This is a genomic window from Streptomyces sp. NPDC001889, from assembly GCF_053594535.1.
Window position 1 is genome coordinate 31,615 of the sequence record NZ_JBSFER010000007.1, and the last position, 57,504, is coordinate 89,118.

The window sequence follows — 57,504 nt, forward strand, 5'->3', positions numbered from 1 at the left end:
GGTCCGTCCTCAAACGCCGGACGGGCTGAGATTGCTCGGGTTACCTGTGGCACAAGGTCCGTCCTCAAACGCCGGACGGGCTGAGATTGCTCGGGTTGCCCGTGGTGCGGGGTCCGTCCTCAAACTCCCCCAGAGCTGCCTCCGGGAGGTGCCGCCAGACGGGCTGGGAGGGCCGGGGGAGCCGGGCCGGCCCGGGTTTGGCTCGGGGCAGCCCCGGTGCGAGGTCCGCCCGCGAACAACGGACCCGCCCGCGACGCACAGGCCCGGACACCCGAGCAAACCCAGCCCCGCCGGCGATTGAGGCGACACGGGACTCAGGGCAAGGATCACCCCGCACCGCCGGCCCCCGGGCAACCCCACCCCACCCCCAAGAAAACCTCCCCCGCAAACCCTGAACCCTTCCCGCACCCCCCTCGTGTTCAGGGCAGTTGCACACCAGCGCGAGCCACCGCTCGCCGCAACACCACATCCCCGCCCCGGCGGCCGGCGGCCTCCTCCCCCGCCGCCGGGGCGGCACCAGCCAGTACCAATCCACGGGGACAACAGGAGTTGCCATGCGTAACGTGCGGACCGCCGGCCTCATCGCATCCGCCACAGCGGTCATCATGCTGACGGCCGCCTGCGGAGGCGCCAAGGAGGACAAGGGCCAGGCCGCGAACGCCGCCGCCCCCGCCACCCCCGCGGCCGCCCCCGCCCAGGCGGACGGGGCGAAGCCGGTCGTGGCGGGCAGGCTCAGCATCTGGAAGACCTCGGCCATCGGGCCCGTCGTCACGGACAGCGCCGGCTTCACGCTCTACCGCTTCGACAACGACACCGCCCAGCCGCCCAAGTCCACCTGCGAGGGCGACTGCGCGAAAGCCTGGCCCCCGGTCCTCGCCAAGGACGCCCAAGCGGCGGCCGGCATGGACCCCTCCCTGGTCGGCAAGGTCGCCAGGGCCGACGGCAGTGAACAGCTCACACTCGCGGGCTGGCCCCTGTACCGCTTCGCGAAGGACACCGCGCCGAGGCAGACAGGCGGCCAGGGCGTCGGCGGCACCTGGTTCGCCGCCGCCCCGGACGGGAAGAAGGCGGCCCCCGCCGCCCCCGCCCCCGAGGCCGCCGCGTCCGAGGCCGGGGGCGGCGGCGACACCGCCGCGTCCCTCCCGCCGCTCTCCACCCGGGACGACGCCGGGCTCGGCAGGATCGTCCGGGACGCCAAGGGCCGCACCCTCTACCGCTTCATCAAGGACACCGACTGGCCGATGAAGTCCAACTGCGTCGGCGCCTGCCTGGACACCTGGAAGCCCGCGAAGATGCTGGACAAGGCGGCCGTCAAGGCCGTGGAGGGCATCGATCCGAAGCTGGTGATCAACTACAAGCGCCCCGACAACGGCACCGATCAGCTCACCCTGGACTGCTGGCCGCTGTACTGGTTCACCGGTGACCAGAAGCCCGGTGACACCAACGGCCAGGGTGTCGGCGGCACCTGGTTCGCGGTGAAGGCGGACGGCACTCTCGCCAAGTAACCCCGGCGGAGCACTCGGGCGGCCCCTGTACCCACGGGGGCCGCCCTCGCGTTTGCCCGCGGCGCCGGCGCGCGGCCCCGGCCCCGGCCTCCCCTGTTTCGTTTTTCGCCAACTCGCACCGATCAGGCTGAACAGAACCGTCTGTACCGGTTTACCCTTGACAGTTTTATAGGTCTACACCAAGCTTCGTGTGTGCTCTTCGAGTCAACTCCAGCTCCATCGACGGCACTTCACCGTAATTCAGGGCGGCGGAGTGGGAGCGGCGGAGAAGGCCCAGGTCGCACGCCACCGGGGGATCGGTTCTGATGACTGCTTGAAAGAAACAGACTGGGGAATCTGCTGTGATCTTTCATGTACTCGGCCCGCTCCATGTCGCCGTGAAGGGGACTTCGGTCCCCGTTGGGGGACGGCGCTCACAGATAATTCTGGCCATTCTCGCTCTGGAGGCCAATTGGGCGGTCCCGCTCGATCGGCTGGTGGACGCGGTGTGGGGTTCCTCGCCCCCCGCGAGCGCGAGAACGCAGATACGCATCTGCGTGTCGGCGCTGAGACGGGCCTTCACCGAGGCCGGGGCACCCGGCCTGATAGAGACCCATCCGTCCGGGTACCGGCTGCGGCTGGCCCCGGGCGAACTCGATTCGGATGTCTTCGACACGGAAGTGGCGCGGGCACGGACGCTGGCGGCCGAAGGGCTGGCGGCGGAGGCGGTGACGGAGCTGGGGCGGGCGCTCGGGCTCTGGGCGGGGCCTGCCCTGGCGGGGCTCGACTGCCCGGCGGTGGAGTCGGGGGCGCGGCGACTGGAGGAGGGACGGCTGCGGGCGATCGAGGAGCGGGTCCGGCTCGAACTGGGCCTCGGGCGCCATGAGGACCTGGTGGGCGAGCTGGCCGAGCTGGTCCGCGAGCACCCCTTCCGCGAGCATCTGCACGCACAGCTGATGCTCGCGCTCTACCGCTCGGGCCGCACGGCCGAGGCACTGGCCGTCTACCGCAAGGTGCGCTCGGATCTCGCCGAGGAGCTGGGCGTGGACCCGGGGACCGAATTACGCGCCCTGGAACAGACCATCCTGCGGGGCGCGGGCTCCCCCGACCGCCCCGACGGCCGCCACCCGACCCCCCGGCGCCCCCTGACCGGCTCCACCCGCACCTCCCGGTATCCGTCCTCCCGGTCTCCGGAGAGCCGGTCGGCCGGCCGGGTGCGGTAATCACCCCGGCGGTACGGGGGCGGGCGGATTTCCGCCCGCCCCCGTACCGCCTTTCGCACGGCGGCTCACCCGCGCATGTCCCGGTCACCCCAACTCGCCTTTTCACAGGCCGATTTGCCCCCGCTCCCTGCGCACTCCCCGTGCGCTCCGTGCGCTCCCGGGCGAACCTCACCCTCTGGGGGCACCCGTCCCCCTCGACTGCGGCATATCCACTGTTCCGTCCCCTTGGAGGAGGATAAAAAGGTCCGATACACCCCCTATCACCCACCCGCCACGGAACAGCAAATACGGAATTACCCATTCCGATCTTCACGCGCTTATCACCTTGTGATGATCGAACTCGTGGGCTAACTTCGCCTCCGTTGACATGATCAAGACCAGCGGATTCGGGGAGGCCGGCAGTGCGGTCGAAAACATGGGGCGGACGGAGAGAACGCCGGGGGAAGGCTCTCGTCAAACCGAGTTCCCTTCTTGTCGCGTCTCTCATAGCGGTGTCCTCCAGTGTGGTGCTGGCGACCCCGGCACAGGCGTACAAGCATTTGTGCGGCAAGTTCTACGGTGTTGGTGAAGGTGGAGCCATCTCCTATCGCTACTACAGCATCACCTCCACCTATCAGAAGGCTTTCGGTGACGCCCAGGGCAGATGGGACTCCACGTCACCGAACTCTCCCGGCCACTTCAGCAAGCAGCAGAACAACGGCGACCCCATGGTCGAGGTGCGGGACGGCTCCTACACCTGGGACGCGTGGGCCACGGCCTCCAACCAGGGATGCCTCTTCGGCAACTGGGCGTACAACGAGACGTATGTGAAGTTCAACTCCCGCACCATGGCGGGTCTCACCGCCCGCGAGAAGAAGATTGTGGCCACGCACGAAATCGGTCACACCTACGGTCTTGATCACGTCTCAACCGCTTGCACCGGCGCGGGCCCTGCGGTAATGAGGCAGGGCGAAGGCAAGTTCAGGTGTGGCAGCGACGGCCCGTGGTCGGACGACATCAAGGGCGTCAGAGCGAAGTACACACCCGGTTAAAAATGTCGCACGCATCAGAATCAGAGGGATGGTACTAGTGAAGAAGACTGCGGCTCTGGCAGCCCTCATGGTTGCGACATCGCTGAGCCTGACTTCCTGCTCCGGGGGGAGCACCGGGGAATCGCCGCACAATATCGAAGCCGATTACGCGACCTATGACACCATCGCGAGTCTCACACAAGCCGCGGAGGGCGCCTTCCAGGTGAAGGTGGGGCAGGTCGTCGGCAGGGAGTGCGACGACGGCGGCGACGCCAAGGGGCACGGCGGGGAACCCACCGATTCACCGGAGGAAGGCCCCGAGGACGACCCGAGCCCCACCGCGGGCACCGGCACTCCGGGAACTCCGCCGGCGGGGATCGAGGGTGGCGACTCCCCGTATGCCAATTGTCTGCCCATGGTCTTCCACAAGGCGACCATCGAAAGCGTCATTCTCCAGCCGAACCCGGTCGCCCGCGGCACCAAACCAGTCCCTCTCGGTGAATTGATCATCGGAAACGTGGACACGGAAGCGGTGCAGATGGAAGGCGCGTCCCCGATCGTCCCCGGCAGCTACATGGTCGTCTACGCGGACAAGCTGACCAATACCGAGCACCCGGGCATCAATGTGGTGAGCGGCGATCTGTGGATGCCGGTCGGCGGGGACCAGGGGCTCCTCGACGTGGCCGCCGGAGGTGCGGTGAAGGCGAGGGCGGCCTCGATCAAGTCCTTGACGGACTCCAGCCCGGCGCAACGGAGCGGCCGGTTCACCACCAGCATCGACGCGCTCAAGAAGGTCGCCGAGGCCAAGTCCTGAGGTGGCCGGCGGGGGCGGCGGGAAGAACGGACCCCCGCCCCCGTACGGCCCTCCCCTCCTGCCCGCTCAGGCCGAGTGGCGCCACCAGAACGACCCCGGGTGGTAGTGCTTCGTCACCCCCAGACGGCGCCACAGCGGTTCGAGGAGGCGGCGCAGTTCCGGGTCGGTGTGGATGAAGGCGTTGGGGAGTTCGACGTCGAAGCGCTGCGGGGCCGCCGTCAGGAGGGCCGCCAGGAGGTACTGCTCCGAGTAGTGGCGCCAGCGCCAGGACTCCGGGTAGTCGGCGGGGAGCATGATGTCGTGGACATGGACCAGGACCCCCGGCTTCAGGCGCGGGAGCAGCTCGAAGAAGAAGACCATCACATCGGAGCCCATGTGCAGCCGGTGCGAGCCGTCCAGGAAGAGGATGTCCCCGGCCTCCAGCTCCTCGAAGACGGCGAGGTCGGCGTTCTGGAGCGGGACCCGGTCGACGCGGTCGCAGAGGTGGTCGATGCCGGCGCGGGGCTCGGGGTCGATGGAGATGATCCTTGTGGCGAGGCCCAGGTCGTCGATGGCCCTGCGGGCGAACTTGGTGGAGTTCCCCGAGCCGATCTCCAGATAGCGGGCCGGGCGCTCGGACGCCAGGAAGCCGTAGAGGGAGAGCGCGTCCAGCGGCGGCAGCCAGGTGTTGGCCCAGTAGGCGGTGGCGCCCTTCTCCACGCCGTGGAGCGGGATGCGGGCGAGCCGGTCGCCCAGTTCGAGGAAGCCGCGCAGCCGGTCGGCGTACCGCTCGCGGTTCTTCTCCAGCAGATCGCGCACATCGCCGAGTTCGGCGCGCGGCTCGGGTGTCACCACATGGTCCATGAACACCGGCTTCGCCAGCCCGAAGGCCCACATCACCATCCCGAACGCGGTCGGCCTGCTCTCCAGCCGGTCCAGCGCCCGGCGCAGCACCGGCACCCGCTCCAGCAGGGTCGGGGACGGCTCGTGCGAGGAGGGGGAGGTGAGGGCGGAGGAGGTGACATGGGCATAGGACTGCTTGGACTGCTTGGGCTGCTTGGGCACGACGGTCTTCCTTTCCACAAGCGCGGTCAGAGGGAGAGCCGGAGATCCTGCATACGGTGCTCGGAAATGCCGTCCGTGCCCCGGAAGTCATAGCGGTGGACACGGACCGGACCGGTGGTGAACGTCCAGTCCAGACGCCACAGCGGATACGCGCGGCGCAGCGCCGCGCTCCCCGCGAAGTCCGCCCGCGCCGGGAACTTCCAGCTCAGCGGCGCGAAGTCGGTATTGGCCCGCAGCGCGTCGGAGGCCCGGGCGCGGACACCGTCCAACTCCCGCATGGCGGCGGTGGCGTTGAAGTCACCGCTGACCAGCACGGGATACGGATTGCGGTCCATGTCCCGCTCCAGGCCACGGAACTCCTCCTGCCGCCAGGCGAACTTTCGCTGGAGGTACGCGTCGACGTCGGTACCGGAGAACGGATCGAGGTCGAGCGCGAGCTGCACGGTGATGTGGACGTTGTAGACGCTCAAGATCCGTTCCCCGATCCGCAGATCGGTACGCATGACCTTGTCCCGGAGAAAGACCCGTTCGAAGGAGGCTCCCGGGTCGGCGGCCAGCGCCTTCCCCGGGCCGACCGGCGGCCGGGCGACGATCGGGAAGCGGGAGACGGTGAGCAGCTCGCCGCGCCGGGCGATGTGGTGGCCGGGGAACTCCTCGCGCAGCCGCTCGTCGTCGTCCAGCCGGACATATCCCTTCTCGCCGAACCCGGGCTTCCACCGCACGTGCTCCTGGAGCAGATACACATCCGCGCGCTGCCGGTGCAGCAGGGCGTAGAGCCGGTCCACCCCGGCCGACTGGCCCCAGTACTGGGTGTTCAGCGAGACCACATGGAGCGCGCCGGGCGGGACCGGCCGCTGGTCGCGCCAGAGGGCCGGCCAGTTGAGGCCCGATCCGGTGGTGAGGGCGAGCAGCAGCGCGGCGGCGGCGGTCCCCGCCACCCAGGGCCGCCGTCCGCCGCAGGCCGCCGCGCCGGCGATCAGCAGCGCCGCCGGCACGGCGACCAGCAGGAGCGGCGGGGTGCCGTCCAGCGGGATGGCCCAGTGCCATCGGCCGCTGAGCAGCCACCGGGCCGTGGCGTACAGCAGCCAGAGCGCGGAGACGACGGCGAGCACCCTCCCGTACCAGAGCCGGAGCGCACGGGCGATCCGCCGGGGCCGTGAGGTCATGGGGCGCCCGCCGGGACCCGGTCGTACAGGTGCCGGAACCGCCCGCTGGCGGCGTACTGCGCGAGCCCCGCCGCCAGGCCCGCCACCACCACCGTGTTCACCAGCAGATGGGCCAGGGTGAACCAGAGCAGGAAGGGGGTGCCGCGCTCCCGGTGGACGAAGCGGTACTGGCCGAGGTCCGCCAGGACGAACCCGGCGAGCGCGAAAACGCAGACCAGCGCCGCCGGCGGCCACCACAGGGCGGGCGGCAGGGCGGCCACGCTCAGCGCGGCGAGCACCGAGGCGACGGCCCGGCCGCCGGTCTCCATCCCCTGCATGGCCCGGCCCCGGCCCAGATAGAACGGAACCCGGAGCCGGCTGCGGACGAAGGCCTTCCGCAGCAGTGGGCGCATCCTGCTCTCGTCGGAGAGCCGGCCCCGGACACGGGAGGTCAGCAGCATCGGACGGCGGGCGGCGAGCCGCTCGGCATGGTCGATCTCCTCGGTCTGCCGCAGCTCCGGATTGAACCGGCCCGCCTCCTCGAAGGCGGTGCGGCGAACCGCGCCCAGGGCGTAGAAACCGCCGCTGACCAGCCCTTCGGCGCTCTTGCGCCAGTAGTGGTACTGAAGGATGCGGTACTGGCCGACGAGGGTCTCGGCGAAGAGCGGCTCCTTGTCGGGAATGCCGAACACCGCGCCGTACGAGGGGTTCTCGGCGAAGACGGCCACCGCCTCGGCGACCGCGTCGGGGTGGAGGGCGAGATCGGCGTCCAGGAAGAAGACGATCTCGCCGTGCGAGTGGTGCACGCCGAGGTTGCGGGCGGCTCCCGGGCCGCCGTTGCGCTCGGCGCGGATCAGGGTGACGGGGTGGGCGGCGGCCAGTTCGGCGGAGCCGTCGGTGCTGGCGTCGTCCACCACGACCACTTCGAGCGGGGTGTGGGACTGGGCGGCGAGGGAGCGCAGACAGAGGTCGATGGTCCGGCGGTCGTTGTGGAGGGGGACGACCACCGAGACAAGAGGTGAAGGCGGGGGCGGGGTCATGTTCCGTTCCGTCCTCGGGGGGTTCGGAGGGTCAGAAGGTGTGGCAGAGGAGCAGCAGGGCCGCCCAGAGCGCGGAGTTGGTGAGCATCACCCGGTCCAGGAGCAGGGTCCGTACCGGGTCGCCGCCCTCGCTGTGCACGATCACGATCTGGAGATAGCGGAAGAGGGCGAAGAGCGCGCAGGGCGCGGTGAGCAGCGCGCCCGCCGGGAACCCCGACTCGGCGCGGAGGTAGAGCAGATAGCCGACCATGGTCAGCGCCGAGCAGAGGACGAGGACGAGGTCCAGGAACTGGGCCGAGTACCCGGCGAGCGCGGGGCGGTGGCCGGTGCCGGAGACGCCCAGCTCATGGCGGCGCTTGCCGAGGATCAGCAGCAGACAGAGGGTGAGGACGGTGAGGACCAGCCAGTTCGCGACCGGGCGGCCGGTGGCGGCGTACCCGCCGAGGAGCCGCAGGACGAAGCCGGTGGCGACGGTGAAGACATCGAGCAGCGGGAGGTGTTTGAGCTTCCAGCTGTACGCGGCGTTCACGGCGAGGTAGACCAGCATCGGCCAGGCCCTCGCCGGTCCGAGGGCGGTCAGACACGCGCCGAGGAGCGCGGCGAGCACCCCGCCCAGGGCGACGGCGGAGCGGATGCCCATCCGGCCGGAGGGGAGGGGGCGCAGTCGTTTGAGGGGGTGGAGGCGGTCGCGTTCGACATCGGCGATGTCGTTGACGACATAGACGAGCGAGGAGGCCAGGACGAAGGCCGCCATCGCCAGCGCCACCCGGCCCGCCGTGTGCCAGGCGCCCGCCGCGCCGATGAGGGGCAGGGGCACGACGAGAAGGTTCTTGGGCCACTGGCCGGGGCGGAGAAGAGCGAGGGGGGCGGGGAGCCGGCCGCGCGGGCGGGGGGTGGGGGTGCCGGGAGCGGGCCCGGTCGCGGGCCCGGGTCCTGGTCCTGGTCCTGGTCCTGGTCCTGGTCCTGGTCCTGGTCTGGTTGCAGTCGCGGCCCCTGTCGTGGTCGCGGGTCCTGTCGCGGCACCGGTCTCACCGGGCGGCCCGGGTGGGGGCGCGTCGCCCGGGGCCGGGGGGTCGGCGGAGAGGCGGCCGGCGGAAGAGGGAGAGGAAGGAGAAGGAGAAGGAGAAGGAGAAGGAGAAGGAGAAGGAGAAGGGGCGGGGAAAGAGGGAGGAGGAGTGGGAGTGGGTCTCGGAGCGGGTTCCGTCTCGCCGCCCAGGAGTGTCATCGCCCGGCCCCCTCAGAAGAAGATCTTCGCGGCGGACAGCAGGCCCTGGCTCCATGGGTCCCGGCTGGTCCGGCCGGTGGGGGTGGTGGCGGGGCGGTCGTGGCGGGCCCCGCGCCACCACGCGTAGGTGCGCAGGATGGCGTCCTCGTTGGAGAGCTTCGGGGTGAAGCCGAGGCGGTCGGCGGCCTTGTCGATGGAGACGTACGAGTCGTCCATCAGCTTGTGCAGCAGCCTCCCGTACACCGGGGAGAGCCTGGCCCGCTGGAGCCCCGCGAGGACGGTGAGCGCGGGCCGGGCGGGCAGCCCGATGACGCGCTTGCCGTGTCCGGCCGCGTCCAGGACCGCCTGGAAGTCCTCGCGCAGGGTGCGGAACTCGGCCGCCGCCAGGTTGTAGGTGTCATTGGCGACCGCGTCGGGCGCGGTGAGCACGGTCACCACGGCGTCGACCAGGTCATCGATGCCGAACATCTGTATCCGTACATCGCCCTTCCCCAGGACGGGGAAGTTCCGGCCCTCCTCCGCCCACTCGAACAGCATGGCGAAGAGCCCCATCCGGCCCGGGCCCACGAAGGTCTTGGGGCGGAGGATCGGCAGACACATCCCCTCCGCGCGGTACCGCTCGGCGATCTCCTCGGCGTCGGCCTTGGCGCGGCTGTAGGTGTCCACGGGCTCGCGCGGGTGGTCCTCCGGGGTCGGGACCCGCTTCGGCAGCCCGTAGACGGCGGTGGAGGAGACATGGACGACGCGCGGGGTGCGGGCGGCGTGCGCGGCGGCGAGGACGTTCGCGGTGCCGCCGGTGATGATCGAGCGGATCTCGTCGTCGGGGTAGCTGGGAAGCGCCGCCGCCGCGTGCACCAGGGCGGTGGCGCCGTCCAGGGCGCGGTCCATGAGGGCCCGGTCGCGGATGTCCCCGGTGAACTCCACTCCGGGCGCGGGGCGCAGATCCACGCCCCGGACATGGTGGCCGTCGGCGGTGAGCCGTTCGGCGAGCCGGGAGCCGAGCATGCCGGCGGCGCCGGTGATCGTGATCACCACTGGGAGCCCACCTTCTGCCGCACGAAACGGGTCACCAGCCGGGTCAGACCCTGGCCCAGCACCTCGCCGAGCGCGTCCACGGCGCGCTCCACATCGGCGGGGTCGGTGACGAGCGAGGGGCCGAGGATCAGCGGGGAGCGGCCGTTGAGGGTGTAGTAGGTGTAGATGTCGTGGTCCTGGTAGAGGGCGTTGACCACCGCGCAGGTGACGAGCTTGGTCTTGAAGAGGGGGTCGCGGGCGAGTCCGCCGGGGGCCAGCTTCGCCACCAGGTCGAGGATTCTCGGGCCGCCGTCGATGAAGACCCCCCAGAGCGCGCCGGCCCCCGCGACGGAGCCGATGGCACCGGGGTGCTCCTTGGCGAGGCGGGCGAGACCCGGTTCCAGTACGGCGCCGAGGGCGCGGGCGCGGGCCGGGTAGTCGTCCTCGATGGCGATGTTGACCGCCTCCAGGGCGGTCGCGCACTCCTCGCCGAAGCCGTAGTAGGTGGTGGAGGTGGACTGGAGCAGGGCGTCGCCGAGATGGTCGTACGCCCGGCGGAGCACCGGCTCGCGGGCGACGAAGGCGGAGATGGAGGACTTGCCGCCGCCGAAGGACTTGGAGGTGGTGAGGACATCCGGGACCAGGCCCTCGTACCGCATGAAGTGGAAGAGGGTGCCGGTCTTGCCCCAGCCGCTGTAGATCTCGTCGAAGATCAGCACGATGTCGTGGCGGGTGCACAGCTCGCGCAGGCCGCGCAGGAACTCCTCCGAGCACTGCTCGACGGTGGAGGCGCTGAAGGGCTCGATCAGGATCGCGTACACATCGCCGGGGGCCGCCGCCACCGCGGCGCGTACCGAGGCGAGGTCGTTGTACCGGAAGGTGCCGATGCCGGGGATGGTGGGGAAGGCGAACTGGCTCTGGCCGGTGAGCCCGCCGGAGCCGAGGAGCTTCCCGTGGAAGGCGCGGTCCGCGCGGAGGACGGTGCCGCGCCGGCCCCGGTGGTACTTGTACGCCAGTTTCACCGCCCCTTCGACGGCCTCGGCGCCCGAGTTCGGGAGGAAGGACATCGACAGATCGCCCGGGAGGACCTCGGCGAGGTTGTGGCTGAGGGCGGCGAGATAGGGCGAGAAATAGGTCTTGTGCACCTCCATCCGCAGGTCGCGGGCGAAGCGCCGGCGGGCGGCGAGGATACGGGGGTGGTTGTGGCCGTGGTTGAGCACGCCGACCCCGCCGGTGAGGTCGAGGACGCGGCGGCCGTCGGTGAGGGTGAGATGGGCTCCCTCGGCGGAGGCGACCAGCTCGCGGCCGAAGCCGAAGGAGGTCATCAGGGAGACCTGGCTCTTGTTGACATGGCGGCGGTAGAGGGAGTGGACCTCGTCGATGTCGAGGCGTTCGGCTTCGTCAAGGGTGTACACGGGTGGCCTCTCCGGTTCTCTCGGTCGGGTCGGGGGACGGGGGTGGGGGCGCGGGCGCGGGTGCGGGCTCCGGGGGGCGGCGCAGCCGGGACCAGAGGACGACCACGGCCGCGCTGCCCAGCTCCGTCACCACACAGACCACCCGGCTGGCGATGGCGGCGGCCGCGGCGGCGCCCGGGGAGAGCACGGCCGACAGGGCGGCGGTGATGGTCAGCTCCCGTACGCCCCAGCCGTCCGGGACGATCAGGGCCAGGCTGCTGACGACCGCCGCCAGGGCGAACGCGCCGACCGCCGACCGCAGCCCCGCCCACGGCGGGGCGTCCAGGGCCAGCACCAGGAACCACAGATGCAGCCCCGAGATCAGCCAGGAGGCGAGGGCCAGCAGGATCGCCCGCCGGACCGCGCGGTCGGGCGGCGCCTCGACCGTCTGCCGGAACAGCCGCAGCAGGGCGGTGACCGGGCGGGCGGCGAGGGCGGGGCGGACCACGCAGGCCAGGAAGCAGAGCGCGGGCAGGGCAGGCCAGGCCCAGTGCCCCGGGAGCGCGCCGGGGGCGGCGAGCAGACCGATGCCCGCGCCGGTCAGCACGGTCAGGGCCAGGGTCAGCACATAGGCGGAGGCCATCCGGGCGCCGGGGACACCGGCCGCCCGGCCCTGGGTGACATGGGTGACCAGCCCCCAGATCCGGCCCGGGAGGTACTTGCCGAGCTGGCCCAGGAAGAAGATGCGGGCGGCGGTCAGACCCCGGACGCGGTGCTCGCCGGGGACCAGGGCCTGCCAGGAGTGCACCGCGAGCAGCAGCCCGAGCAGATAGGCGGCGAGGGAGGCCGCGAGCAGCGGTACGGCCTCCGCCCGGCCGAAGGCCCGTGCGGCGGCGGCCCCCTCGCCCCGGAGCAGCAGCACCAGTCCGACGAGCGCGGCGGCCACGATCACCGGGGTGAGGACGCGGCGCAGCAGCCGGTACGGGGCGGAGTTCACCGGGAGGTCGTCAGCGCGCGGGCCGCGCCGGTCGCCGCGCCGGTCAGCAGGGCCGCGTGGACCACGAGGTGGATCGCGGCGACGTAGACGGCGAAGGCGGGGCCGCGGTGGCGGGCGGCGAACCGGAGCAGGCCCGCGTTGGCGGCGCAGAAGCCGAGGGCGGCGAGGGCGGGGGCCCAGGGGCGTACCGGGAGCAGGGGGAGGGCCGCCAGACAGAGCGCGGCGGCGGCGACCGACGCGGGGGTGTTGGCGGTGAGGTTCCGCCGGCCGCCCCGGCGGGCCGAGAGCAGCGCGGGGACCAGCAGGAGGGCCCGGCGGTGGGTCTCGGCGAGGAGGGGGAGCAGCCGGTGCTCCTCGTCGTGGTAGGCCACGATCCGGTCGGTGAGAACGATCCGGTAGTGCGGCGCGAGGCGGTCGCTGAAGTCGAGGTCCTCGGAGTCGCGCAGGCTCTCGTCCAGGCCGCCGACACGGTGGAAGACCTCGCGGGGCACGGCCGCCTGGGCCAGGAACGCGGTCTGCACCTCGCCCACGCCGCGCGCCCGCCACCAGTGGGCGTGCAGCACCTTGTAGCGCTCGACGGGGCCGTCGTCGTAGAGCGGGTCGGGGGCGATCACGCCGTGGACGCAGCCGCAGCCGGGGTCGGCGCGGAGGATGTCGAGCGCGGCCGAGACCGAGCCGGGGGTGAGGGCCTCGTCGGAGTCGAGAAAGAAGACGATCTCACCGGTGGCCGCGGCGACCCCGGCGTTCCGGGCCGCCGACACCCCTCGGTTGGGGGTGCGGCGGAGGAGGGTGCAGGGGTAGCGCTCCGCGATGTCGGCCGTGCTGTCGGTGCTTCCGTCGTCCACCACGATGACCTCGTGGAGGGGGGTGGTCTGGGAGTAGACGGAGTCGAGGCAGGCGGGGAGGGTGCGGGCGGAGTTGTGGGCGGGGATGACCACGGAGACGGAGGGCGTCATGGGGGACAGTTGAGTGGGTGTGGGTATCGTGGGGATATCGCGTGATTATCGAGCGGCTATCGCCCCGATATCCCCCGCCCCCGGGGCCACCCGGTACTTGCGGCCCCCGGACCCCCGGGCCCACCCGGCACCTGAGGGCCCCGGGCCCCGCCCTCGCGCCGGGAACCCCCGGCCCGTCCGACGGTTGAGGACGGAACCCGCACCCCGGGGCGCCCGAGCGGTGCGTCTCCGGCCGGTCCGGCACTTGAGCACGGAACCCGGGCCGGAGGACAGACACCGGGCGGGAGGAAGGGCCCTGTGCCGGAGGACGAACCCCGGGCCGGAGGACAGACACCGGGCGGGAGGACGAACCCCGGGCCGGAGGACGAACCCCTGCGCCACAGCGGACCCGCACCCCGCGAACCCCGGCCCCCCGGCCCCCCAGCCCCCCGGCCCCGAGGACCGCGGGAGCCGGGAGTCAGGTGCCCGCTGACGTCAGGCGGTCGTGGTGCGCCGGCGACAGATGGAGGGGCAGGGAGGCCATGACCTCCTCCAGCTGAGCCACCCCGCTCACCCCCACAATCGGCAGCACCGCCGGCTCACTCCCCAGCAACCACGCCAGCACCACCTGATTCACCGTCACCCCCAGCTCCTCCGCGACCCCCCGCAGCGCCACCCTCCGCGGCTCCGTCCCCGGGTGGTCGTAGGCCGCCGGGAGCCCCACCTCGTCGCGGGTGTACGCGCCGGAGAGCAGCGCGCTGTAGACCCAGAGCCTCAGATCCCCCTCGGCCCGCGCGTAGTCGAGCAGTTCGGGCGTGACATGCCGGTGCCCGGACGACGGCAGCGGGATGTCGAAGCGCGGCTGGAGATAGGAGTAGCGGTACTGGAGATGGGTGCAGCGCGGCCGGTCCCCGGCGAGCGCGCGGGCCCGCTCCACCCGCCACACCGCGTGGTTGCTGATCCCCAGCTCACCCGCCTTCCCCTCCTCCACCAGCGAGGACAGCGCGCCGACCGTCTCCTCCAGGGGAACCCCCCGGTCCTCCAGATGGGCCCAGTACACATCGATGCGATCGGTTCCCAGCCGCCGCAGGCTCCCCTCGGCGGCGGTTCTGAGGGCCTTCTCCGAGAGCCCCTCGGTCCCGCCGGGCCCGCTGCCGGACAGCGCGGGGCGCCCGCCGCCCTTGGTGCTGAGCACCACGGAGTCGCGGTTGCCGCGCCGTGCGAGCCACTCCCCCAGGGTGCGCTCGCTCTCGTCCCCCGTCCCGCCCGGGACCCAGTAGGCGTAGTTGTTCGCGGTGTCGAGCACCGTGCCGCCCAGTTCCACGAAACGGTCGAGGATGGCGAAGGAGGTGCGCTCGTCGACGGTGGTGCCGAAGGCGAGCGTGCCGAGGGCTATGGTGCGCCGTGGTGTCGTCATGTGATCACTGTCGCACGTGGAGTGAACTCTCACGCAAGCCCCGGACAGGAACCGCGAAGGGTGGTCAAAGCCACCGCACAGTCCGGCCAACACGCCGTGAACCACGTTGAGTTGGCGACCTGCCGCCTGCATACTTCCTGCACCGGGGGCACAGTGCGCACACACACTGACGACCAGCCCCCGGGCGGGTGGGCACGCGATGCCCGCCCCTTCGCTCATCTCCAGGGGGAGACTTGCGCATCCATATCAAGAGGGCCGGCGTGGCCGGCGTGGCCGCGGCGGCGGCCGTGGCGCTGACGGCGGGCATGACCGGCCCGGCGACAGCGGCCGGCGAACGCGCCGGGAGCCCCGCCGGGGCCTCGGCCGACCGGGCCGGCAGCGGCGAACGGGGGGCGGGCCGGGTCAAGCACCGGGTCACCCTCATCACCGGGGACACGGTGCTGCTCGACGCCAAGGGCCGGGTCGCTTCGATCCAGCGCGCCAAGGGCCGCGAGAACATACCCATCGAGACCGTGACGGCCGGCGGACGCACCCATGTCGTCCCGGCCGACGCGAACCGGCTGATAGCCGAGGGCAGGCTCGACCGCCGGCTGTTCGATGTGACCGGGCTGAGCACCGCCGAGAGCCGCGCGGCGTACCGCGACGGCCTGAAGGTCATCGTCCGCTACCGCGGCGGGGCCGCCAAGGCGGCGCGGGCCGAGGTCCGCGCCACCGACGACACCCGGGTGCGGCGCACCCTGGCGTCGCTGAACGCCGACGCGCTCACCGCGCCCGGCGAGGGCGGCACCGGTCTGTGGGAGGCGCTGACCCGTTCGTCGAACGGCGCGCGGACCACCGCTTCGGGCATCAGCGGCGTCTGGCTGGACGCGGTCCGCCGGGCCAGTCTCGACAAGAGCGTGGGGCAGATCGGCGCCCCCGCGGCCTGGGCCGCCGGCAGTGACGGCACCGGGGTGAGGATCGCCGTGCTCGACACCGGCGTCCACGCCGACCACGGGGACCTCAAGGGTCAGGTGCTCGGCGCCAAGAACTTCACCGGTTCCCCCGACACCAGGGACCGCGTCGGCCACGGCACCCATGTCGCGGCCACGGCGGCGGGCACCGGAGCGGGTCACACGGGCAAGAAGTACCGGGGCGTCGCCCCCGGGGCCAAGATCCTCAGCGGCAAGGTGCTGGACGACGACGGCTGGGGCGACGAGTCCGGGATCATCGCGGGCATCGACTGGGCGGTCGCGCAGGGCGCCGACATCGTCAATCTGAGCCTCGGCGGCTACGACACCCCCGAACTGGACCCGCTGGAAGCCCATGTCAACCAGGTGTCCGACACGACCGGCGTGCTCTTCGCCGTCGCCGCGGGCAACGACGGTCCGGACGCGGGCACGGTCAGCTCCCCCGGCAGCGCGGAGGCCGCGCTGACCGTGGGCGCCGTCGACGACAAGGACGTCCTGGCCGAGTTCTCCAGTGTGGGCCCGAGGACCGGCGACGGAGCGATCAAGCCGGATGTCACCGGACCGGGCGTCGGCATCACCGCGGCCTCCTCTCCCAAGAGCCTGATCGCTCAGGAGTACGGCGAGAACCCGAAGGGGTACGTCAGCGTCTCCGGTACGTCGATGGCCACCCCGCACGTGGCCGGCGCGGCGGCCCTGCTCAAGCAGCGGAACCCGGGCTGGAGGGCCAAGGAGCTGAAGGGGGTGCTGACCGCCTCCGCCAAGGGCGGGAAGTACTCGGCTTTCCAGCAGGGTTCGGGCCGGGTCGCGGTCGACCGTGCGATCACGCAGACGGTGTTCGCCGAGCCGGTGTCGGTGGGCCTCGGGGTGCAGCAGTGGCCGCACCACGACGACACCCCCGTCACCGAGCGGCTCACCTACCGCAACCTCGGCACCGCGGATGTCACCCTCGCGCTGACGGCCACGACGCTCGGCCCGGACGGCAAGGCGGCCCCGGCCGGCTTCTTCACCCTGGACGCGTCCTCGGTGACCGTACCGGCGGGCGGCACGGCCTCCGTCGGCGTCACGGCGGACACCCGGCTCGGCGGAAAGGTCGACGGCCACTACTCCGCGGCCGTGACCGCGACGGGCGGCGGCCAGACCGTCCGTACCGCCGCCGCCGTGGAGCGCGAGTCCGAGGCGTACGACGTGACGGTGAAGCACCTCGGCCGGGACGGCGCGCCGACGGGGGACGCCTCCACCGTGCTCTACGGGATCTACAACAAGGACGGCTGGAGCAGGACCGATTTCAGCGATCCGAGCGGCAGCAAGACCCTGCGGGTCCGCAAGGGCGCGTACACCCTCCGGTCGATCAACCAGGACAACCCCGCGAGCCCCAAGGGCGGGATCGATCTGACCGTCCAGCCCAAGCTGACCGTGGACAGGAAGCTGACGGTCACCGTGGACGCCCGCAAGGCCAAGCCGGTCGACATCACCGTGCCGGACGCCAAGGCGAAGCCGTCGCACGCCTCGGTCGACTACACGGTCGACCTGAAGGAGACCGGTCTGACCGGCGGCTACAGCGCGGGTGCGTTCCAGCAGCTGAGGACAGCGCACCTCGGCCCCCAGGTCACCGATGGCTCGTTCAGCCAGGCCTTCTCCGGACAGTGGCTGAAGGGCGCCGGAGCCGAGTACAGCATCCTCACCGGCGGCGCCGTCAAGAAGTTCCCCACCGGTCACACCAAGCACTACAAGGCCGGTGAGCTGGCCACGGTGAAGGCGGGGCTCGGCGCGGCGGGCAGCACGGGCAAGAAGGGTGAGCTGCTCACCTGGGGCGAGCTGCCGGTCAACGGCGGCAGCCTCTCGTTCTCGACCGTACCCACCGTGCCCACCACCCGCACGCTGTATCTGTCCACCGGCTCCAAGGCCAAGTGGGAGCTGGACTACGGCCAGATCAGGGGTCTGGACAGCGAGGGCGAGCCGATCTACGACGCCTCCTATGTGCAGCCGCTGAGGAGCTTCGCACCCGGGAAGTCCTACGCCACGGCCTTCAACACCGGGGTCCACGGCCCCCTGGTCGACAGCGACAACGGCGTCTTCCGCGAGGACAACGTCATCTACGGCATGCTGCCGGTGTTCGCCGACGGCCAGGGCCACCCGGGGTGGTCGGAGATCTCCTCCGCGAGGACCACCCTGCACAAGGGGAAGACCAAGGTCGGCGAGAACAAGGACCCGCTGACCGGCGATGGGCCGTTCGCGGTCGGCGCGGCCGACGCCCAGTACACCCTGGCGACCTCGGTGAAGCGCGACACCAAGCTGGCCAGGGTGGCCGGACGGATCGAAGCCAGCTGGACCTTCCGGTCGAAGAAGGTGACGGGCAAGCTGGTCCAGCTGCCGATCTCCACGGTCCGCTTCGGGGCGAAGGTGGCGCTGGACGGCACGGCTCCGGCGGGCAAGTACCAGACGGTGCCGCTGACCGTGCAGGGCCCGGCGGCCGGCAAGGGGCTCAAGTCCCTGACGGTCCACACCTCGTACGACTCCGGCAAGACCTGGAAGAAGGTCACGGTCACCAAGGGCACGATCAGTGTGAAGAACCCGGCCAAGGGCAAGGGGATCTCGCTGCGGGCCGCGGTCACCGACACGAAGGGCAACAAGGGTTCGGTGTCGGTCCACAACGCCTACTTCGGCAAGTAGGCTCCGGCGCACTCGGCTCTCGACGGCGGCCCACCGGGATTCCGGTGGGCCGCCGTTCGCCGTGCCGGGGCGCGGGAGGGGTCAGGCGGCGGCCCGGACGCGGGGCCGGCTCAGCAGCCCGGGACGGTTTCCCGCGACGTACCGGCGCAGCGCGCGGGCGATGTGGTCCGCGTCGGTGCCCATCCCGTGCAGGGCGTTGGAGAGCAGGGTGTGCTGGCCCTCGACGCCGATGTAGGCGAGCCCGGGGTGGCTGGTGGAGAGCCCGTGCCGCTGGCGGGGGCTTCCGTCGCGGCGCAGGGCGCCGAGGGGCCGCAGACAGTCGAGCGCGGGGCGGTATCCCGTACCGAGGACGACGGTGTCCACCTGCTCCCGGGTGCCGTCGGACCAGCGCAGCTCGGAGCCGTCGGCGCCGGTGAACAGCGGCCGGCGGTCCAGCAGGCCCCGGTCGAAGGCGGCCCGGTGGGAGCCGTCGTGGTCGGGTACGACGTTGTGGCCCACGGTGGACGGCAGCCAGGGGCCGACGGGGAGCCGGCCCACCGCCTCCATCATCCGCCAGACCGGTTCGCGCTCCGCCTTGAACATCCAGCTGCTGAAGTTGACGGGACGGCGGCTGGCGAGCGAGGTCCGCGCGTGCCCGGCGAGTTCACAGGCGATCTGCACGGCCGAGGTGCCGGAGCCGACCACGACCACCCGCCGGCCGGCGAAGGGGGCGGGGGCGCGGTACTCGGCGGAGTGCAGCACCTGCCCGGTGAAGGCGTCGAGGCCCGGCAGTTCGGGCCGGTGGGGATTCCCGAAGTTCCCGGTCGCGGCGACCACGACGGCGGAGTGGAGCCGGGTGCCGTCGGCGGTCTCGACCACATAGCCGTCGCGGTCCGCGACCACCGAGGTGACGCGCTGCCCGGTGCGGATCTCGGCGTCGAGACGGGAGGCGTACCGCCGTAAGTAGGCGACGACCTCGTCCCGTACGGGGAAGTGCCGCGGCGGCCCCGGGAAGGGCATGCCGGGGAGGGAGGAGAACCGCAGCGGGGTGAAGGCGGTCAGGCTGTCGTAGTAGTGGGGCCAGGAGCCGACCGGTTCCGCGCCGGCCTCCAGGACGACGGGTCTGAATCCCTGGTTGCGGAGTGCGTGGGCCGCGGCGAGGCCGCCCTGGCCGCCTCCGATGACGATGGCCGTGTCCATGGGTCGGTCACTTCTCCTCAGGTGTGCGGCGGGGTGCGGGGTACGGGCCGGGCGGTACGGGCCGGGCGGTGCCGGCCGGGTGTGCGGGAAGGCCTCCGGCGACGGCGTCGATGGCGTGGTCGATCAGCCCGACGAGCGGGCGGCTGCCGCCGATCCGCTGCCAGTGGGTGAAGCAGGAGCGGATGGCGCCCTCGGCGACGCAGTACACGAGGGAGGGGTAGTGGTCGTCCGGCGCGAGACCGAGGCGGCGGGCGAGGGCGTCGATGTTGCGCCGCTCCTCGTCGGCCTCCAGCGCGACCAGCCGGGAGACCAGCGCGACATGGTCGGTGAGGACCGTCAGCCGGGTCACCCACTCCTCCCGGTCCGCGTCGACGGACTCGAAGTCGCGGCGCCAGGCCCAGGCGCAGATGTGCAGCGGGCCGAGGGACGGCGGGGCGGTGGCGATGCGTTCGAGCGCCTCGGCGGAGCGCTCCGCGTGGTCCGGGTAGGGCAGCAGCAGGGCGTCCTCCTTCGAGCCGAAGTAGTTGAAGAAGGTCCGGGGGGAGACGCCCGCGGCGGCGCTGATGTCCTCCACGGTCACCCGGTCGAGCCCGCGCTCGGCGACGAGGCGCAGGGCCGTGGTCGCCAGCAGACGATGGGTCTCCCGCCGCTTGCGCTCACGCAGCCCCCCGCCGGGGCGGGGGGTGCGGGCGGGGACGGGGGGAGATGCCGGGGCTGCCGGGGCGGCCTGCGTCGGCTCGGTCGATGTCACACGATCAACGGTAGTTGGGTTTATGCAGTCACTGCAAGATTGCAGAGGACGCAATTTTTGGGGCCGGTGGACAGGCGGGGGCGGGGGATGGTGCGGGGGCGGGGCGCGGTGCGGGCTCGGGCGTGGGCGGGAGTCGGGCCCGGTGTGGGCCGCGCGCGGGAGAGGGCCCGGGCACGGGTCGGGCACCCGCGTCGGCCAATGCCGGCCGGCCGGCGGGAACAGGCCGCCCGTGCCGGGCCCTGGTCGGGCGCGGGCGCGGGCGCGGGCCGTGCGAGGGCACGGGCACGGTGCGGGCTCGGGTCGGAGCGGCCACGCCGGCCGATGCCGGTCAACCCGCGAGGCCGGGGGCACGGGCACGGGTCGCGGGCGCGGGCCGTGCGAGGGTGCGGGCGCGGTGCGGGCTCGGGTCGGAGCGGCCACGCCGGCCGATGCCGGTCGACCGGCGAGGACGGGGGCGCGGGCACGGGTCGCGGGCGCGGGCCGTGCGAGGGTGCGGGCGCGGTGCGGGCTCGGGTCGGAGCGCCCACGCCGGCCGATGCCGGTCAACCCGCGAGGCCGGGGGCGCGGGCACGGGTCGCGGGTCGCGGGCTGGGGGAGCCGTGGGCCGATGCCGGCCGGCCGGCGGGGACAGGCCACCCGTGCCCGGTCCGGTGCGGGTGGTCAGGAGGCTCGCTTGCCGGAGGACTTCCCGGCGGCGGTCTTCCTGGCGGCCGGCTTCTTCGCCGCCGCTTTCCTGGTGGCGGTCCCCGCCGACGCGGACTTGCCCGTCGTGGCCTTCTTGGCCGGGGATTTCCTCGCCGGGGACTTCTTCGCGGGGGTCTTCTTCGCGGCGGCCTTCCCCGCCGGCGCCTTCCCCCCAGCGGCGGACTTCCTCCGGCCCTTGATCGGTGTCACGTCCGCGACCCCGCCCTCCTCCCCCTCCCGCGCCTCCCTGGCCGCCCGCACACTGCCCTCCAGCGCGGCCATCAGATCGATGACCTGCCCACCGCCGCGCTCCGCGCGCTCCGTCTCCGGCAGCGCCTCCCCGCCCTCCGCCTTCGCCGCGATCATCGCCTCCACGGCCTCGCGGTAATCGTCGTGCAGCGACTCCATGTCAACCTCGCCGAGCGTGTCCATCAGCGCGTCCGCCAGGTCGAGTTCGGCGTCCCGGACCGTCACATCGGACTCCGGGGCCACCCCCTCGGGGCTGCGGATCTCATCCGGCCAGAGCAGACCGTGCATGGCGATGACATCGTCCACCACCCGCAGCATCCCGAGCCTCTCCCGCCCGCGCAGGGCGAACTTGGCGAGGGCCACCTTCCGGCTCCGCTTCAGCGCCTCGCGCAGGAGGGTGTAGGGCTTGGCCGCCGGGACCCCGTTGGCGGAGAGGTAGTACGCCGCGTCCATCTGGAGCGGGTCGATGGAGGAGGCCGGCACGAAGGCGACGATCTCGATCGTCTTCGCCGTCGGGATCGGCAGCGCCGCCAGATCCTCGTCGGTGATCGGGATGATCGAGCCGTCGGCCTCCTCGTACCCCTTGCCGATCTCCGCCGCCGGGATCTCCTTCTCCTCCAGCTCGCAGACCTTGCGGTAGCGGATGCGGCCGCCGTCGGACGTATGGATCTGACGGAAGGAGACCGAGTGGTTCTCGGTGGCGTTCACCAGCTTGATCGGGATGCTGACCAGACCGAAGGAGATCGCGCCGTTCCATATGGATCGCACCATGGGGCAGATCCCTCTCATACCGGGCGGGACGGATGTCGTACGGGTCCTCCCTGCACAGTCTCTCGGCAGTGCGGCCTCTCTGCCACCGGTCCCGGCGAGGGGCGCGACACGGGAGGGGCGGGCGCGGGGCGGGATTCGGCCGGGCGTTATCCACCGGTTTCATGGGATTCTCGGGGTATGACGCCGATCACAGAGGTGGCGGGGCGGCGGCTGGCGCTCAGCAACCTCGGCAAGGTCATCCACCCCGCGACCGGGACCACCAAGGGCGAGCTGCTGCACTACTACGCCCTCACCGCACCGGCGCTGCTCCCCCATCTGAGGGACCGGCCCATCTCCTTCCTGCGGTATCCGGACGGGCCGGAGGGCCAGCTCTTCTTCACCAAGAACCCGCCCCCCGGTACGCCGTCGTGGGTACGGGTGGCTCCGGTGCCCCGCTCCGACGACCCGGGTGCCCGGCAGGTCGTCGTGGACGATCTGCCGTCGCTGATGTGGGCGGCGAATCTGGTGGTGGAGTTCCACACTCCGCAGTGGCGGGCGCGGGAGCCCGGCATCGCCGACCGGATGGTCTTCGACCTCGACCCCGGGGCCCCGGCGGGGATTCCCGAGTGCTGTGACGTGGCGCTGTGGCTGCGGGAGCGGCTGGCGGCGGACGGGCTCGGGGCCTGGGTGAAGACCTCGGGCTCCAAGGGTCTGCATGTGCTGGTGCCGATCGCGCCCGCGCCGTCCGGGGAGGTCTCGGCGTACGCCAAGGGGCTGGCCGTGGAGGGGGAGGCGGCGCTGCCGGGGCTGGTGCTGCACCGGATGGCGCGGGCCCTGCGGCCCGGGAAGGTCTTCGTCGACCACAGCCAGAACGCCGCCGCGAAGACCACGGCGACGCCCTACACGCTGCGGGCGCGCGCGGAGCCCTCGGTGTCGGCACCGGTGACCTGGGAGGAGGTGGAGAGCCGGCGGGAGCTGGCGTATCTGCCGGGGGACATCGCGCCCCGGCTCGACCGGTACGGGGATCTGCTGGCCCCGCTCACCGATCCGGCGCTCGCCCGGCCGCTGCCGTGAGCGGGGACGGGGCAGGGGGCGGCGGGGGGCGCGGGGTGCCCGGGCCGCACCTGCGGCCACCGCTGCGGGTGGCGCGCGCGGAGTCCGTCGGTACGCTGCCGCGCGGGGCGAACCTCGCGTACGAGCCCAAGTTCGACGGCCACCGGATGCTGGTGTTCCGCACCGGCGGGAAGGTGGTCCTCCAGGCGCGCTCGGGGCGGATCGTGACGGCGGCCTTCCCCGATCTCGCGGAGGCGGCCCGGCTGCTTCCCGACGGGAGCGTGCTGGACGGCGAGGTGGTGGTGTGGGTCGGCGGGCGCACCGACTTCGCCGCCGTGCAGCGGCGGGCCACCGCGACCCCGGGGCGCGCACCGGAACTCGCGCGCCGGCTGCCCGCTTCGTACGCGGCCTTCGATCTGCTCGCGGAGGGCGGGGAGGATCTGCGGGGGCTGGTGTACGAGACGCGGCGCCGCCGCCTGGTCGCCCTGCTGGCGCCGCTCGGCCCGCCGCTCCAGGCGGTGCCGATGACCCGGGACGCGGAGGAGGCGGCCGACTGGTACGCGTCCCTGCCGGGGATCGGTGTGGAGGGGCTGGTGATCAAGCGGGTGGACCAGACGTACGGGACCCGTCGGGGCGGGGCACGGGCGTGGCGCAAGCTCCGGCACACCGCTGTGCGGGACGCGGCGGTCGTCGGCTTCACCGGGGTGCCGGGGCGGCCGGCGGCGCTGGTGGTGACCGTGCCCGACGACGACACCCCGGTGGTGACCGGGGCTCTGACGCCGGGGCTGCGAGCGCAGGCGGCGGAGGTGCTGGTGGAGGAGGGGGAGGGAGAGGGGGAGGGGCGGGCGATGGCGATCGGTATCGGTGAGGTTGCCTACCGGCGGGTGGGGCCGGGGGTGATGGCGGAGGTGGAACAGCGCACCACCCGCCACGGCACCACGGTGGTCCTCCGCCTGCGCCTCCCCCAGGACCAGGCCCCTTGACGCCCGGTCCCGCCCATAATCTCCCCCGGAGCTGCCCCGGACCGGCTGGGAATGCTCAGCCCCGCCGGAAACCCGAGCAACCCCGGCCCCGCCGGCGATTGAGGCGCGGGGGCTCGGGGGCAGGCCCCCGACCGCGGCCCGCACCGTGCGGGCACCCGTGGCACGGGGGCCGTCCTCGAACTCCCCCAGAGCCGCCTCCCGGAGGCACCCCCGGACCGGCTCGGACTGCCCAGCCCCGCCGGAGGCGCCAACCACCCCAGCCCCGCCGGCGATTGAGGCGCGGAGGTTCGGGGGCCGGAGTCCGAGACGGGTCCGGGCGGGGGGAAGAGGTGTGGGGGCTTGGGGCAATATCCCCTCGATGTCAGAGCCGTGGTGCAGACTCTCCCCAAGCGCTCTGTTCCAGCGCATAGTTCAGGGCGCGGAGTTGGCAGCGCACGGCTCTTGGGAGGGGGCGGCGTGTTCGGGGGGATCGATGAGGTCGACTGGGCCGCACTGGAGCACGCGTACGGTCCGGCCGATGACGTGCCGGAACTGCTGCGCGGATTGGCGTCCGCCGACCCGGCGGAGCGCGAGGCCGCGCTCGACGGAATGTACGGGGCGGTCCATCACCAGGGAGATGTGTACGACGCGACACTCGCGTGCATCCCGTTCCTGCTGGAGCTGGTGGCCGACCCGGCCGTCCAGGACCGCGGGGGCATCGTCGAGCTGCTGACCAGCATCGGCGGCATCGACCTGGACGGCGATGACGAACTGGACCCGGAGGACGAGGAGTTCGAGTACGCGGCGAACTACGCGATGGCCGCCTCCGCGGTCACCGCGGGCGCCGATGTCTTTCTCGCGCTGATCGACGCGGACGACCGGGGCGTTCGGCTCACCGCCCCGCTGGCGCTCGCCGCGCTGCACGGCGAGCCGGAGCTGGTGCTCGGGCTGCTGCGGGAGCGGCTGAGGATCGAGCGGGACCCGGAGGTGCGCTTCGCCTGTGTGGAGGCGGCCGGCCGGATAGCGCTGCGCCACGACACCCTGGCGTCGGAGGTGGTGGAGTGGCTGATCGAGCTGGCCCGGATGCCGTACGAACCGGCGGCGCGCGGCGCCCGTGGCGCGCCGGCGCAGCGTCGGGCCGGGGCGGCCGGGGCCGCCGGGCGGGAGGCGCCGCCCGCCGGGGCTCCCGAGTGCCGCACCCACTGGTCGTACGACGCGGGACTGCGGCTCTCCGCCCTGGCCCAGCTCGCCCGGTGCGCCCCGCAGGCGCTGCCCGCCGATGTGGTGCCCGGGGTGATGGGGCTGCTGCGGGAGCTGCGGGCGGGCCCCTCGACCCAGGCACCGGGACCGGACGCGGGTCCGGACAGGGGTGCGGGCCGGGCGGCCGGCCCGGCGGACCCGGAGAGCGCGGGCCGCCACGCCCCCTGGACCGGCGATCTGCTGCGCACGCTCCACTCGGGGCTCGGGGACCGCGTCGAGGACCGCACCGCGCTCCTCGCCGACCAGCTCTGCAGCCCCGACTGGGGACAGCGGATCGACGCCGTCCGGATGAGCAGCGGTCTGCTCCGCACCTGGCGCGGGGAGTACGGCGAGCTGATCGGCCTGATCGGGGAGCAGCTCGCCGACAAGGAACCCCGGCTGGCGGACGCCGCGGCCGTGGCGCTCGGGGAGCTGTTCGACCTCGCCACCCCCGCCGCCGACGCCCTGGCGGAGTTCGTCTCCGCCGACCCGGGGTGCTGGGTGCAGGAGTGGGCGAGCGGGCCGCTGATGCTCGGCAGCCCGGTCGCGGCGCTGGCGCGCGCGGGCGATGCCCGGGTGGTGCCGGTGCTGGCCCGGATGCTGGAGCTGCCCGAGGCCCCGCAGGACCTCGGCTATGTGCTGGACCATCTGGGCCAGGCCGCGGCCCCGCTCGCCCCCGCGCTGCGCGGCAGGCTGGCGGAGACCGAGCTGGACGACCGGCTCTACGACTCGGCGGGCCCGCTGCTCTACGGCCTCACCGCGCTCCGGGCGGTCGACGCGCTCCCGGAGGTCCTGCGGATACTGCGGGGCGCGCCGGAGTACCGCAGGGAGTGGGTGGTGGAGCTGGTGCTGCGGACGCTCACCGCGTTCGGCCCGGCCGCCCGGGAGGCGGTGCCGGATCTGCGGGCGCTGCTGGCGCGGGCCGCCCGCTCGGGGGTGCTGTCGGGGGCGTTCGCGGCGAAGACCGCCGCCGCCTTATGGGCGGTGGAGGGGGACGCGGGGGCGGTGCTGCCGATGCTGCGCACGGCGCTCGCGTCGGCCGACTCCGGCGCCCGCCGCTCGGCGGCGGGCGTGCTGGGGACGATGGGTCCGGCCGCCCGCCCCGCCGTCCCGGGCCTCCGTCTGCTGCTCCGCTCCTCCGACCCCTGGACACGGGTGGACGCGGCGCTGGCCCTGTGGCGGGTGACCGGCGACCCGGAGCCCGGCTGGCCGGTGCTCCGGGCGGCCTGGGCCGAGCTGCCGTTCACCCGGGTTCCGACGGCCGAGCGGCTGGCCGAGCGGGCGGGCGGGGAGCCCGTGGCGGGCCGCGCCGATGGGGCGGACCGGCTGCTGCGGGCGGAGCTGTCCCGTATCCGCCGGCACAACGCCATAGACGGCGGATACGGCAGCCATGACATCGTGAGGGACGAGAGACTGCTGGCCCTGTGCCGGCGGGCGCTGACCCGGGAGGGACCCAACACATGATCATCTTCGGTACCAAGGGGTACCTCCACCAGCTCGCGATCCTGACCTTCGTCTGCGGCTTCTGCGGCAACCCCGCGGCGCACACGCTGCGGAAGCGGGTCACCAAGTTCACCCTGTTCTTCGTGCCCCTCATCCCGCTCTCCACCAAGTTCCAGACGCAGTGCACCTTCTGCGGCGCCGAGCGGAAGGTGAGCCGGGAGGAGGCGGACGCGCTGCTGGCGCAGAGCACCGCCGGACCGGGCATATCCGGCCCCCAGGGTCCGCAGGGCCCCGGGGGCGGGCAGCCGTACGGCGGGCCGCGGCAGCAGGGCCGCAACCCCTACCAGCACTGAGCGACCGCGCGCTCCCGGTGCCCGGCGGCGGCGCCGGGGAGCAGGGCCGCCGGTCCCCGGGCGCGCGCGTCGGGGCAGCCGGCTGCGCATAGGGTGGACGGGTCCGGCCGTCCGCCCTGCGAGGAGAACCTTGCGCTCGCCCTCACCCCGACCGCTGTGCGCCGCCCTGCTCGCGGCGGGCTGTGTCGCCGTGCTGGCCGGCTGCGGGGACGCGGGCATGGTGAAGAGCGCGGGCCCGACCGCCACGGCCACCGGGCCCGTACGGCTGTGGCCGGGTCTGCCGCCGGTCACCGCCCCGCCGTACGACTACGGCGAGGCGGACACCGCGCGGGTCCCGGGCATCGAGGTGCCGTCGCGGGGCGTGCGCGCGCTCGATCCGGTCGAGGTGCTGCGGGCCGAGAAGGGCGCCGCCCCCGACGCGCACACCGGAATCGACGGGCTCTACCAGGAGACCGTGGACAAGCTCGCGGAGTGCGGCGACAAGGCGAAGAGCTGCCCGGTGCTGCGGCCGTACCACCGCGATCTGACGGGGGACGGCCGCGAGGAGCTGATCATCGGGGTCACCATGCCCGAGCAGCAGACGGCGGTGCGCTGCTACACGCCGGACAGGAAGGGCCGGCTGACGCGGATCATGGCGACATCCGACCAGCTGGTGAGTGTGGAGGTCGCGGGCCGGGACATCATTCTGCGTTCGGTCTCGGCGGGCATCCCGGGGTACGAGTACCGCACGGTCTGGTCCTGGGACGGCCGCCATCAGGCGATGCTCCAGACCAGTGACGAGATCGTCCGGGTGAAGCCGGGGGCCCGGGAGCGGGTGCCGGGTGCGGCGGAGTCCGGTCCGGCGGCGGATCAGCCGTGAGCCGCCGTCCGCGCTTCCGGCTCCGGCACACCGCGCCGGGGCCGTACCGGCCGGGCCGCCCTCGGCGGCCCCGGCTGCCGCTGCCGCGCTGGACGGCGACCCTCACCTGGAAGGCCGCCGTCTTCATCACGGTCATGTGCTGCGCGCTCGCCGCGCTGCTGGGCGCGCTGGTGCACGCGGCGGTGACCGCGCAGACCGTGGAGCAGGCGCGGGAGAAGGCGCTCGGCAAGCTGACGGAGGTCACCGAGGCGTACGAGACCGGTGAGCCGCTGCCGCCGTACGCGGGGCTGAACCCGCCGGGGCTGCCCGATTCGCTGCGCGCGCTGGCGCTCGACGGGGAGCGCGGCACGATGGTCAACACCTTCCGGAGCCGCCCCACCATGTGGGCGGCGGGCCCGGCGGACGGCCGGGCGCTGGCGGTGCGGATCGACTACACGCTCAGCGCGCGCACGATCACCGGCCTCGACCAGGCGATCCTGGGCTCGGCGGGGCTGGCGATCGGGGCGACGCTGCTGGTGGGCGCGTTCGCCGTGACCCGGGTGACCCGTCGGCTGCATCTGACGGCGCAGGTGGCCCGGCGGATCAGCGCGGGCGATCTGGACGCCCGGGTGAACGACCCCCGCACCGAGGACCCCACCCGCCCGCAGGACGAGGTGGCGACGGTCTCCGTCGCGCTGGACACCATGGCGTCCTCGCTCCAGCGCAAGCTGCTGAACGAGCAGCGGTTCACCGCCGATGTGGCGCATGAGCTGCGGACCCCGCTGACCGGTCTGACGGCGGCGGCCGAGCTGCTGCCGGAGGGCCGCCCGACCGAGCTGGTGCGGGACCGGGTGCGGACCATGCGCTCGCTGACGGAGGATCTGCTGGAGATCTCCCGGCTGGACGCGGGGTGCGAGACGGTGGATCTGGATGTGCACGAGCTGGGTCTGCTCGCGCGGCGGGTGGTGCTGGCCTCCGGCACCGACACCGAGGTGCGGGTGGTGCGGGACGCGCTGGTGGAGACCGACCGGCGGCGGCTGGAGCGGGTGCTCGGCAATCTGGTCGCCAACGCCCATGGGCACGGCGAGGGGCCGGTGGTGGTCACCGTCGACGGCCCGGTGGTGACGGTCTCGGACGAGGGCCCGGGGTATCCCGGATATCTGCTGGAGCACGGCCCGGCGCGGTTCCGCACCGAGGGCGGCGGCGGCAAGGGACACGGTCTGGGGCTGACGATCGCGGTCGGGCAGGCGGCGGTGATCGGCGCGGAGCTGCGGTTCCGCAACGCGGCGACCGGGGGCGCGGTGGCCCGCGTGGAGCTGCCGCCGTCCCTCCCGGAACGGACGCCCTCCCGGCGCGGATGACGGCCCCCGGCGGCGGGAGGGCCCGGCGGGTGCGCCCGGCACCCGACGGTCCCCGCCACCCGAGCGGCACTCCGACACAGGTAACACAAGGTTCATAAGGGACATAAGCATTCGGGCTTGCTACGTTGCGTGGCATGACCGCTACGACGAGGGCCGCGGACGCTCCCCCGCCCGCCCCCCGCTTCCCCCGGCGGCGCGGCGTCGAACTCTCCCTCCTCTGCGCCGCCGTCCTCATCTCCGTCCTCGGCTATGTGTCCGTGGGCCTCGCCCGGCACCACGCCGTCCCCCACGACGTACCGCGCTACGGAGCGGGCCTGGGCGCCCTCGCGCTCCTGGCCCATCTCGCCGTACGGCTGCGCGCCCCCTGCGCCGATCCGCTGCTGCTGCCCATCGCGGTGCTGCTCAACGGCCTCGGTCTGGTGCTGATCTACCGGCTCGACCAGGAGACCCCGGGCGCGAGCGCCGCACCCGCGCAGCTGGTGTGGTCCACGCTCGGGGTCGCGCTCTTCACCGCCGTCGTGGTACTGCTCCGCGACCACCGGGTGCTCCAGCGGTACGCCTATGTCTCGGTCGCCGCCGCGCTGGCGCTGATGACCGTGCCGATCTTCTTCCCCGCCGTGAACGGCGCCCGGATCTGGATCAGGGCCGGCGGACTCTCCTTCCAGCCGGGCGAGTTCGCCAAGATCCTGCTCGCCGTCTTCTTCGCCGCCTATCTCGCCGCCAACCACCACACCCTCGCCGTCACCGGCCGCCGTATCGGGTGGCTCCAGCTGCCGACCGGCCGGGTGCTGGGGCCCGTCGTCACCATCTGGCTGATCAGCGTCGGGGTGCTGGTGCTGGAGCGGGATCTCGGCACCTCGCTGCTCTTCTTCGGCCTCTTCGTGGTGATGCTCTATGTCGCCACCGGCCGGACCGGCTGGATCGCGGTCGGGCTGACCCTGGCGGCGGCCGGGGCGTTCGCCGTCGGAACGCTGGAGCCGCATGTGCACGGCCGGGTCGAGGACTGGCTCAGCCCCTTCGCCACCATCGAGGCGGGCCAGGGCCCCAGCCAGGTGGCGCAGTCGCTGTTCGCCTTCGGCGCCGGCGGGATGCTCGGCACCGGCCTCGGCCTCGGCCACTCCGCGCTCATCGGCTTCGCCGCCAAGTCGGACTTCATCCTCGCCACCGCCGGGGAGGAGCTGGGCCTGGTGGGCCTGACCGGGATTCTGCTGCTGTACGCGCTGCTGGTGGCCCGGGGCTTCAAGTGCGGCCTCTGTCTGCGCGACCCCTTCGGCCGGCTGCTCGCCGTGGGGCTCGCGTCGATCGTCGCGCTCCAGGTCTTCGTCATCACCGGCGGGGTCACCGGGCTGATCCCGCTGACCGGGATGGCGATGCCCTTCCTCGCGCAGGGCGGCTCGTCGGTCGTCACCAACTGGATCATCGTGGCGCTGCTGATCCGGGTCAGCGACTCGGCCCGCGGACCGCGCCCGGAGCCCGCCGGGTCCCTGGTGCTCGCGGCGGGTGAGGCCCGGTGATCCGCTGTATCCGCCGGGCCGCCGCGCTCTGTCTCGTCCTCCTGGCCGCGCTGCTCGCCAACGCCGCCCGGCTCCAGATCGTCGAGGCCGGCGCACTGGACGGCAACCCGGCCAACCGGCGCGCCGTCATCGCCCGTTACGGCGAGCCGCGCGGCGACATCCTCGTCGAGGGGCGGCCGGTGACCGGGTCCCGGGACTCCGGACAGCAGCTGCGCTTCGAGCGCACCTACACCGACGGCGCGCTGTACGCGCCGGTGACCGGGTTCTCCTCGCAGACGTACGGCACGACGCTGGTGGAGCACGCCGAGGACGCGATGCTGGCGGGCACGCACCCGCTGCTGACCCCGTTCCCGTTCTGGAACGATCTGAGCCGGGGCCGCCCGGCCGGCGGGGATGTCACCACCACCATCCGGGCGGAGACCCAGCGCGCCGCCTACACCGGGCTCGCGGGGAGACGGGGAGCGGTGGCCGCGGTCGAGCCGTCGACCGGCCGGGTGCTCGCGCTGGTCAGCAGCCCCTCGTACGACCCCGGGGTGCTCTCCGGCACCGGGCGGGACGTGAAGACGGCCTGGGCGAGGCTCAACGCGCTGACCACCCAGCCGATGCTGAACCGGGCGATCCGCCAGACCTATCCGCCCGGCTCCACCTTCAAGATCGTGACAGCGGCGGCGGCACTGGACGCCGGGGTGGTCACCGATGTGGAGGCGCCGACCCGCACCCCCGACCCCTATCTGCTGCCCGGCACCCGCACCACGCTCCCCAACGCGGCGGACGGCTGTGGGGACGCCTCCCTGGCGTACGCGATCCAGTGGTCGTGCAACACGGTGATGGCCCGGCTGGGGGTGCGGATCGGGCTGCCCGGGATGGTGGAGGCGGTGCGGCGCTTCGGCTTCAACGACCGGCTGCTGACGATTCCGTCCGCCGTCGCCCCCTCCAACTTCGACACCCGGATGTCGGTGGATCAGCTGGCTCTCTCCTCCATCGGCCAGTTCAACACCACGGCGACCCCGCTCCAGATGGCGATGGTGGCGGGGGCGGTGGCCAACGGCGGGGAGCTGAAGCACCCGTATCTGGTGGACCGGGTGACCAGCGGCGGCGGTGTCCGCACGGTGGCGCAGGCGCGGCAGCGCTCGTACCAGCAGGCCATGAGCCCCACCACGGCGCAGCGGTTGCAGCGGCTGATGGTGGGGGTGGTGGAGGGCGGGACGGGGTCGGGGGCGGCGATCGAGGGCGCGACCGTGGGCGGCAAGACCGGCACCGCCCAGCACGGTCTGGGCAACTCCGGCATCCCCTATGCCTGGTTCATCTCCTGGGCCCAGGCCCGGGACGCCGTCCAGCCCGCCGTCGCGGTCGCGGTGGTGGTGGAGGACGCCGAGGCGGTACGGGGGCAGATCAGCGGCGGGGGGAGCGCGGCGCCGATCGCGCGGGCGGTGATGGAGGCGGCCCTGCGCGACTGACCGGCGCGGGCGCTCGGCGCGGGTGACCGGCGCGGGTGACCGGCCGCGGGTGACCGGCGCGGCGCCGACGGGGGCGCGGGACACCGGCCCACGGCTCCGGGGCGGCTCGGGTACCACCCGCCCGGGAGGCCGGATGCGACCGGGGCACACCCTCCCACGGGGCGCGGGACCGCCCCGCCGCACAGGACCGCCCGCCGGGCGCGGCCCAGGACCGGGCCGCCCGGCACCCGTGCCGCCGGGGCGCCGGGGCGTCGGGGCGTCGGGGCGTCGGGCGCGGGCCCCGGCTCAGTCCGGGAGAGCCTCGCGGCGCTCCAGCCAGACCCCGGGGGCCCTGTCCACCCCGGTGGCCGCCGCCACGATCCCCCCGGTGATGGCGCAGGTGGTGTCCACATCGCCGAAGCCCTCGGCGGTGGCCCAGAGCGCGGCCTCCAGATCGTCCCGGTGGCGGGTCGCGGTCCAGACGGCGAACGGGACGGTGTCGTCGGCGCGGATGCGCATCCCGTTGCCGAGGATGCCCGCCGCCTCCCCGGGGGCGGTGGTGAGGGGGAGACCGGCGGCGCGGCGCAGACCGTCCTGGACGGTGCCGGCGGGGGTGCGGTCGGCCACCGGGCCGAGGGACAGCTCGCCCCGGGCCGACAGCGCGGCGGCCACCGCGACCGCCACCGCGCCCGCGACGCCCTCGGGGTGGGCGTGGGTCACCCGCGCGGAGCGGGCGGCCTGGTCGGCGGCCCGGTCGGGATCGGTGGCGAAGTACGCGCCGAGCGGGGCGACCCGCATGGCCGCGCCGTTGCCGAAGCTGCCGCCGTCGAAGAGGCCGGGGGCCCACTCGCGCCAGCCCTCCGGCCGCTCCAGGAGCCGGGGCAGCAGCATGTGCATGCCGTGGCCGTAGCCGCGCCCCCGGTCGGTCTCGTAGCGGTGGGCGAAAGCCGCCGCCAGCCGGTCCTGGTCGATTTCGCCCGACTCGCCGGACTCCTCCAGCACCTGGTGGACCGAGAGCGCCATCGCGGTGTCGTCGGTCCAGTGCCAGTGGGCCTCCTCGGGAGTGCGCCGGGCGCCGATCTCGGCGCGGGCCCGCTCCCGCTCCCGGAAGAGCGGGAACCAGCGCTCCCCGAACGCGTCGCCGAGCGCGAGCCCTTCGAGGCTGCGGCGGCTGCGGCGGACTGCTTCACGGTGGGCCCGGCTCACGGTGGTGGTCATGCCGCCATGGTCCCGGACCGGGAAGCCCGCCGTATATCCATTGTCGTCCGGGAACAGGGCGTTTTCCGTCCTCCTGGCGGACGATCTCCGGCCGTCCCGGCCGCCCCTACGGTGGAGGCATGACTCTCCTCCACGTCCATGACCACGGGGGCGACGGCACCCCTCTCCTGCTGCTCCACGGCGCGGGGCGCTCGCTCGCCGACTGGGACGCCGTCGCCGGGCGGCTCACCGCGGGACACCGGGTGCTCGCCGCCGATCTGCCCGGGCACGGCCGCTCCCCCGCGCGCTCCCCCTGGACCCTCGACGGCGCCCTGCGGGACATCGAGGAGACCCTCGGCGAGCACGGGATGCCCGGCGCCGCCGTCGTCGGCCACTCCCTGGGCGGGGGGATCGCCGCCCTGTACGCGGCGGCGCACCCCGGCCTCACCCCCGCCGCGGTGAACCTGGACGGCTTCGGCTGGGGCGCGCCCGGCCGGTACCCGGCGGCGGACCGGGTGCGGGAGATGGGCAGGGCCGCGGCCGGAGCGGTCGTACCGCCGGAGTACGTACAGCAGCAGGTGGAGTACGCCGGGCGGTTCGGCGTCCCCGCGGGGCGGGCGCGGGCGGCGACGCTGGGCGCGCTGCGCCCGCTGGACGACGGCCGGTGGCAGACGCTGCCCGAGCGGGCGGCGGCGCTGGAGATGCTGGACGCCCTGGACGCCCTGGACGTCTTCGCGCTGCTGCGGCGGGTGCCGTGCCCGCTGCTGGTGGTCCGGGCCCGGCGGGAGCTGCCCGGCACCCCCGGCATGGAGTGGCTCGACGAGCTGCTCCGGGAGTACGGGAAGGGACTTGACCGGGATCTGGCCGCGCTCACCGCCGACCGGGGCCCGGAGCGGGTGCGGGTCGCGGACATCGACGCGACGCACGCGATGCTGCTGGAGGAACCGGCGGAGGTGGCGGAGCTGGTGGCGGGGTTCCTGGGCTGAGCGGACCGGGGCTCGCGGGAAGCCCTCCTCGGCGCGGGGGTGTTGACGCACTTACTGACAAGGAGTCTTATAAGAGGGTGCCCCGGGGACCCGGACCGGACCGGCCCCTTCCCCGGACCGCCCCCGGCCCCGGCGGCACCCCCTGTCCCCGACGCGCCACCCCTGTGGACCTCGCGAGGTGCCCGACACCATGACGACCACCGCACCCGGACACGACGACACCGCCGGCCGTCTCCATGACGCGCTCGGCCCGCTCCGCGACCGCGAACAGGTCGCCCGCCGGCTGCTGGACGCCTCGGCCCGGCACTCGTTCGACCCCGACCGCGAACTCGACTGGGACGCGCCGTTCACCGACGGCAAGTGGTTCTGGCCGCCGGAGCTGGTCTCCCTGTACGGCACCCCGCTGTGGCGGCGGATGCCCGAGGAGCAGCGGATGGACCTGGCGCGGCACGAGGCCGCGTCCCTCGCGTCCCTCGGCATCTGGTTCGAGATCATCCTGATGCAGCTGCTGGCCCGGCACATCTACGACAAGCCCGTGACCAGCGGTCATGTACGGTACGCCCTCACGGAGATCGCCGATGAGTGCCGCCACTCGATGATGTTCGCCCGCATGATCGAGAAGGGCGGCACCCCCGCGTACCCCGTGCCCCGCGTCCACCACAACGCCGCCCGTGTCCTGAAGACCGTCTCCACCACCCCGGGCTCCTTCGCGGCCACCCTCCTCGGCGAGGAGATCCTCGACTGGATGCAGCGGCTCACCTTCCCCGACGAGCGGGTGCAGCCGCTGGTGCGCGGCGTCACCCGCATCCATGTGGTGGAGGAGGCCCGGCATGTGCGGTACGCCAGGGAGGAGCTGCGCCGCCAGATGGTGACCGCGCCCCGCTGGGAGCAGGCGCTCACCCGGGTGAGCTGCGGCCAGGCAGCGCGGGTCTTCTCCGTCTGCTTCGTCAGCCCACGGGTGTACGAGGACGTGGGCCTGGACCGGCGCGAGGCGGTGGCGCAGGTGCGGGCCAGCGGCCACCGGCGCGAGGTGATGCGGTCCGGCGCCCGGCGGCTCACCGACTTCCTGGACGACATCGGTGTGCTGAGGGGGCCGGGCCGGCGGCTCTGGCGGAGCTCCGGGCTGCTGGCGTGAGCCGCGTCCGGACCGGATCGCGGCCGGGGCGCGCCGGTTACGCTGGGGCATGACGACTACCGCACCCGCGGCCCGTGCGTACCGCCGGCTGAGCCTCGAGGAACGGCGCGGCCAGCTTCTCGGCGCGGCACTGCGCCTCTTCGCCCACCAGGCGCCGGAAGATGTCTCACTCGACGACGTGGCGGAGGCGGCCGGGGTGTCGCGCCCTCTCGTCTACCGCTACTTCCCCGGCGGCAAACAGCAGTTGTACGAGACGGCGCTGCGCTCGGCGGCGGACGAGCTCCGGCGGTGCTTCGGCGAGCCCCAGGCCGGCCCGCCCACGGAACGGCTCGGCCGGGTGCTCGACCGCTATCTCGCCTTCGTCGACGGCCACGACGCCGGGTTCAGCGCCCTGCTGCGGGGCGGGAGCGTGGCGGAGACCTCCCGCACCACCGCGATCGTGGACGAGGTGCGGCGGGCCGCCGCCGAACAGATCCTGGTCCATCTCGGCGCCGAGCGCCCCGGCGCCCGGCTGCGCATGCTGGTCCGCACCTGGATCGCCGCGGTGGAGGCGGCCTCCCTGATCTGGCTGGACGAGCGGAAGCAGCCGCCGGCTCCCGAGCTGCGCGACTGGCTGATCGACCATCTGGTGGCGCTGCTCGCGGCCTCGGCGGCGACGGACCCCCAGACGGCGGAGGCGATCGGCGGCCTGCTGGAGCTGGAGCGCCCGGACGGCCCGGTGGGGAGGCTGGCGCGGGGGGTGCTGCGGATGACGGAGAGCGCGGCGCGACGGCGGTAGGTCCGGCACTCGGACGGGCCGTGGCCGGTCAGGTTCCGGTGACGCCGTCGATCCGTTCCCGCAGCAGATCGGCGTGGCCGTTGTGACGCGCGTACTCCTCGATCATATGGATCAGAATCCAGCGCAGCGAGACCTCCCGCCCGCCGAAGAGCTGCCGGGTGAGCGGCTCGTCGGGCAGCAGCCCGCACACGTCCAGCGACACGGCGGCGGCGCTCTCCTTCCGGCTGCGCGCGACCTCCGCCCGCCAGCCGGCCAGCGCGTCACCGGCGCTCCGCGCCGGGTCGAGCAGATGGCCGCCGCCCGCGCGCACCGGCGGAACGTCCCGCTGGGCGAGGACGATCTGGAACCAGTTCCGCTCTACCTCCTCCATGTGCTGCACCAGCCCGAGCAGGGTCATCTCCGACGGCTCGACGGCCACCGTCCGCATCTGCTCGTCGCCGAGTCCGGCGCATTTGAGCGCCAGGGTCTCGCGGTGGAAGTCCAGCCAGGTCTCCAGCATGTGGCGTTCGTCCGCGCACAGCGGCGGTACGGGTCGTCCGTCGGGCATCTCAGGCATGGGAACCACCCTCCCACAGCGGCTCATCGGCCCACCGGGGGCCCGGTGACATCGCCCACGGGCGGGCGGGGGGACACGGGCGGGGGGTGCGCCCGCCCCCCTCCGCACCACCCCCGTCAGGCCCGGCACACCCGGCACACCCGGTACGCGGCAGCGGCACCACGGACCCGCCGCCCCACGGCCACCGACCGCTGGGCCCGACAGCGTGCCCGGTGACATCGCCCACGGACGGGGGACGGACACCCCACGGGCCCGCCCTCTCCACACCACCCCCGGCACGCGGCAGCGGCCCCCACGGGCCCGACCCTCCCGGGAAGCACGCGCCGGGCCGCGTGCCCGGTGGGGGCGGGGCGGTGGGGCTGGGACAGACTGGCGGGTGTGAGAAGCGAGAACACACCCTTCGCCGGCGGCCCGCTGGACGGGCGCGTACTGCCCGTGCTCGTGGGGCCGACCGGGCACCCGCCGAAGTGGTACGAGATCCCGGTGCCGAACGACGACGGCAGCCCGCCGACCCCGCACGCCTACCGGCGCGAACCGTACGGCCAGACCAAGCGGCTCGGCCTCCAGCGGGGGTGGAGATATGTCTACGTCCCCGAGGGGCGCGAGCCCCGTGAACTGAAGTGGCCCTGGTCGAAGCCGGGCGGACGAGCCGACACGCCGTAGCGGGCGGGAGTCCGCCCCGCCGGGTGAGGTGGTTGCGCCGAACCGACCACCCGCGCGGTGGCTCCGGTCGCGCGCGAGCACCATCGGTGGGGGACGGACAGGCCGTCCCGCGACCGGAGGTGATGGCATGTCAGGCCGACTGCTGCGCACGGCGTGCACCGCGGCACTGGTGACGGCCGCGGCGATCACCGCCGCCGGGAGCCAGGGCCCGGTGACCGCCCCGGCCACCGCCCCCGTGGCCCGCACCGCGCCCGTGCCCGTACCCACGCCCGTACCCGCGCCGGGAGCGGGGAGCGGCGCGCCGACGGACGCGACGGCCGAGACGGGCGAGGCGCAGGCGGAGGCCACGGCGGAGGCCGGGGGAGCCGGCCCGGCCGCGCAGGGGCTGGCCGGGACCATCGGGCGGCTCACCGCGCTCTACCGGCAGGCCGAGGACGCCGGTCTGCGCTACACCGGCGCCGCGCGGGCGCTCACCGCCCAGCGGGCCGAGACCGCCCGGCTCGGGCGCGAGCTGACCCGGGTCAGGGACGCGCTCGCCGGGAGCAGGGTGGAGGCCGGGCGGCTGGCGCGGGAGCAGTACCAGGGACGGTCCGAGCTGTCGTCGATGCTGCGCATCCTCCTCTCCCGCCACCCCGAGCAGGCCCTCAACGAGACCCATCTGATGGAGCGCGCCGCCGCGCACCGCCTCGCCACCACCGCACGGCTGGAGAAGGGGACCGCCCGGGCCACCGCGCTCGCCCGGGCCTCCCGCGAGGCCCTGGACCGGGAGCGCGCCCTCGCCGCGCGGCAGCAGCGGGCACGGGACACGGCGACCGAACGGCTGCGCGCCGTGGAGCGCACCCTCGCCTCCCTGACCGCGCCGGAACTCGCCCGGCTGACCTCCCCCGCCGCCCAGCGGCAGCTGACGGCGGGTCCGCTCGCCGGCGGCGCATACCTGCCGACCGCGCGCGGAGCGCGGGCCGTGCGGTACGCCGTCGAACAGATCGGGAAGCCGTATGTGTGGGGGGCCGAGGGCCCGGAGGCGTTCGACTGCTCGGGGCTGACCTCGCAGGCGTGGGCGGCGGCCGGGAGGCCCGTCCCGCGCACCAGCCAGGAGCAGTGGGAGCGTCTCCCGAGGGTGCCGCTGCGCTCTCTGCGCCCCGGTGACCTGGTGGTCTACTTCCCCGGGGCGACCCATGTGGCGATCTATCTGGGCGACGGCCGGGTGGTGCAGGCGCCCCGCCCCGGTGCCACCGTCAAGGTCTCCCCCATCGCTGCCAACCCCGTGCTCGGCGCGGTCCGCCCCGATCCGGACGGCGTCCCGCTGAGCGCGGCGGCCCATGTCCCACCGAGGCTGCCCGAGGGCGCCACGGCGGGACCGGACACCGGCTACTCGGCGGCGGACGCCCCGGCGGAGGCCGCAGCCTCGGCGAGATAGGCCCCGGCGCGCTCGGGCTCGTAGAAGAAGTTCTCGAAGTCCGAGGGATCGTTGAACCCATTGGCGAACCGGTCCGCCACGGGCTGGAGCTGCCCGGCCGCGCCGATCACCTGGAGCACGTGCTCCGGCGGCGGCGCCAGCATCGCGTTGGTCCACTTGGTGACATGGCGGGCGGTCTGCCAGTAGCGGTCGAACGCGGACTGCATCCACGCGCCGTCGAAGGGACGGTCGCCGTGGTCGACGATCGACGCGAGATAGGAGGCGGCGCACTTGGACGCGGAGTTCGAGCCCTGACCGGTGATCGGGTCGTTGGCGACGACGACATCGGCGACGCCGAGAACCAGTCCACCGCCGGGGAGCCGGCCGATCGGCTTCCGCACGGTCGGGGCGTACCGCCCGGCGAGCGTGCCGCCCGCGTCGGTCAGTTCGACCTTGGTGGCACGGGCGTACTCCCACGGGAGGAAACGTTCCAGCAGCTCCAGGGTGAGCCGGAGGTGCTCCTCCGGGTCCTTGATCCCCTGGAAGGCGTCGAGCGGCCCGCCGGGGACGCCCTCCCAGAAGAGGATGTCCGCGCGCCCCGAGACCGTGTAGGTCGGCATGACGAACAGCTCGCCGACACCGGGCACGAGATTGCAGCGGACCGCGTCGAACCCGGGGTGCTCCGGGCGCGGGCCGAGCCCGTGCACATAGGCGACGGCCAGCGCGCGCTGCGGGGTGTCGTACGGGGAGCGGGCGGCGTCCCGGCCGAACATGGAGACCAGTTCGCCCTTGCCCGCCGAGACCATCACCAGGTCGTAGGTGCGGGAGAAGTAGTCGAGGTCGCCGACGGCCGCGCCGTGGATGACGAGCTGTCCGCCGCGCTGGGCGAAGGTCTCCATCCAGCCGGCCATCTTCACGCGCTGGTCGACGGACTGGGCGTAGCCGTCGAGCATGCCGACCCAGTCGACGACGCGCTGCGCCTCGGGACCGGCGACGGAGACGCCGACCCCCTGGATCTTCGGGGCCTGGGTCTCCCAGAAGTTGATGCCGAGGTCGCGCTCGTGCTGGAGCGCGGTGTGGAACATGCACTGGGTGGACATCACACGGCCGGAGCGGATCTCCTCCGCCGTGCGGTTGGACATGAGGGTGACCTCGTAGCCCTTCGACTGGAGGCCGAGGGCGAGCTGGAGACCGGACTGGCCGGCTCCGACAATGAGTATCTTCCGCATCCGGGGGAGTCTCTTTCGTCTGGACGAAGCGGTACGGGACCGTGGGGGTTACTCGGGGGTGGCTTCGAGCGCATGGGCCACCAGTTCGAGCAGTGACCCGACCACGGTGGTCTTCTTGCGCGCGTCCATGATCACAATCGGTACATGTACCGGTATGGTCAAGGCCTCCCGTACGTCCTCGGTCTCGAAGAGCTGCGATCCGTCGAAGTGATTGACGGCCACGATGTACGGCAGCCCGCTGCTCTCGAAGTAGTCGAGCGCGGGGAAACAGTCGGAGAGCCGCCGGGTGTCGGCGAGCACCACGGCGCCGATCGCGCCGCGCGCCAGGTCGTCCCACATGAACCAGAAGCGCTGCTGGCCCGGCGTGCCGAACACGTACAGCACCAGATCGGCGTCGAGCGTGATCCGGCCGAAGTCCATGGCCACGGTGGTGGTCAGCTTCTCCGGCGTGGAGGAGAGGTCGTCGGTCTCCTCGCTCGCCTGGGTCATCAGCGCCTCGGTCTGGAGCGGGGTGATCTCCGAGACCGCGCCGACGAAGGTGGTCTTGCCCACGCCGAAGCCGCCCGCGACCACGACCTTGGCGGTGGTGGGGGCCCGGGTGTGGTCGAGCTGCCAGTCCTGGAGGCCCTCCTCGGCAGGGCTGAACCACTCCGGTGAGCCGGACCGGGACCCGGTGCCGGAGCCCGGGCCCGGGCCGGGGCCCGGATCGAGAACGGGGGCGGGGTCCGCCCCGCGTACGCCGGAGCCAAGCGTGTCAGAGGCGGCGGAGTCCACTCAGCACCCTTTCAAGCAGTGCGCGTTCGGGCCGTCCCGGGCCGTGCCCGGTGCCGTACACACGGATCTTTCCCTGGTCGGCGAGGTCGCTGAGAAGCACCCTGACGACGCCCAGTGGCATCTTGAGGATCGCCGAGATCTCGGCGACCGTACGCATTCTTCGGCACAGCTCGACGATGGCCTGCAACTCGGGCATGACCCGGGTCGACAGATCGCCCTTCGGCAGCTCCCGGCGCTCTTCCGGCGCTTCGAGCGCGGCCACGAACGTCTCGACCAGCAGCACATGGCCGAAGCGGGTGCGGCCGCCGGTCAGGGAGTAGGGGCGTACGCGGGCGGGCCGGCGGTTCTCGCCCCGCACCGGGAGCCCGGAGGGGGTGGAGGACGGCGGGGTCGGGGACGGCGGGGGAGGCGAGGACGTCACCGGGGGCCCTCCAGGGACTGGCGCAGCTCACTGCGGAGTTCGGGGGTGAGGACATGGCCGGCGCGGCCCACGAAGAGGCCCATGTGGTAGGCGACGACGGACATGTCGCAGTCCGCGTCCGCGGAGACTCCGAGGAGCGAGCCGTCGCTGATCGACATGATGAACACGCAGGCGCCCTCCATGGCGACCATGGTCTGTTTGACGCCCCCGCCCTCCATCAGCCGGGCGGCGCCGATGGTGAGGCTGCCGATGCCCGAGACGATGGTGGCGAGATCGGCGCTGGAGCCCTTGGGGCCGTCCTGGGCCGTGGTCACCGCCGCCGGGGCGGGGGTGTTCTGCGCCGGGTCCGAGGACAGCAGCAGCAGTCCGTCGGACGAGACGACGGCGACCGAGCGCAGACCAGGCACCTCCTCCACCAGATTGCTCAGCAACCAGTGCAGATTGCGGGCCTCACTGCTCAGGCCGAACGTGCCGGTCGCAGTCAACTGCGTGCCTCCTCGACTGTGTCCCCCGCTTCTTCGGGTGCCGTGCGCGTGATCTCCGCCTCGGCTTCCTGGCGGCCCTTGTCGGCGGCTCGCTGGAATCCCCCCAGCCTGCGGCGGAGGGCGTCGGCGTCGACGCCGCCGGTGCGCTCACCGGGTGCCGCGGCGGGCTTGACGACCTTGGGCGTGCGCTTGGGCAGGCCCTTGTCGGTGACGCGGTCCCAGACGGGCGCGGCGCCCGCCGCCGGCTCGGGAGCCACGGCCCGAGCGGGTTCCCCGGCCCGCTCGGACTCGGTCGCGGATGGATGGGCCGCGGCCGTGGGGTGTGCGGACGATGCGCCGTGCGCATCGACGTCGTGGGGGGTGGGTGCCTCGGGGAGGCGCATGGTGAAGGTGGGTTCGTCGACTCCGTCGGGGGTGCGCCCATGGGAGTCGGCTTCACCGGTGGCCTCGGCCCCGTCCCCGGCCGGAGCCCGCACCGCGCCGGCACCCGTGGCCCGGGGTCCGTCCTCAAACGCCGGACGGGCTGAATCCACCGGCTCATCGCCCCCGGGCGCAGGACGGGCCGGAGTGCCCGGACTCACGGAGTGGCGAACGCCCACCGCACCAGGAGCCTCACCGGCAGCCTGAGGCACCCCGGCCGCACCGGTCGCCCGGTCGAACCCAGCCGCCCCGGAAGCCCGGGGCAACCCCGCCTCACCGGAGGCCCGGGTCTCCCCGGCCGCACCGGTCGCCCGGTCAAAGCCAGCCTCGCCGGCGTTTGAGGCGCGGGGGTTCGGGGGCAGGCCCCCGACCGGAGCCCGCACCGCGCCGGCACCCGTGGCCCGGGGACCGTCCTCGAACGCCGGACCGGCCGAATCCACCGGCGGCCCGTCCGTCTCGGGGGCGGCGGACGTCTCCGACGCCCTCACCGCCGCCTCCGCCGCAGCCACCACCGGGTCGGTGGACGGAAGGGAGTGGCGGGGCGCCGGAGGAAGCGCGTTGGAGTTGGCCTCCGCCACCGACCCGGGGAGCCCGACCGGAGTGGAGCCGGTGTCCGACATCGACGCCGGACCATCCCCGGGAAGCTCCTTGGGCAGCAGGCCCTGCGGCAGCACCACCACGGCGGTGACCCCACCCTGCGCCTGCTCGCGCAACTGCACCCGGACACCGTGCCGCTCGGCCAGCAGCCCGGCCACCCGCAGCCCGAGGCCCTCCGCGTCACCGCCGGAGGGAGCCATCTCGTACGACTGGGGGTCCTCCAGACGGGCGTTCAGCTCGGCGAGGCGCCCGGCGGTCATCCCGATGCCGCCGTCCTGCACGGAGAGCATCACCTCACCGCTCTCCAGGAGCCAGCCCGACAGTTCGACCTGGGCGTCCGGCGGCGAGAAGGAGGTGGCGTTCTCCAGCAGCTCGGCTATCAGATGGCTGAGGTCGTCTGCGGCGAACCCGGCGACCTGGGAGTGCGGCGGCAGGGACTGGATGACCACCCGCTCGTACCGCTCGATCTCGCTAACGGCGGCCCGCAGCACATCCACCAGCGGCACCGCCCCGACATGCCCGTGGCCGTGCTCATGGCCCGCGAGAACCAGCAGGTTCTCGCTGTGGCGGCGCATGACGGTGGCCATGTGGTCGAGCTTGAAGAGGGTGGCCAGGCGCTCCGGGTCCTGCTCGCGCTCCTCCAGCTTCTCGATGACACCGAGCTGACGCTCGACCAGTCCGAGGGTGCGCAGCGAGAGATTGACGAAGGTGTGGTCCACGGTGTGCCGCAGCCGGCGCAGCTCCGCGGTCAGCTCGCCGGTGTTCTCGCGCAGCTCGGCACGGGCGGCGGAGAGCTTCGCGGCGAGCACGTCGCGGGAGGCGTTGGCCTCGGCGCGGTCGCTCTCGATGGCCCCGGCGCGGGCGGACAGCTCGCGCACCCGGCCGTGGAGGGTGTTGAGGGAGCGGACGACCTGGGCGAACTCGTCGTTGCGCCCGGTGAAGCCGACGGGCTCCTCGGTCTCGGGGGCGGCCGCGAGACGGGCGGCGCCGATCCGGAGCACGGCGAGCGGACGGGTGAGGGTGCGGGCGACAGCGGCGGAGACGCCGATGGAGAGCAGCACCAGACCGCCGAGGACCGCGACCTGGATCTCCAGGGCGGTGACATCGTCGTCCCGGAGGGTCTCCAGACCGGTGATCCGCTCGGAGGCCAGGGAGGACTCGACGCCGCGCATCTGGTCGATCCGGGCGGTGAGCGCGGCCTCCAGCCGCTCCTGCCCCGCCTCGCGGTCGCTGTCGGAGAGCCGGGGCTGGTCGGTGAGGCGGGAGAGGTAGGTCTCGGCGGACTTCACCTCGGCACCGGTGACGGTGGCGGCGAGCGAGTCGCGGGCGTCCTTGCCCGCGGCCTGGTCGAAGTCGGCGAGGGCGGCCAGCTCGCGCACCCGGGCCTGCTGGGCGGCGGCGCTGAGCCCGTCGCGGGCCTCGGTGGCGGCCTTGCCCTCGTCGCTCTCCGTCTCGACCGGCAGTCCGGTGATCGGGTCGATCTCGGTGACGGGCTCCGGGGCCGGCACGGCGAGGGCGGCCAGCAGCAGCCCCCGGGTGGCCGACGCCTGCTCGACGGCGAGGCCCAGCTCGGCGGAGGCGCGGGCGGCCCGGGCGGCTCCGGAGGCGCGCGGCGGGGACGCGTCGGCCAGCTCGTCGGCGAGGGCCTGGAGGGAGCCGATGACGGCGGTGTACGCCCGGTGGGCCTCCATCGCCGAGCCCTTGCCGGTCATGGCGGTGCGCCGGACCGAGGGGACGGTGGCCAGCTCGCGGCGGAGGTCGGCGCGGTCGTCCGGGATGGTGCCCCGGATCTCGTCTATCTGCCGGTCGACGCGGGCGCTGCGGGCGTCGGTGACCTGGCGCCGCTCCTTCCGGGGGCCCTGCTGCTCGTCCCGTCCGGCGGCGATGTACGCGGTGACCTCGTCGCGCTCGTCGGAGAGCGAGTGGGCGAGGGTGACGGCCTGCCGGTTGAGCTGGGCGAGGGTGACCAGTCGCTGGGACTCGCGGAGCTCTCCGGAGCCGGCGAGGACACCGGGGGCGCCGGCGCCGATCACCACCAGGCTGACGACGGCGACTCCTGTGACCAGCCGGCCGCGCACCCGCTTGGCCCGGCCGGAGGCGACAGGGACCGGCGAGGGGCCCTGTGCCGGATACGTCTCAGGGACCAGGGGGGCCTGAGGCCGCTTCTTCTGCACCGGTGCTCGCAATCCTGCTTGACTCGTCCACCCTCTGAAACACGGAGCAGAGATGACGACCGGTCACACACATGATCCCACCCCTGGCACGACATAAGACCATTCCAGTGCTTTTGGGAGGGGGGCGCACAGTCGGCCGCTCCGCCACCTGAACGAGTGAACATCACTGGGGAGTTGGCAAACAACTCCTCTCGGTGGCGATCAAGGGCCTCCGGCGGGCACTGACTGGATCTTCCGGCCGGGCTTTGGCAGGATGCGCGCCCGCAGCACGGCCCGATGACCCGTCAGGCCTTTCGAACAGCCTCTGACCTGCTCGTACGGACAGCTTGTGCAGGTGTGCAGGCGCCGTGAACACATCGTGCAGACTGGGGCCCATGCGTATGGATCTGGCCACTTCGCCGAGTTCACCCGAACGCCCCAACGAGGACTGGGCATCCGTGGCCCTGCCAGCGTCCGGCCAGGGTGGATCGCTCGTGGTGCTGGACGGGGTGACTCCCCCGACGGGCGACTGCGGCTGCGTGCACCCGGTCCCCTGGTTTACCGCCCGGCTCGGCGGCGCACTGCTCGAACTGTCCGCTTCTCGGCCGGATACGCCCCTGGCCGGGATTCTCTCCGCGGCAATCCGGCGCACCGCCGACGCCCACCGGAAGAGCTGTGACCTTTCTCACGTTCGAACTCCGCAAGCAACGGTCGTCCTCGTCCGCTGGGGCGACCCGTCGGGCGATGTGGAGTATCTGGTGCTCTCGGACTCGACCCTGCTGATCGAGGCGCCGGACGGCTCGGTGCGCGCGGTCCTGGACGACCGGCTGGACCGGCTCCCCCGCGAGGCGCTGCGCACCCACGCGTCGGCGGACGCGCTGCGGAACGCGGAGGGCGGGTTCTTCACGGCCGCGGCCGACCCCGGGGTGGCCGCCCGCGCCGTGACCGGGCGCACCGCGCGCGCCGGCGTGCGCTCGGTGGCCGCGCTGACGGACGGCGCCTCGCGCTGGGTGGACATGTTCGGGCGGGGCGACTGGGCGCAGGCGCTCGGGGTGCTGCGGGAGGAGGGCGCGCAGGGGCTGATCGACCGGGTGCGGGAGGCGGAGTCGGCGCCGGAGCGGGAGGGGGCGGTCCGCGGCAAGCGCCACGACGACGCGACGGCCGTCTTCGCGGAGCTGTGAGGCCGCGCCGGAGGGCCGCGGGCCCCGGCGGTCAGTCCTCGGACCGGCTGTTCAGCTGATGGAGCAGCCGGGCCAGCTCCGCGATCTCCCCCCGGTCCCAGCCGGCGAGCTTGGCGACATAGCGCTCGCGGCGCGCGTCCCTCACTCGGCGGAACCGCTCCAGACCTTCTTCGGTGAGCCGTACGAGTGAGGCCCGGCCGTCCGCCGGGTCGGGTTCCCGGACCACGAGACCCAGCTCCTCCAGCGCCCGCAGCTGCCGGCTCATCGTCGCCTTGCCGACGCCGAAGTACCCGGCGAGGTCGGTGGCGCGCAGCGACCCGGACTCCTCCAGGCGTACGAGCAGTCCGTAGGCGGCGGCCTCCAGATCGGGGTGGAGCTGACGGGCCATCTCGCCCGACGAGGCCCTGGCGCGGCGGTGGAAGACGGCCAACTCCCGTTCCAGGGCGAGGAATACGTGGTCCACACCACTCTCGCCCTGGGGGCCGGCTTCCCTTCCCATACCGCTTCTGTGCACGTCAGCACCCCTCGTACGCTTTCCGAATCCTGAAAGTTTCCGCCACCGGCGTCCATTGCCGCAGCTCGTCCAGTATTTCGCAGGCGTAGACCATCGGCGGCACCCCGCACCCCTTCCACGGGGCTTTCTCCGCGCGTAGCTTCGCATATGGCATGTCCACACCATATTGCTCCATCGCGGGCATGTCGTCGGATCGTCACATCCCCCCACCCAAGGTCCGCGGAGGCACGCTATGACCGTGCACAGATCCGGAACGACCGTCCCCCTCAGCTCGTCGGGAAGACCCCGCCGCTCGCTCCTGGCAGCGGCCGGCGCCCTTCTCGCGGTCCTCTCCCTCCTCCTCACCCTCCCCGGCTCCGCCGGCGCGACCGACACTCCCCCACGGGGCTCCGCCTATCTGGGCATGGGTGTCATCGAGCACGACGGCCAGGGAGGTCTGCCGCGCGGGAACCGCGCCGCCCAGACGGAAGGCGTCGACGTCTCCAGCCACCAGGGCAACGTCAACTGGTCGGCGCTGTGGAGCAGCGGCGTGAAGTGGTCCTATGTGAAGGCCACGGAGGGCACCTACTACAAGAACCCGTACTTCACCCAGCAGTACAACGGCTCGTACGACATCGGCATGGTCCGGGGCGCGTACCACTTCGCCACCCCCGACACGGCGACCGGTGCCGCCCAGGCCGACTACTTCGTCAGCAACGGCGGCGGCTGGAGCCGGGACGGCAGGACCCTGCCGGGCGCCCTCGACATCGAGTGGAACCCGTACGGGGACGCCTGCTACGGCAAGTCGCAGTCGGCGATGGTGAGCTGGATCAGGGACTTCCTCAACCGGTACAAGGCACGCACCGGCCGGGACGCCGTGATCTACACCGCCACCAGCTGGTGGACCCAGTGCACCGGCAACTACGCCGGCTTCGGGGCGAGCAGTCCGCTGTGGATCGCCCGCTACAACACCACCCCCGGGACGCTTCCGGCCGGGTGGGGGTTCCAGACGATGTGGCAGTACACCTCGTCCGGGCCGATCGTGGGCGACCACAACAAGTTCAACGGGGCCTACGACCGGGTCGTGGCCCTCGCGAACGGCTGAGCGGCCGTCCGGCGCCGGCCGGCACCGCCCCGTGCCCGGTCCCTGTCCCTGTCCCGGGTCAGGACCAGTGCGCGGGGCGGTCCAGCGTCCCCGGGAGCCGGGTCGAGGAGTCGCCCCGGGCCGCGTTGACCTGCGGCTGGGTGAGGAAGAAGGCCTCCGACAGATCGGCGCCGGAGAGGTCGGCGGCCCGCAGATCGGCGCCGATGAGGTCGGCCCGGCGCAGATCGGCCCCCGAGAGGTCGGCGGCGATGAGATACGCGCCCCGCAGGCTCACCCCGCGCAGATCGGCGCCCCTGAGGCGGGCCCCCATGAGGTCGGCTCCCCTGCGGTCCTTCCTCCGCCGCCCGGGGACACCGGCGCGCACCAGCTCGCTGGCGCGCAGGAGCAGCACATTGACCCGCTCCCGGTGCGCGCCCACATCGAGCCCGGCCAGCTCGCCGGGGCCGAGCAGGGTGAGCGCCCCGGTCTCGTCGAGCAGCTCCCGCAGGGCGGGGTGGAGGGCGCGGGCGGGCGGGAGGGTGAGCGCCTCGGTCAGGTACCAGAGGAGTTCCTGGAGCTGCCGGACGACGGGGAAGACCGCGAGGACCGCGTCGGTGGCGGCCGGGGAATCCCGCCAGTCGCGGCCCGCGAAGGTCACCTGGGTGACCTTCTGGCCGGCGCCGAAGCAGTCGTAGACCGTGCAGCCGGGGAAGCCGCTCCGGCGCAGACGGGTGTGGATGCCGCAGCGGGAGTCGGCGGTGAGGTTGGGGCAGGGGGTGCCGGCCTTCTTGTCGAGGGCGAAGTCGGCGGAGGCGGAGAAGGGGAGGGCGACGCAGCAGAGCCCGGAGCAGTTGGCGCAGTCCGCCCGCAGCTCCTGCGCCCGGCTGCCCCGAGCACTGGTGTCCATCCCCCCATTCTCCCCTCCGCCCCTCACGCCCATCCGCCACACGAGGACACCCCCCGGGTCACGGGTGCCCGCACGCCGCGGGCCACGGTCGGGGGCCGGCCCCCGAACCCCCGCGCCTCACACGCCGGCGAGGCTGAGTCGCAGCGCAAACACCCGGCGCAGCGGGAGAGCGACGACTCGGACACCGAGGAGGCCAGGCTTACACCTCGCCCCACCCGAAGCCGGGCAAACCAAGCCGGGGCACCTCCCGGAGGCACCTCTGGGGGAGTTCGAGGGCGACCCGCACCCGGGACACCCGGGGCCGCGCATGTCAGCCCGTCCGGCGCTTGAGAACAGACCCCGCACCCCGGGACACCCGCACGGCGCGGGCCCCCGGGGCCGTCGGGGTCAGGCCGCCGCCGGGATCGGGAGGGCCGCCGGGGTCAGGGCGATGGAGAGGACCTGGCGGACATCGGTCACCGGGTGAACCTCCAGCCCATCGAGGATCTCCGCGGGAACATCATCCAGATCCGCCTCGTTCCGCTTCGGAATCACCACCGTGGTGATCCCCGCCCGGTGCGCCGCCAGCAACTTCTGCTTCAGCCCACCGATCGGCAGCACCCTCCCCGTCAGCGACACCTCCCCCGTCATCGCCACATCCGTCCGCACCGGCCGCCCCGACAGCAGCGACGCCAGCGCCGTCGTCATCGTGATCCCCGCGCTCGGCCCGTCCTTCGGCACCGCGCCCGCCGGGAAGTGGATGTGCACACCCCGGTCCTTGAGATCCGCCACCGGAAGCTCCGCTTCCGCACCGTGCGACCGCAGGAAGCTCAGCGCGATCCGCGCCGACTCCTTCATCACATCGCCGAGCTGCCCCGTGAGGGTCAGTCCCGACGCGCCCGTCTCCGGATCGGCCAGCGACGCCTCCACGAAGAGCACATCGCCGCCCGCCCCGGTGACCGCCAGCCCCGTGGCCACCCCGGGCACCGCGGTCCGGCGCTCGGCCGGGTCCTGCGCGGACTCGGGCACATGGTGCGGCCGGCCGATCAGCGGGCGCAGCTCCTCCGCTCCGATCGTGAACGGCAGCTCCCGGTCGCCCAGCTCGTGCTGGGCCGCCACCTTGCGCAGCAGCCTGGCGATGGAGCGCTCCAGATTGCGGACGCCCGCCTCACGGGTGTACTCCCCCGCGAGCCGCCGCAGCGCCGCGTCCTCCAGAACGACCTCCCCGCTCTCCAGCCCCGCCCGCTCCAGCTGGCGCGGGAGCAGGTGGTCCCGGGCGATGACGACCTTCTCGTCCTCGGTGTAGCCGTCCAGCCGCACCAGCTCCATCCGGTCGAGCAGCGCCTCCGGAATGGCCTCCAGCACATTCGCCGTCGCCAGGAAGACCACATCGCTCAGATCGAGCTCGACCTCCAGGTAGTGGTCGCGGAAGGTGTGGTTCTGCGCCGGGTCCAGCACTTCGAGGAGGGCCGCCGCCGGGTCGCCCCGGAAGTCCGAGCCGACCTTGTCGATCTCGTCCAGCAGCACCACCGGGTTCATCGACCCGGCCTCCTTGACCGCCCGGACGATCCGGCCCGGCAGCGCTCCGACGTAGGTGCGCCGGTGGCCGCGGATCTCCGCCTCGTCCCGGACACCGCCGAGCGCGACCCGGACGAACTTCCGCCCCATCGCGTGCGCGACGCTCTCGCCGAGGCTGGTCTTGCCCACCCCGGGCGGGCCCACGAGCGCGAGCACCGCGCCGCCGCGCCGCCCGCCGACCACGCCGAGCCCCCGGTCGGTGCGGCGCTTGCGCACCGCGAGGTACTCGGTGATCCGCTCCTTCACATCCTCCAGGCCCGCGTGCTCGGCGTCGAGGACGGTCTTCGCGCCCTGGATGTCGTACGCGTCCTCGGTGCGCTCGTTCCACGGCAGTTCGAGAACGGTGTCGAGCCAGGTGCGAATCCAGGAGCCCTCGGGGCTCTGGTCACTGGAGCGCTCCAGCTTCTCGACCTCCTTGAGCGCGGCCTCGCGCACACGCGGGGGCAGATCGGCGGCCTCGACCCGGGCCCGGTAGTCGTCGGACTCCTCGCCCTCCGCCTCGCCGTTCAGCTCGCGCAGCTCCTTGCGGACCGCGTCGAGCTGGCGCCGCAGCAGGAACTCGCGCTGCTGCTTGTCGACGCCCTCCTGGACGTCCTTGGCGATGGACTCGGCGACATCCTGCTCCGCGAGGTGCTCGCGGATCTGCTCGGTGGCGAGCCTGAGCCGGGCGACCGGGTCGGCGGTCTCCAGGAGCGCGATCTTCTGGGCGGTGCTCAGGAACGGCGAGTAACCCGCGTTGTCCGCGAGCTGGGACACATCGTCGATCTGCTGCACCCGGTCCACGACCTGCCAGGCGCCGCGGCGCTTGAGCCAGTCGGTGGCCAGGGCCTTGTACTCGGTGACCAGCTCGGTGAGCTGCCCGGGCAGCGGGGCGGGGACGGATTCGTCGATCCTGGTGCCCTCGACCCAGAGCGCCGCTCCGGGTCCGGTGGTGCCCGCGCCGATGCGCACCCGGCCGACGCCCCTGATGAGCGCGCCGGGGTCGCCGTCGGAGAGCCGTCCGACCTGCTCGACGCTGCCGAGCACGCCGATCGCCGCGTAGTTCCCGTCCACTCGCGGAACAAGCAGCACCTGCGGCTTGCTGCCACCGGTGGGGTGGAGCGCCTGCGCGGCCTCCACCGCGGCCCGCACCTCGGTGTCGGTCAGGTCGAGCGGCACCACCATTCCGGGCAGCACGACCTCGTCGTCGAGGGGCAGCACGGGCAGGGTGAGCGGTGTGACGGTCTGGGACTCAGCAGCCATGATCTCCCCTTAGGCAGTGAAGTTGAGCTATGTGGACTCAATGCATGGGGCCGCCCGGATGTTCCCGCCCCCGTGTTCGCTGTGAGCGATCACCCCGGAGCGGGCCGGCCGAGAACCGGACGCACCTCCGCGCGCGATAGAGGGGTGTGAGATGGACCCGCCCCGCGAGGGGAGACACCGAGGCCGACGGCGCGCGGGACGACGCGGCGCTGCTCCGCGCCGTCACCCGGGGTGACGCCGACGCGCTCGCCGCGCTCTACGACCGCCACGCGGGCTGGCTGCACGCCCGGCTCGCCCGCCGCTGCCCCGACCCGGAGACCGTGCGCGAGGTGCTCCAGGACACTTTCGTCACCGTCTGGCGCTCCGCCGCCTCCCACCGGGGCGGCGAGGCGGGCGGCTGGCTCTGGGTGATCGCCGCCCGCCGGCTGGTCGACGCCCAGCGGGCACACGCGAGGGCCGGCCGCCCGCGCCCCGGACCCGCGTGGTCACCGAGCGTGCCGTCGGCGGAGGACCGGGTGCTCGCCGGTCTGGAGTACGGGGATGTGGGCGCCGCGCTCGACCGGATCTCCCCGGAGCTGCGCGAGGTCCTGCGCGCCACCGTCATCGACGGGCTGACCACCCGCGAGGCCGCCCGGGTGCTGGGGATACCCGAGGGCACCGTCAAGACCCGCGCCCTGCGGGCCCGGCGCGAACTGCGCGCCGCACTGGACCTGCTCGCCCCGGAGACCGGCCCGCTGGGAGGCACGGCATGAGCGGTACGAACGACACGGGCGGCACGAAGGGAACGAGCGGCACGAAGGGCACGGGCGGCATGGGCGGCTGGCATGTGAGCGAGCGCCTCGCCGGGGAGTACGCGCGGGGCACGGTGACCGAACCCGACGCCTGGTCGCTGGAGACGCACGTCGAGAAGTGCGGGCCGTGCGCCGCCCGGGTCTCCGGCGCGGTGCGCGCGGGCGCCGCCGGTCCCGTGCTCGGCCTGGTCCGGGAGGCCGTCCTGGCCGAGACGGCCCCGCGCCCCCGGCCCGTACCGGCACCGCGCCCCGCCGGGGTGGGCCGGGCCGCGCGGGTGATGTGGGCGGCGGGGCCCGCGCTGCGCGGCTCCTGGCTGCTGGCGCTGGCGCTGGTGATCGCGGGCGCGCTCCTCCTGGCGTACGGAGCAGGCTTCGACGGCACGGGACCGCTGCTGCTGGCGCTCTCGCCCGCGCTCCCGCCCGCCGGGGTGGCGCTGTCGTACGGCAGACACGCCGACCCCCTGTACGAGATCACCGCCGCCACCCCCTCCGGGGGGCTGCGGCTGCTGCTGACCCGCACGGCGGCGGTGCTGGTGGTGAGCGTCCCGCTGCTGACCGCTGCCGGGGCGCTGCTGCCCCGCTCCCCGGGCGGCTCCGGGGCACCGGGCCCGGGGGCCTGGCTGCTGCCGGGGCTCGCGCTGACCCTGGCCGCGCTGGCCCTGGGCTCCTGGATCGGCTGCCGGGTCGCGGCCTCCGTGCTGGCCGGGGGCTGGAGCGCGCTGATCCTGTCCACCGCGCAGGGCGCCATGCCGGGAGAGCTGGGGGCCGAGCTGGCCCGCCATGTCTCCGGCCCGGCCACCCAGGGCGGCTTCGCGGCGGCGGCCGTGGTGTGCGGGGCGCTGCTCGCCGTACGCCGTTCATCCTTCGACCACCTGGAGCGAGTGTGAGTACGCCGGTGAGAGTGGACGGGCTGACCGTCCGGCACCGCAGAACGGTCGCGCTCGACGCGGTCGCGCTGGAATTCGACCGGGGGGTGCACGGGCTCCTCGGCCCGAACGGCGCCGGCAAGACCTCGCTGATCCGTGTCCTGGCGACGGTCGCGGCACCCGCGGCCGGCCGGGTCGAGCTGCTGGGCCGCGATGTGTCGGCGCACCGGGAGCGCGCGGAGGTGCGGCGGCGGCTGGGGTATCTGCCGCAGGAGTTCGGCTTCTACCCCGGTTTCACCGTCCGGGAGTTCGTGTCGTACATCGCCTGGCTGAAGGAGATGGCGCCGGACACGGTGCCCGGCGCGGTGGAGACGGCGGTGGAGCGGGTCGGACTCGCGGACCGTATCGACGCGAAGGTACGGACCCTGTCGGGCGGCATGGTCCGCCGGGTGGGGATCGCCCAGGCGATCGTGAACGAACCGGAGCTGCTGCTGCTGGACGAGCCCACGGCCGGGCTCGACCCGGAGCAGCGGGTGGAGTTCCGGGCGCTGCTCCGGGAGGTGGGGACCTCGGCCACCGTGATCGTCTCCACCCATCTGGTGGAGGACGTGGCGGCGGCGTGCGGCCGGGTGACCCTGATCGAGTCGGGGCGGGTGGCCTACCGGGGCAGCACCGAGGAGCTGACGGAGCTGGGCGGGGCGCCGTCCGGGGACGCGGTCAGCGGGATCGAGCGGGGATACACGGCGGCGCTCCGCGCCCACCGGGGCGCGGGCGCGGAGGCGGGGCGATGAGGCACACCGACCCCTGGGACCCGGGGCTGTCCCGCGCCGCCGTCGGGGCGGGGGTTCCGCGATGAGCGGGGTCTCCGGCGGCGGGGGCGGCCGGGCACGGCGGGCGCATCCGCTCCGCAGTGAGCTGCTGCGGGGGTCCGCGCCCTGGGCCGGGGCCGCCGCGCTGCTCGCGGTGGCGATCCCGCTGTGGACCAAGTCGCAGGAGTGGCAGGGCAGCTGGACCGCCACCCTGGAGCTGCTGCGGGCCGTGGCCAGCGTGTTCGTGGGCCCGCTGGCTCTGGCGGCGGGGTGCTGGCAGGGGCAGCGGGAGCTGCGGCGGCGCACCGGCGATCTGCTCGCGGCCTCCGCCCGGGGGCCGCTCGCGCGGACGCTGATGGCGGCGCTGCCCACGGCGCTCTGGCCGGCCGGGGTCTTCCTCCTCGGCGCCGCCGCCGCGCTGCTGGCCTGTCTGCCGTACACCTCGGCGGGCCGGCCCGACCCGCTCGCGCCGCTCGCGGACGCCGTCTTCATCGCGGCGATGGGCCTGATCGGGTACGCCATCGGCGCCCGGGTGCGCCGGCGGCTCACCGCTCCGCTGCTGGGCGTCCTCACGCCCTTCGCCTTCGGACAGCTGACCCTCGGGACGCACGGCGCCCGGCATCTGATCCCGTACGGCGCCGAGGGACTCATGGACGAGGCGGTCTCGGTCTGGTGGCAGCCGCCGGCGGCGATGGTGTGGGCGGGCGGGCTGGCGGGGGCCGCGGTCCTCGCCCACGCGGCCCGCCGCCGGTACACGGCGCTGGTGCCGCTGGCGGCGGCCGTCGTCGCGGGGGTGCTGATCGCCCGGACCGGGGACGGCATGTGGCGCCCGGACCCGCTCTCCCAGCGGCAGGTGTGCGACACATCGGTCCGGCCGGCGATCTGTGTGAACGCGCTCCACCCCGGCATGCTGCCGGAGGTGCGGGACGCCCTGTCCCGGATCACCACCCGGCTGGAGGGGGTGGAGAACCTGCCGGTCCGCTTCTCCGACCTGCGCCGGGACCCGGGGCCCGGGGAGGCGAGGCTGCCCATGATCAGCCCGCTGGGCTGGGTCGTCGTCCGGGGGAAGCTGACCGACCCGGAGATCTACGCACGGGAGGCCGCCCAGGAGCTGACCGGTATGAGCGCGAGCGGCATGGGGGAGCCCTGCGCCGACCGGTACGAGGACGAGCGGGTGCGGGCGGTCGACTCGGCCGTCGTGGAGTGGCTGGTGCCGAGGCCCGCCGCCTACGGCTCCGCGCTGGAGTGGGTGGAGGCCGGTGGGGACAAGGCGGAGATCGCCCGGGCCAGGGCGGAGCTGAAGAGGTTCGAGGAGGCGCTGGGCGCGCTGGAGGGCATGGGCGGGGAGGAGCGCGGGGCCTGGCTCTCGCGGTACTTCGCGACGGTCGCGGTGTGCGACCCGAGCCGGGTGCCCGCGCTGTGAGCGCGTGGGCGGGGCCGATGCTGTACGTCCGTTCGCGCGGGCTGCCCGGGGTGGTGGGGGTGCTCGCCGCGACCGCCGCCTTCGTGGCCTGGTGGGGGTCCGGGGGCCCGGAGCCCGTCCTCCCGCTGGTGGCGCTCGCGCCGCTGGTCGCGGCGGCGGCGATCGGGACGAGCTTCCACACCCCCGGCGGTGAGCTGGACCGGACGGCGGTCGCGCCGTGGTGGCCGCGCCGCCTCTCCCATCTGGTCGCCCTCACCGCCCTCGCCTCCCTCGCGCTGGCCCTGGTGGCCCCGGAGACCATCCGCCCCGGCCCGGACCCGGGGACCCCGGTGGTGCTCGGCGCGGAGGCGATGGCCCGGAACACGGTGGGGGCGGCGGGGCTGGCGGCCCTGGGGGTGAGGGTGGTGGGGGCTCGGCTGAGCTGGGTGGTGCCGCTGGGGTATCTGGGGGTGGTGTTTCTGGGGGTGGGGGATGTGGGGGCGGTGTGGGGTTGGGCGGCCCGTGCGGAGGGGGATCTCACCGCCGCCCTGACAGCCGCCGCCCTCTTCACCACAGGAGCCTCCCTCTCCACCCTCCACCCCCGCCCCTCCGGCGGTTGAGCAGCACCACCCCAGCCCCTCCGGCGATTGAGCAGCACCACCCCAGCCCCTCCGGCGATTGAGGAGCACCACCCCAGCCCCTCCGGCGATTGAGGAGCGGGGGTTCGGGGGCCGGCCCCCGACCCGGGCCCGCAGCGTGCGGGAACCTGTGGACCGGGGTCCGTCCTCGAACTCCCCCAGATCCGCCTCCGGGAGGTACCCCCGGACGGGCTGGAGACGCGCGGGTTCTCGGGGACGGGGCCCGGCAGGCGGGCACTCGTGCCCCGCTGCGGGTGAAGGTGGCTGAAATCGGTTGCCCCGGGCGGGTGGGGACACCAGCATGAGCCCCACCGCCCCCCGGACCGGAGGTCCCATGCCCCACAGCGCCCCCGTCGTCCTCGACCGCCGCCAAGGCCCCCACGGCGAAGTCGTCCTCCGCCGCCACGGCGACCACCACGAGATCATCGCCAACGGCTGCTTCCTGATGGACACCTCCGACGGCCGCTCCGAGCGCCTTCTCATCGACGCCGCCCACCACGCCCTCCGCACCCGCTCCCCGGCCCACCGCCCCTCACTCCTCATCGGCGGTCTCGGGGTCGGCTTCTCCCTCGCCCACGCCGCCAATAACCCCCATTGGCGACATATCGCCGTCGTGGAGCGAGAACAGGCCATCATCGACTGGCATGTCTCCGGCCCCCTGGGCCGGTTCTCCGGCCCCGCCCTCGCCGACCCGAGAAGCGTGATCCTCCGCACTGATCTGCTGACCCACCTCCGCTCCCCCGGCGCCCGCTATGACGCCCTCTGTCTGGATATCGACAACGGCCCCGACTGGACCGTCACCGACGACAACGAGAACCTCTACTCCCCGGCCGGACTCGCCCTGTGCGCGGAGAAGTTGGAACCGGGCGGAGTGCTCGCCGTGTGGTCCGCGAAACCCTCCCCCGCTTTCGAAGATACCTTGCGGAATGCCGGTTTCACCGGGGTAAGAACCGAAGAGATCCGGGTTGCCCGAGGCGCCCCGGACGTGGTCCACCTCGCCGTCCGGCCTGCGTAGCCCGGACCGTCCAACTGCCTTTACGCTGCTGAGCTACAACACACAGACCACAGATCTACCAAGCGCACACGGTTCGTGAGAGCGCTTACAGGGGCGGGCGATGGAACAGACACACTCCACCCAGAACGGCGCGGCGGCCACGCCCGGCGCCCAGCGCCGGGTGCTGGTCGTCGAGGACGACACCACCATCGTCGACGCCATCGCCGCACGGCTGCGGGCCGAGGGCTTTCTGGTGCAGACCGCCGCCGACGGGCCCGCCGCGGTCGACGCGGCCGAGGCATGGCAGCCCGATCTGATGGTGCTCGATGTGATGCTCCCCGGCTTCGACGGGCTGGAGGTCTGCCGCCGGGTGCAGGCCCAGCGGCCGGTCCCGGTGCTGATGCTCACCGCGCGGGACGACGAGACCGACATGCTGGTCGGGCTCGGGGTCGGCGCCGACGACTACATGACCAAGCCGTTCTCGATGCGGGAGCTGGCCGCGCGGGTGCATGTGCTGCTGCGCCGGGTGGAGCGGGCCGCGCTCGCCGCCGTCACCCCCCGCAGCGGCATCCTGCGCCT

At 73.5% G+C, this 57,504-nt stretch carries 49 protein-coding genes (1 of these 49 only partly in view); 27 read left to right on the top strand and 22 right to left on the bottom strand.

Features of this window, described 5'->3' with window-relative positions; translation table 11 throughout:
* Positions 1-554: 554 nt before the first annotated feature.
* From ACWCRA_RS09185 to ACWCRA_RS09200, 4 genes are all read left to right on the top strand, one after another.
* A complete protein-coding gene (locus tag ACWCRA_RS09185) occupies positions 555-1,505 on the top strand; it encodes an SCO0930 family lipoprotein (protein WP_451067164.1) in 951 nt (316 codons plus the stop codon).
* Between the two features lie 377 nt (positions 1,506-1,882).
* On the top strand, positions 1,883-2,707 hold the full coding sequence (locus ACWCRA_RS09190; protein WP_451067227.1) for an AfsR/SARP family transcriptional regulator: 825 nt from the start codon (positions 1,883-1,885) through the stop codon (positions 2,705-2,707).
* Between the two features lie 503 nt (positions 2,708-3,210).
* Positions 3,211-3,738, top strand: a complete 528-nt coding sequence (locus tag ACWCRA_RS09195) for a zinc metalloprotease (protein ID WP_351549358.1) — start codon at positions 3,211-3,213, stop codon at positions 3,736-3,738.
* Positions 3,739-3,775: 37 nt separating this feature from the next.
* Positions 3,776-4,531, top strand: coding sequence for a hypothetical protein (locus tag ACWCRA_RS09200; protein WP_451067165.1), 756 nt, complete (start codon positions 3,776-3,778; stop codon positions 4,529-4,531).
* A 66-nt stretch (positions 4,532-4,597) separates the two neighbouring features.
* On the opposite strand, the gene ACWCRA_RS09205 is transcribed toward ACWCRA_RS09200, so the two are convergent.
* The 9 genes from ACWCRA_RS09205 to ACWCRA_RS09245 all read right to left on the bottom strand — a co-directional run bounded on the left by ACWCRA_RS09205 (position 4,598) and on the right by ACWCRA_RS09245 (position 14,742).
* Positions 4,598-5,575, bottom strand: a complete 978-nt coding sequence (locus ACWCRA_RS09205) for a class I SAM-dependent methyltransferase (RefSeq protein ID WP_451067166.1) — start codon at positions 5,573-5,575, stop codon at positions 4,598-4,600.
* Between the two features lie 26 nt (positions 5,576-5,601).
* A complete protein-coding gene (locus ACWCRA_RS09210; RefSeq protein ID WP_451067167.1) occupies positions 5,602-6,741 on the bottom strand; it encodes an endonuclease/exonuclease/phosphatase family protein in 1,140 nt (379 codons plus the stop codon).
* Positions 6,738-7,760, bottom strand: coding sequence for a glycosyltransferase family A protein (locus tag ACWCRA_RS09215; RefSeq protein ID WP_451067168.1), 1,023 nt, complete (start codon positions 7,758-7,760; stop codon positions 6,738-6,740). Before ACWCRA_RS09215 ends, ACWCRA_RS09210 begins: the two co-directional genes overlap by 4 nt.
* A 31-nt stretch (positions 7,761-7,791) precedes the next feature.
* Entirely contained in the window at positions 7,792-8,577 is a 786-nt protein-coding gene (locus ACWCRA_RS09220; RefSeq protein ID WP_351549344.1) for a UbiA prenyltransferase family protein, read from the bottom strand.
* Positions 8,578-8,997: 420 nt separating this feature from the next.
* Positions 8,998-10,020 carry an NAD-dependent epimerase/dehydratase family protein gene (locus ACWCRA_RS09225; protein ID WP_351549343.1) on the bottom strand — a complete coding sequence of 341 codons (1,023 nt, stop codon included), beginning with the start codon at positions 10,018-10,020 and terminating at the stop codon, positions 8,998-9,000.
* Complete coding sequence (locus ACWCRA_RS09230) at positions 10,014-11,414, bottom strand: aspartate aminotransferase family protein (protein ID WP_351549341.1); 1,401 nt, start codon at positions 11,412-11,414, stop codon at positions 10,014-10,016. Before ACWCRA_RS09230 ends, ACWCRA_RS09225 begins: the two co-directional genes overlap by 7 nt.
* On the bottom strand, positions 11,401-12,390 hold the full coding sequence (locus tag ACWCRA_RS09235) for a lysylphosphatidylglycerol synthase domain-containing protein (protein WP_451067169.1): 990 nt from the start codon (positions 12,388-12,390) through the stop codon (positions 11,401-11,403). The genes ACWCRA_RS09230 and ACWCRA_RS09235 overlap by 14 nt, the downstream gene beginning before the upstream one ends.
* The gene (locus ACWCRA_RS09240; RefSeq protein WP_351549335.1) at positions 12,387-13,346 is read right to left on the bottom strand and encodes a glycosyltransferase family 2 protein; all 960 of its coding nucleotides are present in this window, start codon (positions 13,344-13,346) and stop codon (positions 12,387-12,389) included. Before ACWCRA_RS09240 ends, ACWCRA_RS09235 begins: the two co-directional genes overlap by 4 nt.
* Before the next feature lie 457 nt (positions 13,347-13,803).
* A complete protein-coding gene (locus ACWCRA_RS09245; RefSeq protein ID WP_351549333.1) occupies positions 13,804-14,742 on the bottom strand; it encodes an aldo/keto reductase in 939 nt (312 codons plus the stop codon).
* 305 nt (positions 14,743-15,047) lie between these two features.
* Between ACWCRA_RS09245 and ACWCRA_RS09250 the strand changes: the two genes are divergently transcribed.
* Positions 15,048-18,359 (top strand): S8 family peptidase, encoded by a 3,312-nt coding sequence (locus ACWCRA_RS09250; protein WP_451067228.1) that lies wholly within the window; start codon positions 15,048-15,050, stop codon positions 18,357-18,359.
* 81 nt (positions 18,360-18,440) lie between these two features.
* Here the strand turns inward: ACWCRA_RS09250 and ACWCRA_RS09255 are convergent, their stop codons facing one another.
* The 3 genes from ACWCRA_RS09255 to ku form a co-directional block, all read right to left on the bottom strand.
* The gene (locus ACWCRA_RS09255) at positions 18,441-19,538 is read right to left on the bottom strand and encodes a flavin-containing monooxygenase (RefSeq protein ID WP_351549330.1); all 1,098 of its coding nucleotides are present in this window, start codon (positions 19,536-19,538) and stop codon (positions 18,441-18,443) included.
* Positions 19,539-19,545: 7 nt separating this feature from the next.
* On the bottom strand, positions 19,546-20,289 hold the full coding sequence (locus ACWCRA_RS09260) for a TetR/AcrR family transcriptional regulator (protein WP_451067170.1): 744 nt from the start codon (positions 20,287-20,289) through the stop codon (positions 19,546-19,548).
* 660 nt (positions 20,290-20,949) lie between these two features.
* Positions 20,950-21,990, bottom strand: a complete 1,041-nt coding sequence (gene ku, locus ACWCRA_RS09265) for a non-homologous end joining protein Ku (RefSeq protein ID WP_351549423.1) — start codon at positions 21,988-21,990, stop codon at positions 20,950-20,952.
* Positions 21,991-22,170: 180 nt separating this feature from the next.
* On the opposite strand from ku, the gene ligD reads away from it, so the two are divergent.
* From ligD to ACWCRA_RS09305, 8 genes are all read left to right on the top strand, one after another.
* Positions 22,171-23,046 carry a non-homologous end-joining DNA ligase gene (ligD, locus tag ACWCRA_RS09270; RefSeq protein ID WP_451067171.1) on the top strand — a complete coding sequence of 292 codons (876 nt, stop codon included), beginning with the start codon at positions 22,171-22,173 and terminating at the stop codon, positions 23,044-23,046.
* 35 nt (positions 23,047-23,081) lie between these two features.
* Positions 23,082-24,008, top strand: a complete 927-nt coding sequence (locus tag ACWCRA_RS09275) for an ATP-dependent DNA ligase (RefSeq protein ID WP_451067172.1) — start codon at positions 23,082-23,084, stop codon at positions 24,006-24,008.
* A 456-nt stretch (positions 24,009-24,464) separates the two neighbouring features.
* Entirely contained in the window at positions 24,465-26,690 is a 2,226-nt protein-coding gene (locus tag ACWCRA_RS09280; protein ID WP_351549318.1) for a PBS lyase, read from the top strand.
* Positions 26,687-27,022: a zinc ribbon domain-containing protein gene (locus ACWCRA_RS09285; RefSeq protein ID WP_351549316.1), complete on the top strand. Its 336-nt coding sequence runs from the start codon at positions 26,687-26,689 to the stop codon at positions 27,020-27,022. The genes ACWCRA_RS09280 and ACWCRA_RS09285 overlap by 4 nt, the downstream gene beginning before the upstream one ends.
* Positions 27,023-27,152: 130 nt before the next feature.
* Positions 27,153-27,881 carry a hypothetical protein gene (locus tag ACWCRA_RS09290; RefSeq protein ID WP_351549314.1) on the top strand — a complete coding sequence of 243 codons (729 nt, stop codon included), beginning with the start codon at positions 27,153-27,155 and terminating at the stop codon, positions 27,879-27,881.
* 134 nt (positions 27,882-28,015) lie between these two features.
* On the top strand, positions 28,016-29,221 hold the full coding sequence (locus ACWCRA_RS09295; protein ID WP_351549421.1) for a HAMP domain-containing sensor histidine kinase: 1,206 nt from the start codon (positions 28,016-28,018) through the stop codon (positions 29,219-29,221).
* 134 nt (positions 29,222-29,355) lie between these two features.
* Positions 29,356-30,735 (top strand): FtsW/RodA/SpoVE family cell cycle protein, encoded by a 1,380-nt coding sequence (locus tag ACWCRA_RS09300; protein ID WP_351549312.1) that lies wholly within the window; start codon positions 29,356-29,358, stop codon positions 30,733-30,735.
* Positions 30,732-32,192, top strand: a complete 1,461-nt coding sequence (locus ACWCRA_RS09305; protein ID WP_351549310.1) for a penicillin-binding transpeptidase domain-containing protein — start codon at positions 30,732-30,734, stop codon at positions 32,190-32,192. The genes ACWCRA_RS09300 and ACWCRA_RS09305 overlap by 4 nt, the downstream gene beginning before the upstream one ends.
* Positions 32,193-32,477: 285 nt before the next feature.
* Here the strand turns inward: ACWCRA_RS09305 and ACWCRA_RS09310 are convergent, their stop codons facing one another.
* Positions 32,478-33,389 carry an ADP-ribosylglycohydrolase family protein gene (locus tag ACWCRA_RS09310; RefSeq protein ID WP_351549307.1) on the bottom strand — a complete coding sequence of 304 codons (912 nt, stop codon included), beginning with the start codon at positions 33,387-33,389 and terminating at the stop codon, positions 32,478-32,480.
* Between the two features lie 119 nt (positions 33,390-33,508).
* On the opposite strand from ACWCRA_RS09310, the gene ACWCRA_RS09315 reads away from it, so the two are divergent.
* From ACWCRA_RS09315 to ACWCRA_RS09325, 3 genes are all read left to right on the top strand, one after another.
* Positions 33,509-34,354 carry an alpha/beta fold hydrolase gene (locus ACWCRA_RS09315; protein WP_351549304.1) on the top strand — a complete coding sequence of 282 codons (846 nt, stop codon included), beginning with the start codon at positions 33,509-33,511 and terminating at the stop codon, positions 34,352-34,354.
* A 190-nt stretch (positions 34,355-34,544) separates the two neighbouring features.
* Positions 34,545-35,489: an AurF N-oxygenase family protein gene (locus tag ACWCRA_RS09320; protein WP_351549301.1), complete on the top strand. Its 945-nt coding sequence runs from the start codon at positions 34,545-34,547 to the stop codon at positions 35,487-35,489.
* A gap of 49 nt (positions 35,490-35,538) precedes the next feature.
* Positions 35,539-36,267, top strand: a complete 729-nt coding sequence (locus ACWCRA_RS09325) for a TetR/AcrR family transcriptional regulator (protein ID WP_451067173.1) — start codon at positions 35,539-35,541, stop codon at positions 36,265-36,267.
* Positions 36,268-36,295: 28 nt separating this feature from the next.
* Here ACWCRA_RS09325 and ACWCRA_RS09330 read toward each other — a convergent pair whose 3' ends face one another.
* Entirely contained in the window at positions 36,296-36,823 is a 528-nt protein-coding gene (locus tag ACWCRA_RS09330; protein ID WP_351549296.1) for a DinB family protein, read from the bottom strand.
* 378 nt (positions 36,824-37,201) lie between these two features.
* Between ACWCRA_RS09330 and ACWCRA_RS09335 the strand changes: the two genes are divergently transcribed.
* Together ACWCRA_RS09335 and ACWCRA_RS09340 are read left to right on the top strand one after the other, a co-directional pair.
* Positions 37,202-37,486 (top strand): hypothetical protein, encoded by a 285-nt coding sequence (locus tag ACWCRA_RS09335; protein WP_351549293.1) that lies wholly within the window; start codon positions 37,202-37,204, stop codon positions 37,484-37,486.
* Between the two features lie 127 nt (positions 37,487-37,613).
* Positions 37,614-38,903 (top strand): C40 family peptidase, encoded by a 1,290-nt coding sequence (locus ACWCRA_RS09340; protein WP_451067174.1) that lies wholly within the window; start codon positions 37,614-37,616, stop codon positions 38,901-38,903.
* Here ACWCRA_RS09340 and ACWCRA_RS09345 read toward each other — a convergent pair.
* The 5 genes from ACWCRA_RS09345 to ACWCRA_RS09365 are packed head-to-tail and all read right to left on the bottom strand — an operon-like array spanning position 38,855 to position 44,982.
* On the bottom strand, positions 38,855-40,111 hold the full coding sequence (locus tag ACWCRA_RS09345; protein ID WP_351549287.1) for a styrene monooxygenase/indole monooxygenase family protein: 1,257 nt from the start codon (positions 40,109-40,111) through the stop codon (positions 38,855-38,857). The two genes, ACWCRA_RS09340 and ACWCRA_RS09345, sit on opposite strands and share 49 nt — an antisense overlap.
* Positions 40,112-40,159: 48 nt before the next feature.
* Positions 40,160-40,885, bottom strand: a complete 726-nt coding sequence (locus ACWCRA_RS09350; protein WP_451067175.1) for a GTP-binding protein — start codon at positions 40,883-40,885, stop codon at positions 40,160-40,162.
* On the bottom strand, positions 40,866-41,306 hold the full coding sequence (locus ACWCRA_RS09355; protein ID WP_351549281.1) for a DUF742 domain-containing protein: 441 nt from the start codon (positions 41,304-41,306) through the stop codon (positions 40,866-40,868). The genes ACWCRA_RS09350 and ACWCRA_RS09355 overlap by 20 nt, the downstream gene beginning before the upstream one ends.
* Positions 41,303-41,791 carry a roadblock/LC7 domain-containing protein gene (locus ACWCRA_RS09360; protein WP_351549278.1) on the bottom strand — a complete coding sequence of 163 codons (489 nt, stop codon included), beginning with the start codon at positions 41,789-41,791 and terminating at the stop codon, positions 41,303-41,305. The genes ACWCRA_RS09355 and ACWCRA_RS09360 overlap by 4 nt, the downstream gene beginning before the upstream one ends.
* A complete protein-coding gene (locus ACWCRA_RS09365) occupies positions 41,788-44,982 on the bottom strand; it encodes a nitrate- and nitrite sensing domain-containing protein (protein ID WP_451067176.1) in 3,195 nt (1,064 codons plus the stop codon). The genes ACWCRA_RS09360 and ACWCRA_RS09365 overlap by 4 nt, the downstream gene beginning before the upstream one ends.
* Positions 44,983-45,356: 374 nt before the next feature.
* On the opposite strand from ACWCRA_RS09365, the gene ACWCRA_RS09370 reads away from it, so the two are divergent.
* Complete coding sequence (locus ACWCRA_RS09370; RefSeq protein WP_351549273.1) at positions 45,357-46,142, top strand: hypothetical protein; 786 nt, start codon at positions 45,357-45,359, stop codon at positions 46,140-46,142.
* 31 nt (positions 46,143-46,173) lie between these two features.
* On the opposite strand, the gene ACWCRA_RS09375 is transcribed toward ACWCRA_RS09370, so the two are convergent.
* Entirely contained in the window at positions 46,174-46,641 is a 468-nt protein-coding gene (locus ACWCRA_RS09375; RefSeq protein WP_351549270.1) for a MarR family winged helix-turn-helix transcriptional regulator, read from the bottom strand.
* Positions 46,642-46,888: 247 nt separating this feature from the next.
* On the opposite strand from ACWCRA_RS09375, the gene ACWCRA_RS09380 reads away from it, so the two are divergent.
* A complete protein-coding gene (locus tag ACWCRA_RS09380) occupies positions 46,889-47,740 on the top strand; it encodes a lysozyme (protein WP_451067177.1) in 852 nt (283 codons plus the stop codon).
* 58 nt (positions 47,741-47,798) lie between these two features.
* Here the strand turns inward: ACWCRA_RS09380 and ACWCRA_RS09385 are convergent, their stop codons facing one another.
* Together ACWCRA_RS09385 and lon are read right to left on the bottom strand one after the other, a co-directional pair.
* Positions 47,799-48,626 carry a pentapeptide repeat-containing protein gene (locus tag ACWCRA_RS09385; protein ID WP_351549264.1) on the bottom strand — a complete coding sequence of 276 codons (828 nt, stop codon included), beginning with the start codon at positions 48,624-48,626 and terminating at the stop codon, positions 47,799-47,801.
* A 387-nt stretch (positions 48,627-49,013) separates the two neighbouring features.
* On the bottom strand, positions 49,014-51,425 hold the full coding sequence (gene lon / locus ACWCRA_RS09390; RefSeq protein ID WP_351549261.1) for an endopeptidase La: 2,412 nt from the start codon (positions 51,423-51,425) through the stop codon (positions 49,014-49,016).
* Positions 51,426-51,571: 146 nt separating this feature from the next.
* On the opposite strand from lon, the gene ACWCRA_RS09395 reads away from it, so the two are divergent.
* The 7 genes from ACWCRA_RS09395 to ACWCRA_RS09425 form a co-directional block, all read left to right on the top strand.
* Positions 51,572-52,177: an RNA polymerase sigma factor gene (locus ACWCRA_RS09395; RefSeq protein WP_351549259.1), complete on the top strand. Its 606-nt coding sequence runs from the start codon at positions 51,572-51,574 to the stop codon at positions 52,175-52,177.
* A gap of 59 nt (positions 52,178-52,236) precedes the next feature.
* Positions 52,237-53,103, top strand: coding sequence for a zf-HC2 domain-containing protein (locus tag ACWCRA_RS09400; protein ID WP_351549418.1), 867 nt, complete (start codon positions 52,237-52,239; stop codon positions 53,101-53,103).
* On the top strand, positions 53,100-53,873 hold the full coding sequence (locus ACWCRA_RS09405) for an ABC transporter ATP-binding protein (RefSeq protein ID WP_451067178.1): 774 nt from the start codon (positions 53,100-53,102) through the stop codon (positions 53,871-53,873). Before ACWCRA_RS09400 ends, ACWCRA_RS09405 begins: the two co-directional genes overlap by 4 nt.
* A gap of 61 nt (positions 53,874-53,934) precedes the next feature.
* Positions 53,935-55,314 (top strand): hypothetical protein, encoded by a 1,380-nt coding sequence (locus ACWCRA_RS09410; RefSeq protein WP_451067179.1) that lies wholly within the window; start codon positions 53,935-53,937, stop codon positions 55,312-55,314.
* Positions 55,311-55,913 (top strand): hypothetical protein, encoded by a 603-nt coding sequence (locus tag ACWCRA_RS09415; RefSeq protein WP_351549250.1) that lies wholly within the window; start codon positions 55,311-55,313, stop codon positions 55,911-55,913. Before ACWCRA_RS09410 ends, ACWCRA_RS09415 begins: the two co-directional genes overlap by 4 nt.
* Positions 55,914-56,265: 352 nt before the next feature.
* On the top strand, positions 56,266-56,946 hold the full coding sequence (locus ACWCRA_RS09420) for a spermidine synthase family protein (protein ID WP_351549247.1): 681 nt from the start codon (positions 56,266-56,268) through the stop codon (positions 56,944-56,946).
* Positions 56,947-57,046: 100 nt separating this feature from the next.
* A protein-coding gene (locus ACWCRA_RS09425) for a response regulator transcription factor (protein WP_351549244.1) crosses the window boundary here: on the top strand, positions 57,047-57,504 show its 5' portion. 280 nt of this gene lie beyond the right edge of the window; only the first 458 of its 738 coding nucleotides appear in the window; it begins with the start codon at positions 57,047-57,049; its stop codon lies beyond the right edge, outside the window.

What these genes read in the sequence shown, in the direction of transcription:
- ACWCRA_RS09255 (WP_351549330.1), bottom strand. Translation starts at nt 19,538, where the DNA reads ATGGACACGGCCATCGTCATCGGAGGCGGCCAGGGCGGCCTCGCCGCG.
- ACWCRA_RS09370 (WP_351549273.1), top strand. Translation starts at nt 45,357, where the DNA reads ATGCGTATGGATCTGGCCACTTCGCCGAGTTCACCCGAACGCCCCAAC.
- ACWCRA_RS09240 (WP_351549335.1), bottom strand. Translation starts at nt 13,346, where the DNA reads ATGACGCCCTCCGTCTCCGTGGTCATCCCCGCCCACAACTCCGCCCGC.
- ACWCRA_RS09295 (WP_351549421.1), top strand. Translation starts at nt 28,016, where the DNA reads ATGTGCTGCGCGCTCGCCGCGCTGCTGGGCGCGCTGGTGCACGCGGCG.
- ACWCRA_RS09210 (WP_451067167.1), bottom strand. Translation starts at nt 6,741, where the DNA reads ATGACCTCACGGCCCCGGCGGATCGCCCGTGCGCTCCGGCTCTGGTAC.
- ACWCRA_RS09310 (WP_351549307.1), bottom strand. Translation starts at nt 33,389, where the DNA reads ATGACCACCACCGTGAGCCGGGCCCACCGTGAAGCAGTCCGCCGCAGC.
- ACWCRA_RS09410 (WP_451067179.1), top strand. Translation starts at nt 53,935, where the DNA reads ATGAGCGGGGTCTCCGGCGGCGGGGGCGGCCGGGCACGGCGGGCGCAT.
- ACWCRA_RS09330 (WP_351549296.1), bottom strand. Translation starts at nt 36,823, where the DNA reads ATGCCTGAGATGCCCGACGGACGACCCGTACCGCCGCTGTGCGCGGAC.
- lon (WP_351549261.1), bottom strand. Translation starts at nt 51,425, where the DNA reads ATGGCTGCTGAGTCCCAGACCGTCACACCGCTCACCCTGCCCGTGCTG.
- ACWCRA_RS09320 (WP_351549301.1), top strand. Translation starts at nt 34,545, where the DNA reads ATGACGACCACCGCACCCGGACACGACGACACCGCCGGCCGTCTCCAT.
- ACWCRA_RS09285 (WP_351549316.1), top strand. Translation starts at nt 26,687, where the DNA reads ATGATCATCTTCGGTACCAAGGGGTACCTCCACCAGCTCGCGATCCTG.
- ACWCRA_RS09340 (WP_451067174.1), top strand. Translation starts at nt 37,614, where the DNA reads ATGTCAGGCCGACTGCTGCGCACGGCGTGCACCGCGGCACTGGTGACG.
- ACWCRA_RS09245 (WP_351549333.1), bottom strand. Translation starts at nt 14,742, where the DNA reads ATGACGACACCACGGCGCACCATAGCCCTCGGCACGCTCGCCTTCGGC.
- ACWCRA_RS09400 (WP_351549418.1), top strand. Translation starts at nt 52,237, where the DNA reads ATGGGCGGCTGGCATGTGAGCGAGCGCCTCGCCGGGGAGTACGCGCGG.
- ACWCRA_RS09250 (WP_451067228.1), top strand. Translation starts at nt 15,048, where the DNA reads ATGACCGGCCCGGCGACAGCGGCCGGCGAACGCGCCGGGAGCCCCGCC.
- ACWCRA_RS09300 (WP_351549312.1), top strand. Translation starts at nt 29,356, where the DNA reads ATGACCGCTACGACGAGGGCCGCGGACGCTCCCCCGCCCGCCCCCCGC.
- ACWCRA_RS09325 (WP_451067173.1), top strand. Translation starts at nt 35,539, where the DNA reads ATGACGACTACCGCACCCGCGGCCCGTGCGTACCGCCGGCTGAGCCTC.
- ACWCRA_RS09215 (WP_451067168.1), bottom strand. Translation starts at nt 7,760, where the DNA reads ATGACCCCGCCCCCGCCTTCACCTCTTGTCTCGGTGGTCGTCCCCCTC.
- ACWCRA_RS09420 (WP_351549247.1), top strand. Translation starts at nt 56,266, where the DNA reads ATGCCCCACAGCGCCCCCGTCGTCCTCGACCGCCGCCAAGGCCCCCAC.
- ACWCRA_RS09375 (WP_351549270.1), bottom strand. Translation starts at nt 46,641, where the DNA reads ATGGGAAGGGAAGCCGGCCCCCAGGGCGAGAGTGGTGTGGACCACGTA.
- ACWCRA_RS09345 (WP_351549287.1), bottom strand. Translation starts at nt 40,111, where the DNA reads ATGCGGAAGATACTCATTGTCGGAGCCGGCCAGTCCGGTCTCCAGCTC.
- ACWCRA_RS09185 (WP_451067164.1), top strand. Translation starts at nt 555, where the DNA reads ATGCGTAACGTGCGGACCGCCGGCCTCATCGCATCCGCCACAGCGGTC.
- ligD (WP_451067171.1), top strand. Translation starts at nt 22,171, where the DNA reads ATGACGCCGATCACAGAGGTGGCGGGGCGGCGGCTGGCGCTCAGCAAC.
- ACWCRA_RS09385 (WP_351549264.1), bottom strand. Translation starts at nt 48,626, where the DNA reads ATGGACACCAGTGCTCGGGGCAGCCGGGCGCAGGAGCTGCGGGCGGAC.
- ACWCRA_RS09380 (WP_451067177.1), top strand. Translation starts at nt 46,889, where the DNA reads ATGACCGTGCACAGATCCGGAACGACCGTCCCCCTCAGCTCGTCGGGA.
- ACWCRA_RS09315 (WP_351549304.1), top strand. Translation starts at nt 33,509, where the DNA reads ATGACTCTCCTCCACGTCCATGACCACGGGGGCGACGGCACCCCTCTC.